This is a genomic window from Nonomuraea polychroma, assembly GCF_004011505.1.
Taxonomy (GTDB): domain Bacteria; phylum Actinomycetota; class Actinomycetes; order Streptosporangiales; family Streptosporangiaceae; genus Nonomuraea; species Nonomuraea polychroma.
Genome location: NZ_SAUN01000001.1, coordinates 9046536 through 9102837, shown reverse-complemented (window position 1 = coordinate 9102837; position 56302 = coordinate 9046536). Strand labels below are relative to the sequence as shown.

The window sequence follows — 56302 nt, the reverse complement described above, 5'->3', positions numbered from 1 at the left end:
CGCCCGCACCCGCACAAGCCCCGCCCCTGCGGGCGCACCCCATGCCCCACCGGCACTCCCACGCCGACCCCTACCTCCACGCCGACCTCCACGCCGACCTCCAGCCCGACGGCGACTCATCAGAGCTCCGCCCCGACGCGGACCGCCACCCCGATCACTCCTCCGGCGGAAACCTCCACCGCCACGCCAACCGAGGAGCGCTCGGTGCCGCCTACCAAGAACGGCTGACCCGTCGCCAACCGGCCACCCGTTACCACCAAGAGCACGCCATGAAGAGCAGCGGATCCCCTCCACCTCGCCTCGTCACGTTACGTAAGTGAACGTGCGGGAACTGTGTGCATAGAGTGACCGGTTGTCATTGGGGGGACCTATGCGCACGTTCCGGGCAGGGTTGCTGGTGGGCTGCCTGCTCGTCGCCTTGTGTCCGCCGGTTCACGCCGCACCCCGGCCGTCCCCGCGCGACGTGGCGAAGGCCCGCGAAGCCGTACGCGAACGGTCGAGGGAGCTGGCGGCGACGAGCGCGAAGCTGGCCACGGCGCAGTCGCGGCTCGCGCGGCTGACGGCCGACGTGGAACGGCTGGTCGAGGCGTACAACGGGGAGATGGTGCGGCTGCGGAACGCCGAGCACGCGAGCTCACAGGCCCGCGCGCGGCTGGCGGCGGCCGACGCCCAGGTCGAAGAGACCAGGCAGGACGTCGCGCTGCTGGCGACGGAGACGTACGGGGGATGGGGGACGATGGAGCCGATCATCGGCATGATCGTCGACCAGTCCGGCGCCGACGGGGCGCTGCACCGGGCAGGCGTGCTCGGGCAGCTCAGCGGCGAGCGGGCGGCGATCCTGGCCAGGTTGCGCGACGCGCAAGAGGTGGCCGCCATCCTGCGTACCCAGGCCGTGAACGCCCAGGCCGCGCAGCAGGCCGCCGCCGAGAGCGCCAGCCGGGCGAAGCTCGCCGCCGAGGAGGCCGTGGCCGCTCAGCGGCGCGAGACGCGAGTGTTGCGGACCCGTGAGCACCGCCTGCAGGAGCGGGTCGACGCGGCACGCACCCGCGCCGAGCTGCTGGCCCGACGCCGGGCCGCGGCCGCGTCGGCGGCTGGACTGGTCTCCGGCGGTTCGGCCATGGGCGACGTGGCGGCCGATTGGGCGCTCACCCAGCTCGGCAAGCCGTACGTGTGGGCGGCCGACGGACCGGACACCTATGACTGCTCGGGGCTGACGATGCGGGCCTGGGAGCGCGTGGGAGTGCGGCTCGACCACTGGACCGGCACCCAGTGGACGTCGGGGCCGCACGTGCCGCTGGACCAGCTGCGCCGCGGGGACCTGCTGTTCTTCGCGTACAACACCAGCGACCCCAGCACGATCCACCACGTCGGCATCTACGTGGGGCGCGGCCTGATGGTGCACGCGCCGGAGACCGGCGACGTGGTGCGGGTGGCCTCGATCTGGCGCGGGGACCTGGTGGGCGCCACCAGGCCCCGCTGAAGGATCAGTGGTGGCCGGCGTCCTTGGCGCGCTGGAAGGAGCGCTCGATCTCGGCCTCGGCCTCGGTGCGGCCCACCCAGTTGGCGCCCTCGACGGACTTGCCGGGCTCCAGGTCCTTGTAGACCTCGAAGAAGTGCTGGATCTCCAGCCGGTCGAACTCCGACACGTGGTGGATGTCCTGGATGTGGTGCATCCGCGGGTCGGTGGACGGCACGCACAGGACCTTGTCGTCGCCGCCCTTCTCGTCGGTCATCCGGAACATGCCCACCGCCCGGCACGTGATGTAGCAGCCGGGGAACGTCGGCTCCTGCAGCAACACCAGCGCGTCGAGCGGGTCGCCGTCCTCGCCGAGGGTGTGCTCGATGAAGCCGTAGTCGGCGGGGTACTGCGTGGAGGTGAACAGGAGCCGGTCAAGCCTGATCTTCCCGGTCTCGTGGTCCACTTCGTATTTGTTCCGTTGTCCCTTGGGAATCTCAACGACAACGTCGAACTCCACCGCGGTCCTTTCTCATGGGTCGAGTCCGCCTCACCTGGCACCCTGGTGTGCGCATTCGCATCCCTAGGTGTCCGGTTAGGCTTCCTCTCCCGCACTCAAGCCCCCCGGTATCCCCGGACGGGCGTTAATGTCTCGTAGGCGAATTCAAGCGAGAGGGCAGGCGACGTGGCGCGGCACGACCGGTGGGTGATGCTGGCCACTCTCGTCGTGCTCCAGGCCCTGACGATCGTCACCGGCGTGTACGCGGTGACCACCGACTTCAGCCTGGGCGCGCTGACGAGACAGACTTCACCGACCGAGCCGACGGCGTCCCCGCAGGAAGGGTCTCCTCCGCCCGTCCCCGTGGTCACCGCGGGACCAGTGCTGGCCCAGCTTTCGGCGAAGTCAGGAGACGGACCTCTCCCGACTAAGGGTACTTTGACGCGGCAGCTCACCAGCGCCCTGGGTGACAAAGCCCTCGGCGACCGGGTCGGCGCCGTCGTGTTCGACGCGACCACCGGCGAACAGGTCTTCGCCTCCAACGCCGACACCCCAATCACTCCCGCCTCCACCACGAAGGTCATCACTTGCGTGGCCGCGCTCGCCTCATTCGGCCCCGACACCCGCCTGTCCACCAGGGTCGTCCAGGGCGCCAAGCCAGGCGCGATCGTCCTGGTCGGCGGCGGCGACCCGCTGCTGGCCGGGCCCTCGGCGAAGCCGTCGTACCCGAAGCAGGCGAGCCTCGCCACGCTGGCCGCCCGCACCGCGGCGACCCTCAAATCCCAGAACATCAAGAAAGTCACCCTCACCTACGACTCGTCCCTGTTCACCGGCACCCCGATCGCGCCGGGCTGGAAGCCCAACTACATCCCCGACGGTGAAGTCGCCCCCGTCCACGCCCTGACCATGGACGAGGGCCGCCAGAACCCGCGCAACAGAGCCCCTCGCGTCACCGACCCTCCCGCCTACACCGCCTCGGCCTTCGCCAGGCTGCTCGGCAGGCAGGGCATCTCGGTGTCGAAGTCCATCCGCCCAGGCAAGGCCGCCGCGGGCGCCCCCGAGCTCGGCAAGGTCGACTCCGCGCCCCTCTACTCCCTGGTTGAGCACACGCTGACCCGCAGCGACAACGACCTGGCCGAGGCCCTGCTCAGGCACGTCGCCATCAAGGAAGGACAACCCGCGTCCTTCGCGGGCGGCGCGAAGGCCGTGACCACGGTGCTCCAGCGGCTCGGCATCACCCAGGGCGTCTCGCTCTCGGACGGCAGCGGCCTGTCCATCCGCAACCGCATCGCCCCCAGCGCCCTGGCCAAGGCCATCGCCCTGTCCGGCGGCGCGAGCCGGCCCGACCTGCACGCGATCGCCTCCGGCATGCCGATCGCCGGCTTCTCCGGCACGCTCGGCAACGGCCGCCGCTTCACCTCGGGCGACAGCAAGGGCGAGGTGGGCCTGGTCCGCGCCAAGACCGGCACTCTCAACCACGTCAACACGCTGGCGGGACTGGCCACGACCAAGGACGGGCGGCTGGTCACGTTCGCGTTCATGGCGGATCAGGTGCCGATCAACGCCGAACCCGTGCTGGATCGGCTCGCCGCCATCGTCGCGCGCTCGTAACGGGACGCTCCTTCGCGGGTTGGGGCCGGAGCACGTACGGTGGACGGTATGCAGGTGATCGACTGGGATCTGGCCGTCACGACCGGCACGCGCCTGGTGCGCCCCGGTCCTCAAGTGAGCCGGGAGGAGGCCAGGCAGGCCGTCACCGAGCTCCGTACCCTGTCACGTGAGGCCGAGGGCCACGTGCGCGAGTTCACGAAGATCCATACGGAGACCGCGCCGCAGCCCGCGACCATCGTGGACAGGCCTGGCTGGATCAGGGCGAACGTCGAGGGCTTCCGCGTGGTGCTCGAGCCCCTGACGCAGCGCATGGGCAACAGCTCCAACCCGCCCCCGGCCATCGTCACCGCCGTGGGCTCACGCATCACGGGCGTCGAAGTCGGGGCCGTCCTGGCCTTCCTCGCCTCACGGGTCCTGGGCCAGTACGAGCTGTTCCTGCCGCCCGACCCCACCGGGCAGGAGCCGGCGGGCCGCCTGACGCTCGTCGCACCCAACATCGTGCACGCCGAACGCGAGATGAGCGTCGACCCGCACGACTTCCGCCTGTGGGTCTGCCTCCACGAGGAGACCCACCGCGTGCAGTTCACGGGCGTGCCGTGGCTGCGCGAATACGTGCGCTCGCAGATGACCGAGTTCCTGCTCGCCTCCGACCTGGACCTGCCCACCCTGCTCGAACGCCTGCGCAACGCCGCCGACACGGTGGCCGACGTGGTGCGCGGCGGCGAGGGCAACCTGATCGACGCCATCCAGTCGCCGGGCCAGAAGGAGATCCTCGACCGCCTGACCGCCGTGATGACGCTGGTCGAAGGGCACGGCGACTATGTGATGGACGCCGTGGGCCCGTCCGTGGTGCCGTCGGTGGCCGACATCCGCGCCAAGTTCGCCCACCGCCGCGAGGGCGGCTCCCGCCTGGACAAGACGGTGCGGCGGCTGCTGGGGATCGAGGTCAAGATGAAGCAGTACGCGGAGGGGTCGGCGTTCGTGCGGTCGGTCGTCGGCCGGGTGGGCATGGAAGGCTTCAACAAGGTGTGGACGTCCCCGGAAACCCTCCCGACGACCCCCGAAATCGCCGACCCCGACGCCTGGATCAGCCGCGTCATCGGCACCCCCGCCCTCCCCGCCTGACCCCAGCCCCACGACGGCGCCGCGAGGCGCCGGGCCCCGTTCCCACACCCGCCCATCGACCGCCGCGTCGGCAGACGTGGCCCAGCGGTGCCCGGTGCCCAGCCGGGGTGCGCGACGCCTAGCCCGGATGCGGCCCCCGCTCGCCTGTGCGGTCGCTTGTCCACGCGGGCGTGCGTCTGCCGGACACGGGGAGCCGGAAGGCCCGGCAGCGGCAGGCTTCAGACAAGGGCTGGGTGGGGGCGTGGCGCTGGCCATGGCCGTTGCGGTGCCGCCGGCCGTTGGGGCGTCGCGGTGACGGGTCGTGACCGGCGACAATGGCTCCCGTGGGTCCACATCCAGCGGTAGCCGACGTCCGGAGGGCCGTGCGTGAGGCGCTGGCCGACCTCCCGCACGAGGCCCTGGTCCTGGCGGCGTGCAGCGGCGGCGCCGACTCCCTGGCGCTGGCCGCGGCACTCGGCTTCGTGGCGCCGCGCATGGGATTGCGGGCCGGTCTCCTGACCGTGGATCACCAGCTCCAGCCCGGATCCGCCGAGCGGGCGCAGCAGGTCGTCAACCAGGCCGCACGCCTGGGCCTGCACCCCGCGGAAGTGCTCACTGTCACCGTCGGCACCGAGGGCGGTCCCGAGGCGGCGGCCAGGGAGGCGAGGTACGCCGCGCTCGCCGCGGCGGCCGACCGGCTCCGGGCCGCGGCCGTCCTCCTCGGCCACACCAGGGACGACCAGGCGGAGACGGTGCTCCTGGGCCTGGCCAGGGGCAGCGGTCTGCGCTCGCTGTCGGGGATGGCCGCCCAAGCCGGTCGTTACCGACGCCCCTTCCTCGATCTCTCCAGAGCCACCACCGTCGCCGCCTGCCGGGCACTGGGCCTCACCCCCTGGGACGACCCGCACAATGAGGATCCTCGGTACACAAGGGTCCGCGTACGGCAAAAAGTGCTCCCCGTTCTGGAGCAGGAACTGGGCCCCGGGGTGGCCGAGGCGCTCGCCAGGACCGCGCGGATGGCACGCGAGGACGCCGACGCGCTGGACGAATGGACCGAATCGGCGTACCAGGATTGCGCTCTTAGCGATATCGACGGGGCCATCACGCTCGCTGTGAAGAAGCTGGAAAATCTCCCCGACGCCGTCAGGCGGAGGGTTCTGCGTCGCGCGGCCATCGCCGCCGGGTCCCCGTCCGGCGCCCTGTCGGCCACGCACGTGCTGGCTGTGGATCGGCTGGTCACGCGGTGGCGTGGGCAGAAGGCCGTGGACCTGCCCGGGGGTCTGTCCGCCACCCGGCGGTATGGCAACCTGATACTCGCCATCAGTCCCCACGCGTAAGGAACCACAGGTGGACGCTGCCGACATGGGCAATGACCTGGAGAAGGTCCTCATCCCGCAGGATGAGCTCCAGTCCAAGATCAAAGAGCTTGCCGGGCGGATCGACGAGGACTACGCGGGCAAGGACTTGCTGCTCGTGGGCGTGTTGAAGGGCGCCGTCATGGTGATGGCCGACCTGGCCAGGGCCCTGCACGTGCCGGTGCAGATGGACTGGATGGCGGTGTCGTCGTACGGCGCCGGCACCAAGTCGTCCGGCGTCGTACGCGTGCTGAAAGACCTCGACACCGACATCATGAACCGCCACGTGCTGATCGTGGAGGACATCATCGACTCCGGCCTGACCTTGCACTGGCTGCTGGAAAACCTCAAATCCCGCAACCCGGCGAGCCTGGAGATCTGCACCGCGCTGCGCAAGCCGGATGCGGTGAAGGTGCCGATCGACGTGAAATATGTCGGGTTCGACATTCCCAACGAGTTCGTCATCGGTTATGGCCTCGACTACGCGGAGAGATACCGGAACCTTCCGTTCATCGGGACCCTCGCGCCACACGTTTATAAGTAGCACCTCTTGCCATGGCCGGGAACATCGCGCAACGTGACGTACGTTGATAGGGCAAGGCCGGTGTAGCGGGCGGTCCCTCCGCGCGCTCTGCCGGTGTACCTTCAGACTCCGGAAGGGTGACCGTGTGTCCCCTTCGGGTAGTCAGAAGTCGCGGTGCCGGATGCCGCGGCCCCGGGCCAACCCGGGGTTCCAGGCCATGGTCAGGAAGGGACGGGCCCGCAAGGGGTTCCGCATCGGATGGATCTCAAGCGATTTACACGTGGGCCACTGCTGTGGATCCTGGGCATCGTCGTGCTGCTCCTGCTCGTCACCCAGCTGTGGAGTGGCGGCGGTAATTTCAAGCAGGCCGACACGTCCTTGGTTCTCCAGCAGATTCGCGCCGGGAACGTTAGCAACGCGAAGATTGTCGACAAGGACAACCGCATCGAGGTAACGCTGCACAACGCGGTCGCGGTCAGGCAGGGCGATCAGCCGACGAAGCTGATCCAGTCCGACTGGGTGACCGGTTACGGCAGCAAGCTGACCGACGAGCTGCAGGCGCAGGTCGACGCCAAGAAGACCAAGAGCTTCACAACCGAGGTGCCGCAGGAGAACTTCCTGGTCAGCCTTCTGGTGAGCTTCCTGCCGATCGTCATCATCGTGTTGCTCTTCCTGTTCATCATGAACCAGATGCAGGGCGGCGGCTCGCGGGTGATGAACTTCGGCAAGTCGAAGGCCAAGCTCATCACCAAGGACACCCCCAAGACCACGTTCGCCGACGTCGCGGGGGCCGACGAGGCCATCGAGGAGCTCCAGGAGATCAAGGAGTTCCTGCAGGCCCCGGCCAAGTTCCAGGCGATCGGCGCCAAGATCCCCAAGGGCGTGCTGCTGTACGGCCCGCCCGGCACCGGCAAGACCCTGCTGGCCCGAGCCGTCGCGGGCGAGGCCGGCGTGCCGTTCTACTCGATCTCCGGTTCGGACTTCGTCGAGATGTTCGTCGGTGTCGGCGCCTCCCGTGTGCGAGACCTGTTCGAGCAGGCGAAGGCCAACGCGCCGGCGATCATCTTCATCGACGAGATCGACGCCGTCGGCCGCCACCGCGGCGCCGGCCTGGGCGGCGGTCACGACGAGCGCGAGCAGACGCTCAACCAGCTGCTCGTCGAGATGGACGGCTTCGACGTCAAGGGCGGCGTGATCCTCATCGCCGCGACCAACCGGCCGGACATCCTGGACCCGGCGCTGCTGCGCCCGGGCCGTTTCGACCGGCAGGTCACCGTCGACCGCCCCGACCTGGAGGGCCGCAAGGGCATCCTCAAGGTCCACGGCCGCGGCAAGCCGTTCGCGCCCGACGTCGACCTCGACGTCATCGCGCGCCGCACCCCCGGGTTCACCGGCGCCGACCTGGCCAACGTGATCAACGAGGCCGCCCTGCTCACCGCGCGGGCGGACGACAAGCTGATCACGATGGACGTCCTCGAGGAGTCGATCGACCGCGTCATGGCAGGGCCCGAGCGCAAGTCGCGGGTCATGTCGGACAAGGAAAAGAAGATGATCGCCTACCACGAGGGCGGTCACGCGCTGGTGGCGCACGCGCTGCCCAACTCCGACCCGGTCCACAAGATCACGATCCTGTCCCGCGGCCGCGCCCTCGGCTACACGATGACGCTGCCGATGGAGGACAAGTTCCTGGCCACCAGGTCGGAGATGATGGACCAGCTCGCGATGTTGCTCGGCGGCCGCGCGGCGGAGGAGCTCGTCTTCCACGAGCCCACCACCGGCGCCTCCAACGACATCGAGAAGGCCACCGCGGTCGCCCGCCGCATGGTGGTCGAGTACGGCATGAGCGAGCAGCTCGGCGCCCGTAAGTTCGGCAGCGGCAACGCCGAGGTGTTCCTGGGCCGCGAGATGGGCCACGAGCGCGACTACTCCGAGAAGATCGCTTCCACGATCGACGAGGAGGTCCGCCGGATGATCGAGACGGCGCACGACCAGGCGTGGGACATCCTGGTCGAATACCGCGACGTGCTCGACAACCTGGTGCTCGAGCTCATGGAGAAGGAGACCCTCTCCCGCGAGCAGGTGCTGCAGATCTTCTCGCCGGTGGTCGTCAAGGAGCACCGCCCGTCCTATGCGGGTTACGGCAAGCGGCTCCCGTCGGACCGCCCGCCGATCCTGACCCCTAAGGAGAAGCAGTCGGCCAACGGCTCGCTCACCGGTGGCCACCAGGACGCCTTGCCCTCCGGTGAGACTGCCTGACCCCGTACGGAAAGATGTTTGCGTGACACAGCACGACGTTGACCTGGCCAGGATCGAGAAGGCCGTCCGCGAGATCCTCTATGCCATCGGCGAGGATCCCGACCGCGACGGCCTTGTCGAGACCCCTGCCCGGGTCGCCAGGGCCATGGCCGAGCAGTATTCAGGGCTCGGCCTGACGCCCGAGGACGTGCTCAACAAGGTCTTCGATGTCGATCACGACGAGATGATCCTCGTGAAGGACATCGAGGTCTATTCGAACTGCGAACATCATCTGGTGCCGTTCCACGGACTGGCGCACGTGGGCTACATCCCCAACGAGAGCGGGCAGGTGACGGGGCTGTCGAAGCTGGCCCGCCTCGTGGACGTCTTTGCCCGCCGCCCCCAGGTCCAGGAGCGCATGACCTCCCAGATCGCCGACGCGCTCATGCGGGTGCTGGAGCCCCGCGGGGTGATCGTGGTCATCGAGGCCGAGCATCTGTGCATGACCATGCGCGGCGTACGCAAGCCAGGCGCCAAGACCGTCACGTCGGCGGTCCGCGGCGACTTCCGTACCAGCGACAAGACCCGATCCGAGGCGATGGCGCTCATCCTCGGGCGCTGAGTGAGCGAACGGGGTACCCGCGATGTCGGCAAGTATGGGGAAGCGCCTAGGCTTGGCCCATGACTAGCGTGCCCATTAGCGTGCCGGGAGGTGCGGAGCGGTGCCTCGTCATGGGCGTGGTCAATGTGACACCCGATTCCTTCTCCGACGGCGGGATGTGGTTCGACGAGACCGCAGCCATCCGCCACGGCCTGGAGCTGGTCGAGGAGGGGGCCGACATCGTCGACGTGGGCGGTGAGTCCACGCGTCCAGGGGCGGCCAGGGTCTCGCTGGACGAGGAGCTGGCCAGGGTCGTCCCGGTGATCAGCGCGCTGGCCGCGGAGGGGGTGCCGGTCAGCGTCGACACGATGCGCGCGGAGGTCGCCATGGCCGCGGTCGAGGCGGGCGCGCGGCTGGTCAACGACGTGAGCGGCGGCCTTGCCGATCCGGAGATGCCGCGCGTGGTGGCGGCGACCGGTGTTCCCTACGTGGTGATGCATTGGCGCGGCCACAGCCATGACATGGAGACCAGGGCCGTCTACACGGATGTGGTCACAGAGGTGCGCGAGGAGCTGAGCAAACGGGTGGACCTGGTGCTGGCCGAGGGGGTTTCGCGGGAGCAGATCGTGCTCGACCCCGGCCTCGGCTTCGCCAAGAACGCCGAGCACAACTGGGCGGTGCTGGCCGGGATCCAGCAGTTGGCCGAGTTGGGCTACCCGCTGCTCATCGGGGCGTCGCGCAAACGGTTCCTGGGGCGGCTGCTGGCCGCGCCTGACGGCACCCCCCGTCCGTTCAGCCGCAGTGACGACGCCACGCTGGCCGTGACCGCGCTGGCCGCACACGCGGGTGCCTGGTGCGTACGTGTGCACGAGGTCGGCCCCAACGCCGATGCCGTGCGCGTGGCCGCCGCATGGAAGAGAGCGGGAGCAGGCACATGAGCGTCGACACGGCCGCGATCGAGACGGTCAACCAGGAGTTCTACGCCGCCATCGAGAGCGGCGATCTCGACAAGATGACCGACATCTGGGCGGAGGACACCGCCGACGACCAGGTGAGCTGCGTGCACCCCGGCTGGACGCTGCTGGCCGGCCGGTCGGAGGTGCTGCGGTCGTGGGCGCTGATCATGGCCAACACCACCTACATCCAGTTCGTGCTGACCGATGTCAACACGACCGTGCTGGGCGACGTGGCCGTGCTCACCTGCGTGGAGAACATTCTGACGGCCGGCGAGGAGGGTGAGGCGAGCTTCGCCGCGGGCAAGGTGGTGGCGAGCAACGTCTACATCCGCACCCCGCAGGGCTGGCGGCTGTGGATGCACCACGGGTCGCCGGTGCTCCAGGGAGACGACGACGAGGAGGAGGAAGGCGAGCTTGAGCGCTGATCGCATCGCTCTCAAGGGCCTGCGGGCCAGGGGGAGGCACGGTGTGCTCGCTGCCGAGCGGGAGCTCGGCCAGGAGTTCGTGATCGACGCGACGCTGTTCCTCGACACCGCGCCCGCCGCGGCCGGCGACGACCTGACGAAGACCGTCCACTACGGGGAGCTGGCCGAGGCCCTGGTCGCGGTCGTGGAGGGCGAGCCGGTCGAGCTGATCGAGACTCTGGCGCAGCGGCTGGCCGATGTGTGCCTGGCCAGCGAGCTGGTGCACAAGGCCGAGGTGAGCGTGCACAAGCCGGCGGCGCCGATCCCGCTGCCGTTCGACGATGTGATCGTGACGATCGAGCGGAGCCGCTCATGAAGGCCGTCCTCGCGCTGGGCAGCAACCTGGGCAACAGGTTCCAGATCTTGCAGGGTGCCGTGGACGTCCTGTTCGACGCGCCTGACCTGGAGTTCGTCGCGGCGTCGCCGGTTTACGAGACCGACCCGGTCGGCGGTCCCCCGGGGCAGGATCCCTATCTCAACGCCGTCGTGATCGCCGAGACCACCTTGGAGCCGCACGCGCTGCTGGAGCGGGCGCTGAGCGTGGAAAACGCCTTCGGGCGGGAGCGGGAGGAGCGCTGGGGACCCCGCACGCTGGACGTGGATCTGATCGTCGTGGGCGACCTCGTCTGCGACGACCCCGAGCTGACGTTGCCGCATCCGCGGGCCCATGAGCGCGCGTTCGTGCTCGTGCCGTGGGCTGAGGCCGACCCGCAGGGCACGGTGCCCGGCCACGGCGGGGTGCGCGACTTGCTGGAAGGGCTCGACAAGCAAGGGGTGCGCCTGCGCCCCGATCTCACGCTGCAGAGGCCGGATTGAGGCCCACGCACCCCGGCCACCTGGTCGGCATCCTCGTCATCGTCTCGCTGCTGTCGTGGGCGGTGGTCCGGCAGTTCTACTCCGGCCTGTTCCTTCTGCCGTGGACGGCGATCCCGACCGTGTTGTTGCTGGCCATCGGCGAGGGCTACAGCGCCTGGGTCACCAAGGCGAGGATCGCCAGGAAACCGGGGACCAAGCCGGTGGAGCCGCTGGCGGTGGCCAGGCTGGCCGCGCTGGCGAAGGCGTCGGCGTACGCGGGGACGCTGTTCGGCGGGCTGTTCGCCGGGTTCGCGCTCTACACGGTGCAGATCCTGGACCGCGAGACGCCGCGTTCGGAGTTCTTCATCGCGACGGGCTCGTTCCTGGCCTGCACGGCGCTGGTCTGCGCCGCGCTCTACCTGGAGCACTCGTGCCGCACCCCGAAGGATCCGCAGGACAGTCAGCCACCGACATAGCGGCGCGAAGGGCTGATGTCAGCCATGCTCCGAGCCTACGGAGCCGCCGATCTCCTCGTTCCGCCTGCGCGTGATCGGCGTGCGGCGGCGGCCGAAGAGGTAGATGACCGGGGCGGTGCAGATGAGCGGCCCGATGATGGCGATGGGGCGCTCGATCCACCATTCCCCGTCCGGCGGGATCGTGCTGCCGAGGGTGCCGAGGAGCCACCACGACAGGCCCAGTGAGATGGCCATCCCGGTGGTGTGGAACAGGAACAACGGCAGCGCGTACCGGTTGATGAAGTCGTTGACCCGGCGCCAGCCAGGCCGTTCGAGCACTCGCTCCATCGCCGGCCGGAGCACCTCGACCAGCCCGATCTGGAACAGCAGCAGGGCCACGATCACGAAGGTCGGCGGCGCCATGTTTGACCATTTGTCGCCGGGCACACCCACCATCGAGCCCGGGTAGATGCCCGAGTACACCAGCCCGAACAGGGCGAACAGCCCGGTCCACAGCAGGGCGACGTCGTAGCGCCTGGGCAGGGCCACGATCCGGTCGTAGAAGAATCCGGCCTGGTGCGCCAGCCCCCACACGATGATCATGTTGAGCCAGCCCACCCAGTCCACGCCGTACCGGAAGCGCACCACGTCCACCACCAGGGCCGCCCCGCCGAGCCAGATCAGGGTCAGCACGTCGTAGCGCTGGTGCAGCCAGAGTGCCACGGGAAGCAGCGCGATCAGCACGAGGTAGACCCCCAGGAACCACAGAGGGCTGAGTACCAGCAGCACCACCCGCCACATCCAGTCCACCTGGAACGTGAACGTGACCGCCGACCCGATCGCGACCCACACGCCGGACAGGAACAACGCGGGTAAAGCCAGAGCCCGGATCCGCCGCCAGACGAACGACCCGATGCCGACGCCGCGCTGCTTGGCCCGGTGCCAGGACAGCAGGTGCACGTGCCCGCCGACATAGAAGAACAGCGGCAGCACCTGCAGCAGCCAGGTGAGGATCCACAGCCCAGACGTGAAGCCGAGCGGGCTGGTCGGCTCAGGGCCGTGCGGTTTCCACACCAGGATCGTGAACGCCCAGTGCCACACCACCACGACGACCAGGCTCAGCGCGCGAAGCCAATCGACGTATTTGTCGCGTTCCTGGTTGCCCGCGTCCTTGGATGTCACTTGTCGATATCACCCACGACGAAGAACATCGAGCCGAGGATGGCCACCATGTCGGCCACCAGGTGCCCCGGCAACATCTCCCGCAGCACCTGGATGTTGCTGTACGAGGCGGAGCGCAGCTTGAGCCGCCACGGCGTCTTGTCGCCCTTGGAGACCAGGTAGTAGCCGTTGATGCCGAGCGGGTTCTCGGTCCACGCGTACGTGTGCCCCTCAGGCACCTTGAGCACCTTGGGCAGCCGCTGGTTGATCGGCCCCGGCGGCAGCGAGCGCAGCCGCTCGACGCAGGCGTCGGCCAGCTCCAGCGAGACTTTGAGCTGCTCGAACAGCACCTCGAAGCGGGCATGGCAGTCGCCCCCGCTCCCGGTGACGACCTTGACGGGCAACTCGGGGTAGGCCAGGTACGGATCGTCGCGGCGCAGGTCGAAGTCCACCCCGGAGGCGCGGGCGATGGGGCCGCTGACCCCGTACTGCATGATCTGTTCCTGCGTGAGCACCCCGACGCCCTTGGTACGGGCCAGGAAGATGTCGTTGTGCAGGATGAGGTCCTCGATGACCGGCACGCGGCGGCGGGTCTCCGCGACCGCCTCCGACACCCGGTCCAGCCAGCCGAGCGGCAGGTCCTCCTTGAGCCCGCCGACGCGGTTGAACATGTAGTGCATGCGCCCGCCGGAGATCTCCTCCATGACCGCCTGGATGCGCTCACGTTCGTTGAAGGAGTAGAAGATCGGCGTCATCGCCCCGAGCTCCAGCGGATAGGACCCGAGGAACATCAGGTGGCTGAGCACGCGGTTGAGCTCGGCCAGCAGCGTACGCGCCCACACGGCCCGGACCGGCGGCTCCATGCCGAGCAGCCGTTCGGCGGCGAGCACCACGCCCAGCTCGTTCGCGAACCCCGCCAGCCAGTCGTGCCGGTTGGCCAGCATGATGATCTGACGGTAGTCGCGGACCTCGAACAACTTCTCCGCGCCCCGGTGCATGTAGCCGATGATCGGCTCGGCCGTGGCGATGCGCTCGCCGTCCAGTGTGAGCCGCAGCCTGAGCACCCCGTGCGTTGACGGGTGCTGCGGGCCGATGTTGAGGATCATGTCCTCGGTGGCCAGCTCCTTGGCGCCCGCACCGATTCCGACCACGCGTTCCGTCATATTGCCATGCTGCCACCGTCGCAGGTGGTGATCCAGGGCGGGGGATGGTCAAGGAATGGTACGGAAACGCATCGCTACAGAGGACTTGGGGAGGAATCGGGGGAACGGGGGGAGATGCACTATGAAGAAGGTTCTGTTCGATATAGCGGTCTTGATCGCGCGGGTGGCGACCGGCGTGGTCTTCATGGCGCATGGCCTGCAGAAGTGGCAGCACGGACTCGGCGCCACGACGCAGGACTTCAGGGAGATGGGTATCCCGTTGCCCGAACTCTCGGCCGGCTTCGCCAGCATCGTGGAGACCGTGGGCGGCCTTTTCCTGATCCTCGGGCTGCTGGTGCGACCGGTCGGCCTGCTGCTGTTCATCAATATGCTCGGCGCGATCGCCTTCGTGCACTGGGGAAAAGGGATCATGGTGACCGAGGGCGGCTGGGAGCTGGCGGGTGCGCTGGGCGCCCTGGTTCTGCTGTTCGCGGCGGTCGGCGGCGGGCGGATCGGACTCGACGCGTTGTTCGGGATGATCTTCCGGCGCCGGGCACAGCGCCGGGCCGAGGAGGGCAGCGTGGGCGCCCACCGACGCGGCGGGGCCATGGGCAGCACCGAGACGATGGGCGGCCGAGGTGGTCCGTTGACGCCCTCGGAGCCCACCACGCGGGAGAAGCCGAACGTGCCCAGGCAGCCGACCGGGCCCCGGTCCGGCGTGGGCGACCACGACGAGGAGATGCGGGACATCGACGCCCTGGTCTCCGACGACGACCAGCCGGAACACCGCAAGCCGCCGAACCGGTGAGCGGCGGGCCGTGCCGCTGAGCCGGGCGAGCGCCCTCTCAGCGGGAGACGAGGTCCCGTAGCGCCTCGACGAGCCGGTCAACGTGCTCCTGCGTGGTCCCGATGCCGATCGAGGCCCGTACCGCGGAGGCCGTGCCGTCCTGGCAGCCGCCGTTGGCGGTGCCCAGCAGGTGCCGCACGAACGGGTGCGCGCAGAACTTCCCGTCGCGCACCCCGATGCCGTACTGGCTGGACAACACCTCGGCCACCTCACGAGCCGAGTACCCGTCCACGGTGAACGACACGATTCCCACCCGCGGGTGATCGTCCCCCCACAGTGACAGCTCCCGCACGCCCTCGATCGAGGCCAGCCCCGACCGCAGCCGGGCCAGCAGCCGCTCCTCCTCGCGTACCAGCGCCGTCCAGCCGGTGGCGGTCAGCGCGTCGCAGGCGGCGGCCAGCGCGATCGCGCCCAGCACGTTCGGGGTGCCGGCCTCGTGGCGCGGCTCGGGGTCCTCGTGCCACTCCGCGACGTCTTCGACCGAGCGCACCGCGCCCCCGCCCTTGAGGTACGGCTCGCCCTCGGCCAGCCAGTCCCGCCGCCCCACCAGCGCCCCCGCCCCGAACGGCGCGTACAGCTTGTGCCCGGAGAAGGCCACGTAGTCCAGGTCGAGCGCGGTCAGGTTGAGCCGCCGATGCGGTACGAGCTGCGCGGCGTCCACCAGGATGCGCGCCCCGTGCCGGTGCGCGATGTGAGCCAGGGCGGCGATGGGCCAGAGCTCACCGGTGACGTTGGACGCGGCGGTGACCACGAGCAACTTCGGCCCTTCGATCCCGGCCAGCGCCTCGTCGGCGGCGCGCACGGCCTCGCCGGGGAAGGCGGGCGGCGCCAGCCGTACGGACTTCCGCCAGGGCAGCAGGGAGGCGTGGTGCTCGGTGTCGAAGACCACCGTGGTCGTGTCCGCGGGCAGGCAGCCGGCCAGCAGGTTCGTGGCGTCTGTGGTGTTGCGGGTGAAGATCACGGCGTCGTCCGAGCGGGCGCCGACGAACGCCTTGACCGTCTGGCGGGCCTGCTCGTACCTGGAGGTGGTGAGCTGGGAGGCGTAGCCGGCGCCGCGGTGCACGCTGGAGTAGGCCGGGAGGGCGGCGGCGACGGCAGCGCTGACCGGCTCCAAACAGGGCGCGCTGGCCGCGTAGTCCAGGTTGGCGTACCCGACCAGCCTGCCGCCCTTGACCGGCACCTGCAGGTCCGCGCCGAGCACGGCGGGGATCGGCCGGCTCTCGGCGGCCGGGGACTCAGCGGCCTGGGCGGGGACGGAGCTGAAGATCGTCAGTGTGGACACGGCACATCTCCCTCAGGGGTCATCGGACCCCTGGAGCAGCCACGGAGCCCGCGCTTGCCCGCCACACCTCGTGACGGACCAGGTCTTCACCCGGGGCACCCCGCCGCGGACGCGAGGGTTGCCGGCCAGCTAGCCGGGGCTTGTCGCTGGCACTCATGACCTACGCCCGCACTATAACCCACTACCTCCGACAAAACGCAAGTCGGCGAACTTTCCCGAGCCTTTCCAGGCCGATCACATGGCGTTCTCGGTCGTCGTGGAGCTGCTGAACATCAGGATGCGCAGCAGGCACGCCAAGCGGGCCGAGCGGCAGGAAGGGGAAGAGGCAGAGCCTAAGGCTTCTACTATGAAGTGGTGCGCTTTGATCCCTGGAATCCGGATTTCGTGGCCTACCCCTACCGGGTTTACGACGAGCTGCGGCGCGATGCGCCCGTCAGCTACTTCCAACCCACGAACCAGTGGCTGATCTCGCGCCACGCCGACGTGAACACCCTGCTCAGGGACCGCCGCCTGGGCAGGTCCTACCTCCACGTGGCCACGCACGAGGAGTTCGGCAAGCAGCCCGAGCCGGACTTCCAGGAGCCGTTCTGGCGGGTGATCAGGGCGGGCATGCTGGACGTCGAGCCGCCGGTGCACACGCGGTTGCGCCGGCTGGTCTCCAAGGCGTTCACGCCGCGCATGGTCGAGTCCCTGCGCCCGCGCGTGCGCGCGATCGCCGAGGGCCTGGTGGACACGTACGTGGAGAAGGGCGGCGGGGATCTGATCGCGGAGGTCGCCGAGCCGCTCCCGGTGACCGTGATCGCGGAGATGCTCGGCATCCCCGACGGTGATCGCCATCTGCTGCGCCCCTGGTCCGCCGACATCTGCGGCATGTACGAGCTCAACCCCAGCCTCGAGGCCCAGCACACCGCGGTCCGCGCGGCCGCGGACTTCGCCGGCTACCTCAAGGCCCTGGCCCGTGAGCGGCGGCAGCGTCCCGGCGACGACCTGATCAGCGCGCTCGCCGGCATCGAGGAGCTGACCGAGGACGAGCTGGTCGGCACCTGCGTGCTGCTGCTCAACGCCGGCCACGAGGCCACGGTGAACGTGACGGGCAACGGCTGGTGGTCGTTGTTCAGGAACCCCGGCGAGCTGGCACGGCTGCGTGCGGACCGCTCCCTGCTGCCCACGGCCGTCGAGGAGCTGATGCGCTGGGACACGCCGCTGCAGATGTTCGAGCGGTGGGTGCTGGAGGACATCGAGGTCCACGGCGTGACGATTCCGCGTGGGTCGGAGGTGGCGCTGCTGTTCGGCTCGGCCAACCGGGACCCTGCCGTGTTCGAGGAGCCGGATCGGCTCGATGTGGGGCGGGCCGACAATCCGCACATCTCCTTCGGGGCCGGAATCCACTTCTGCCTGGGCGCGCCGCTGGCCCGGATCGAGCTCATGGAGTCGTTCGGTGCGCTGCTGGACCGGGCGGCCAAGCTGGAGTTGCGCCAGGAGCCTGTCTGGAAGCCCGGCTTCATCATCCGCGGCCTGCACGCCCTGGACCTCACCGCGGAATGACGCGCCGACGCTGATCGCACCGGCACGCCGCTGGTGATCGAGCCGGCTCGCCCGCCGTTGGCCGCGCCGACCTGCCCGCCGTTGGCCGCGCCTTGCCACAACGTGACGGCGGCGACGCGGTCGGGAGAGCGCACCTCACCGCCGCTGGTCGAGCCAGCCGAAGCTGCCGAGGCCCGACGGGTCGATGAGCTCTCCCTCCTCCGACGCCCTGGCCAAGGCGCGGAGGTAGGCACGGGGATCGGTGCCGGCCAGCTCCATGGGCGGCCGGACGCCGGTGATCCCCAGGGCCCGCAAGGCGTCACGCTGTGTGGACAAGGTTGTGGATATCGCGCCGGCCCGCCGCCCCGCCTCGGCGCACGCGTCGAGCGCGACGTGGGCCGTGATATCGCAGGTCCCGTCCGGAATAGGGGCGACGACGGCGCCGTCGCGGTATCCGGTCAGCGTGCCGCATAGCGGTCGGTTGTCCACAGGATGTGCATAATCGATGGCGATCGCCCTGCCGCTGGTGAGACGCGTCACGACCGACGCCCAGGCTTCGTCGCGGGGACGGCCGATCTCCGCTCGTGAGCCCACCCGGGGCAGCGGCCACCACCGATCCAGCCACTCCCGGTCGGCGGGCCGGAGCGGGCCGCCGAGACGCTCCTCGCCGGTCCGGAGGTCCACCAGGACGAGCCGCGGGCCGTCCGGGGTCTGCTCGGCCACGTCCAGCGGAATGTTGTCGAGCCACTCGTTGGCGATGGCCAGGCCCGAGATGCGGTCCGGCAGACCCTTACGCCAGGCGATCTGCTCGGGAAGCCCGTGCGGCCTGGGGGAGAGGTCGACGGCCGTGACACGCAGCCGGTCGCGCAGCGCGGGCTCGGCGGCGGCCAGCACTCCGGTCATCAGAGCGCCCTCGCCCGCGCCGATGTCGACCAGGTCGAGCTCCTCCGGCGCGCCGAGCTCGGCGTCGACCTGTCTCAGCAGCGTCAGCACTGCCTCGGCGAACGCGGCCGACGCGCTGACCGAGGTGCGGAAATGGCCCGAGGGGCGCTCGCGGAGGTAGAAACCCTTCTCGCCGTACAGCGCTCGCTCCGTCGCGGCGCGCCAGGAGAGCCACATGCTTGGACTATCTCACGACTTTCCTCTGATACGCACAGTCATCATGTGACTACTCTTTGTCGCCAGCTTGCGCTATCTTTACCGAGCGGCATCGAGTGATCGCGTTCCGCCAACCCCTCAGTGGCGGAGCCGATCCTCCAGACCGAGCAAGCATCCGCGGCCTGGCGCCGCGCAACCGAGAGGAGCTCTCATGCTGAAGAAGATCCTGGCCGTGGCCGGTGCCGTAGCGACGTTGTCGCTGGTCGCCCCGGCGGCGCACGCGGACGTGACGAGTGGCGACGGCGGTGTGCTGTCGGGCAACCAGGTGCACCTTCCGATCAGCATCCCGATCAACATCTGCGGCAACGCGGTGGCCGTCATCGGCCACGCCTTCGCCGGTTGCAAGGGTGGCGCCAAGGTGATCGGCTACTGATCGGCCGAAGGGAGCCCGGACCGGCGCGGTCCGGCCCGGGCTCGATCCTGGTCGGTCAGTCGGCGGATGAACCGGCCAGGCGCACCTCCGAGGATCGCACTATTGCGGGCGTCGGGTCCGGCCAGGACTCGGCGCCCGCGGCCATGCGATGAACCCCTCTCCTCATCTCTTCCGACAGGGGGTGCACCTTTTGTATGCCCTTGTCGCTTTTGTCGGTAACTCAACATGCGGCAAAGCACCGGTCACATCTGTAGTACGGAGAGGCCGTTACGCTGGTCGGCAGTGCCATTTGCTCGACAGGGGTGTGACGTCATGGACGCAGGGGATCGCCCGGCACGGCTGACCGTCGGCGTGCTCGGATCGGGCAAGGTCGGCTCGGCTCTCGGCGCCGCGTTGGCGCAGGCAGGACACCGCATCGTGGCCGCGAGCGGGGTCTCGGACAATTCCCAGCGATGGGCGGCGGACCGGCTCGGCGTCACGCCGTCGCGGCCCGACGAGGTGGTGGCGGCGGCTCAGCTGATCCTGCTCACCGTCCCCGACGACGCGCTGCCCGACCTCGTCAGTGGTCTGGCCACGACCGGGGCCGACCTGAAGGGCAAGCTGCTGGTGCACACCAGCGGGGCGTACGGGCTGGCGGTGCTCGAGCCGGCGGCCAAGGTCGGCGCGCTGCCGTTCGCGCTGCACCCGGTGATGACGTTCACGGGCCGCGACGACGATCTCAACAAGCTCACGGGCATCTCCTACGGCGTGACCGCGCCTGACACGCTGCGCCCCATCGCCGAGGCCCTGGTGATCGAGATGGGCGGCGAGCCGGTCTGGATCGCCGAGGCCGACCGCGCGCTCTACCACGCCGCACTGGCCGGGGCGGCCAACCACATGGTCACGCTCATCGCGGAGTCGCAAGAGCTCCTGGGCCGCATCGGCGTCGAGCACCCCGGGCGCATGCTGGGTCCGCTGCTCAGCGCCGCGCTCGACAACGTGCTGCGGCTGGGCATCGCCGGCCTGACCGGACCCGTCGTGCGCGGCGACGCCGGCACGGTGCGCAAGCATGTGGACGCGCTGATCCTGGCGGCTCCGGAGGCGGCCGACGCCTACATCGCGCTCGCCAGGCTCACGGCCGACCGGGCGCTCGCCGCGGGACTGCTCAAACCCGAGGAGGCGGAGCGGCTGCTCGACGCACTCGGGGGCAACATATGGACCTGACGGGCGGCGTCCGGCGACCGAGCCGTCTCAGAGAATGAGGCCATGAAAAGAGAGGGCGCTATGGACCTGATCATCGCCAGGAACCGGGACGACCTGGTCAAAGCGCGGACCGGTGGTGAGGTGGCGCTGGTGCCGACCATGGGCGCGCTGCACGAGGGGCATCGGTCGCTGATCAGGCTCGCCCGGGCCCGGGCCGATCGGGTCGTGGTCAGCATCTTCGTCAACCCCCTGCAATTCGGGCCAAGCGAGGATTTTTCCCGCTATCCCCGTACGTTTGACGCGGACCTTGAGGTGTGCCGCTCCGAGGGGGTGGACGTGGTGTTCCATCCCTCCGCGGGCGACATGTACCACCCCGACCGCCAGGTGAGCCTGCGCTCCGGCCGGATGGGCGAGATCGTCGAGGGCGCCTCCCGGCCGGGGCACTTCGACGGCGTGCTGACGGTCGTGCTGAAACTGTTCAACCTCGTCCAGCCGCACGTGGCGATCTTCGGGCAGAAGGACGCCCAGCAACTCGCGCTGATCCGGCGCATGGTGGCCGACCTCGACGTACCGGTCGAGATCATCGGCGCGCCGACCGTACGCGAGCCCGACGGCCTGGCCCTGTCCAGCCGCAACCGCTACCTGTCGGCCGCGGACCGGCAGGTGGCGCTGGCGCTCTCCCGGGCGCTGCGCGCGGGCGCCGCGGAGCCGGTCCCGTCCAGGATCCGAGCGGCCGCGCACGCGGTGCTCGACGCGGCGGGCCCCGAGCTCGACGTGGACTATCTGGTCCTGGTGGACCCGGCGACGTTCACCGAGGTGCAGGAGTCCTATACAGGTGAGGCGGTCCTCGCCGTGGCCGCCAAGGTGGGATCGACCAGGCTGATCGACAATGTCACCCTGACCTTGAATCCGACCTGAGGCGGATTGCCGTCGGAATCATGACCGACGAGGCGTTACGGGCTGGTCTCGCACGAGCGCCGCGCGGCGGTGGGGCTGGAGCCGTTCGCCGAGTACGAGAGGTTCAGCAGGAAAATCGGGGCACCGGAAAGCCGGAGGACACCGGACCGGTCGAAAGCGGGTGAGCACCCCGGGGCATCTTCACGCCATGCCAGGCGTTATCGTCATAGTGACGAAATCGTCTCTGAGTGAGGAGACCCCGAATGAGCGCACCGGCGATTCCCCTGCGGCTGACCGCTCCCGCGCCCGGCTGGAGCGCCGAGGCCGACGTCGTCGTGGTGGGCTCCGGCATCGCGGGCCTGACCGCGGCCCTGCACTATGCCGAGCTGGACCCCACCGCCAAGGTCATGGTCGTCACCAAGGACGTGTTGTCGTCAGGCTCCACCCGCTGGGCCCAGGGCGGCATCGCGGCCGTGCTCGACCCGCGCGACACGCCCGAGGAGCACCTGAACGACACGCTCCTCGCCGGGGTCGGCCTGTGCGACGTGAAGGCGGTGCGGACGCTGGTGACCGAGGGCCCCGCCGCGCTGCGGCGGCTGATGGAACGCGGCGCCAACTTCGACCGCACCCCCGACGGGAGACTCCAGCTCACCAGGGAAGGCGGTCACCGGCGGCGCAGGATCGTGCACGCCGGCGGCGACGCCACCGGCGCCGAGGTACAGCGCGCGCTGATCGAGGCGGTGCAGGCCGCCTCGATCGAGGTGATCGAGCACGCACTGGTGCTCGACCTGCTCAAGGACGCCCAGGGCCAGGCCAGGGGCGTGACGCTGCACGTCATGGGCGAGGGTGCGCGTGACGGCGTCGGCGCTGTGCTGGCCAGGGCGATCGTGCTGGCCACCGGCGGCATGGGCCAGGTGTACGCCGCCACCACCAACCCCATGGTCTCCACCGGCGACGGGGTCGCGCTCGCGCTGCGCGCCGGGGCCGTGGTGCGGGACATCGAGTTCGTCCAGTTCCACCCGACCGTCCTCTGGCTCGGGGAAGGATCGACGGGCCAGCAGCCGCTGATCTCCGAGGCGGTCAGGGGCGAGGGCGCGGTGCTGATCGACCACGACGGCAACCGGTTCATGGAGAACGTGCACGAGCTGGCCGACCTGGCGCCGCGCGACGTCGTGGCCAAGGCGATCATGCGGACGATGCGCGCGACCGGCCGCGAGCACGTCTACCTGGACGGCCGTCACTTCGGCCGGGAGAAGTGGGAGACCCGGTTCCCGACGATTTACGCCGTCTGCCGCGAGCACGGCATCGACCCGGCCACCGAGCCCATCCCGGTGGCCCCCGCCGCCCATTACGCCAGCGGTGGCGTGCGTACGGACCTGCGCGGGCGTACCTCCATCAAGGGCCTGTACGCGTGCGGCGAGGTCGCCTGCACCGGCGTGCACGGCGCGAACCGGTTGGCCTCCAACTCGCTGCTGGAAGGGCTCGTCTTCGCCGAGCGCATCGCCGAGGACATCCACCAGGCACGCCCGGCGCCCGGCGAGCCGGTCGCGAACCAGGCCGCGCCCGGGCTGGCCGACCCCCGCATCAGGTCGCGGATCCAGGCCCACATGAGCGCCGGGGCGAGCGTGCTGCGCAGCCGCGAGTCGCTGCTGGCGACGGCCAGGGCGCTGCGTGACGCCCGCTGGACCCCCGTCGAGGTGCCGGCCTGCACCGAGTCGTGGGAGGTCACGAACCTGCTGACCGTCGCCACGATGCTCACCGGCGCGGCGGCGGCCAGGCTGGAGACGCGTGGCTCACACTGGCGCGAGGACCACGACACCCGTGACGACGACGAATGGCTGGGGCACCTGGACGTGACCCTGACCGAGGAAGGCCCCCGCATGACGTACACGCCCCATGGGATTCCCGCGCGCCTGAAGGAGGAGCTCAGCGTCGCCGGGCTGGACCCGGCCGAGGTGGACGCGCTGATCGAGCGGGCGCTCGAGGAGGACCTGCAGGAGGCAGGCGACGTGACGAGCCTGGCCACCATCCCGGCCGCGCAGCGGTCGACGGCCGACGTGGTGGCGCGCAAGGACGGCGTCGTGGCGGGGCTGGCCGTGGCGGAGGCGGTGTTCGTACGGCTGGGCGCGGCGCGTACCGAGCGGCGGGCCAAAGACGGTGAGCGGGTCCGGGCGGGTGACGTGCTGATGACCGTCGAGGGCCCGACCCGGGCCCTGCTGACGGCCGAGCGCACCGCGCTCAACCTGCTCACGCACCTGTCCGGGGTGGCCACGCTGACCGGCAGGTGGGTCGAGGCGATCAGCGGCACGGGGGCGCGGGTACGCGACAGCCGCAAGACGTTGCCGGGGCTGCGGGCACTGGAGAAGTACGCGGTGCGCTGCGGCGGCGGCGTCAACCACCGGATGTCGTTGTCGGACGCCGCCCTGATCAAGGACAACCACGTGGTGGCGGCGGGCGGCGTGGCCGAGGCGTTCAGGGCGGTCAGGGAGCGGTACCCGGATCTGCCCATCGAGGTGGAGATCGACCGGCTGGATCAGCTGGAGGCCGTGCTGGACGAGGGCGCCGAGGAGATCCTGCTCGACAACTTCACGATCGAAGACACCGCCCGTGCCGTACAAGTCGTGAAAAATCGGGCGGGAAACAGGATTGCGCTCGAAGCCAGCGGGGGATTGACCTTGGAATCGGCCCGCCCGGTGGCCGAAACTGGCGTTGACTACCTGGCGGTGGGAGCGCTGACGCACTCGGCGCCGGCCCTGGACATCGCACTTGATCTGCGGGGGTAATTGATGCTGCTCACGATCGACGTCGGCAACACGCACACGGTGTTGGGGTTGTTCGAGGGCGAGGACGTCATCGAGCATTGGCGGCTGGCCACCGACGCCCGCCGCACCGCCGACGAGATCGCGGTCGTGCTCCAAGGGCTGCTGGCACAGTCACCGCTGCTCAAGGGCGCCGACATCGACGGCATCGCCATCTGCTCCACGGTGCCGAGCGTGCTCAACGAAATGCGTGAGATGTGCCGCCGTTACTACGGCGACGTCAACGCGGTGATCGTGGAGCCGGGCATCCGCACCGGGGTGCCCGTACGGATGGACAACCCCAAGGAGGTCGGCAGCGACCGCATCGTCAACGCGCTGGCGGCCATCGACCAGTACGGCGGCCCGTGCATCATCGTCGACTTCGGCACCGCCACCTCGTTCGACGCGGTGTCGGCCAAGGGCGAATACGTCGGCGCGGTCACCGCTCCCGGCATCGAGATCTCGGTGGACGCGCTGGCCGCGGCCGGTGCGCAACTGCACAAGGTGGAGCTCGTCAGGCCGCGCTCCGTGATCGCCAAGAACACGGTGGAGGCCCTGCAGGCCGGCATCATCTACGGCTTCGCCGGACAGGTGGACGGCATCGTCGAGCGCATGGCGGCCGAGCTGGCCGACGACCCCGACGAGGTGACCGTGGTGGCCACCGGCGGGCACGCCGCGCTCGTGGTCGGCGAGTCGCGCTCGATCGACGTGCACGAGCCGTGGCTGACCCTCATCGGCCTGCGCCTGATCTACAACAGGAACGCCACATAGGACAAGCGGCCCTCCGCTCGGGTAAGAGGGCCGCTTGCGTATATGACCAGGAGAGGATTACTCGCTCTCGGCGGTGTAGATGTACTGCCAGGGGCCGCACTTCTTGGGGTAGTTGCTGTGCACGCCGATCTGGCACACCTTCGCCCGCACGGCGTAGACGTCGTGCTCCTGGAAGTGGAACGGCTTGTAGCCGGGGAAGCCGCAGTACTTCTTGTAGTAGACCGGGGACCAGTCGTGGTCGAAGTCGCTGGCCTCGAACTTCACGAACGCGCACTTGCCACCCTCGTCGTAGGTCCGGTTGTCCAGGTCGTAGAGCTTGCCCCAGACGTGGACCTCGTTCGACTCCCCGTCGTGGTCCCAGTTGACGCTGACCTTGCCGTGGGCCTTGGCCAGGCCGTGCTTGGCGTAGACCGCGCCCCAGGAGTGGGAGTAGTCGTCGTAGTCGGGCGACGTGGCCGACGCGGCGGTCGGGAGCGACAGGGCGAGTGCCGTGGTGGCGGCGACGGCGAGGGCGCCGGTCGCGATCTTCTTCAACATCTTCTCTCCTTGAGCTCCCCTGGGCCGGCTCCCTGCCGGCTCCCCCCTGAGCTCGTGAGTAATTAATAAGTGGAGGCTCTTGCAGCGTTCCTGCGTACTCCCTGCAGGGGGCCGACGAGTCCTTGCAGTTCGCCATATCCCCTACGCTTTGTTGTTGTGAGCGACGAACTTCCCGAGCAGATGCGGATCCGGAGGGAGAAGCTCGACCGCCTTCGCAGCGAAGGCGTCGACCCTTACCCGGTGAATTTCCCCCGTACGGCGACCAACGCCGAGGTCAGGGAGAAATACCAGGCCCTGGAGCCCGACGCCGCCACCGGTGACACGGTCGCGGTCGCGGGCCGCGTCATGCTCAGCCGCGTGGGCGGCAAGCTCTGCTTCGCCACGCTCAGGGACGGCGAGGCCGACCTGCAGGTCATGATCTCGCTCGACAAGGTCGGCGAGGAGTCGCTCGCACGCTGGAAGCGCGACGTCGACCTGGGCGACCACGTCGGCGTGATCGGCGAGGTCATCACCTCGCGCCGGGGCGAGCTGTCCATCCTCGCGGAAAGCTGGCAGATCACCGCCAAGTGCCTGCGTCCGCTTCCGGAGAAGCACGTCGGTCTCACCGACCCGGAGGCCCGCGTCCGCCAGCGCTACGTCGACCTCATCGTCAACGACGAGGCCAGGAAGATGGCCCGCATCCGCAGCGCCACCGTGCGCGCGGTGCGCGACTTCTGGCACGAGGAGGGCTACCTCGAGGTCGAGACGCCGATGTTGCAGCCCATCCACGGCGGCGCGACAGCCCGGCCGTTCAAGACCCACATCAACGCCTACGACATGGAGCTCTACCTCCGCATCGCGATCGAGCTCTATCTGAAGCGGCTCGTGGTCGGCGGCATCGAGAAGGTTTTCGAGGTCAACCGCAACTTCCGCAACGAGGGCGCGGACTCCACGCACAATCCCGAGTTCACCATGGTCGAGGCCTACGGCACCTACCTCGACTACAACGACATGGCGGACCTGACGCAGCGGATGTACCAGAAGGCCGTCGTGGCCGCGCTGGACACGTCCGTGGTCGTGCACGACGGCGTCGAGGTGGACCTCGGCCTCGCCGAGTGGCCGCGCATCACGCTCTACGGCGCGGTGTCGGAGGCCGTGGGCGAGGAGATCACGACCTCCACCACGCTGGAGGAGCTCCGCAAGATCGCCGACCGGCGCGAGATCCACTGGGACCCGAAGTGGGGCTCGGGCAAGCTCGTGCAGGAGCTCTTCGAGGCCCTGGTCGAGCACACGCTCATCCAGCCCACGTTCGTCATGGACTACCCGCTGGAGACCTCGCCGCTCGCCCGCCTGCACCGGGACAACCCGCTGCTGACGGAGAAGTGGGACCTGATCGGCTTCGGCACCGAGCTGGGCACGGCCTACTCGGAGCTCAACGACCCGATCGACCAGCGCCACCGTCTGATGGAGCAGTCCCTGCTCGCGGCCGGCGGCGACCCGGAGGCCATGCAGCTCGACGAGGACTTCCTGCAGGCGCTGGAATACGCGATGCCGCCGACGGGTGGCATGGGCGCCGGCATCGACCGGATGATCATGGCCTTCACCGGCAAGAACATCCGCGAGACGATCCTGTTCCCGCTGGTCAAGCCCACCCGCTGAGACGAGGGCGCGGCCGGGCGCCCTCTGGCCCCGGCGTGCCGCCCACGCTCGTCCCGTGCCCGGCACCTCGGTCTCGGTGAGCCCTCGACGCACGCCAGAGCGCTCACGAAGTCCTCACCGAGCCGTGCCGGCCTGCCTGCCGCGATGAGGTCGCGGAAGGAGTCGTGAAACTCTCTTCTGCCCGGCCGGTGTCCGACACGAGCTCGTCTGTAAGCATCCGGTCAAGGCGCGAGCCAAGATCTCGTTCCAGCCGCGGAACCGCTCGCGGTTCTCTGGAGGCACCCCCAGCGTCTCGGTGATGACCATGACGGGCAGTCGGGCAGGCGAAGCCGGAAACCAGTTCCGCCTCCTCCGGCAACGCGCCGATCGGCTCAGCGATGATCGCCTCGATGCGGGAGCGGAGCCGTTCGACCATGTGCGGTGTGGATGTCTTGCTGACCATGGAGCGGTCGGGCGGGTCCGCCGAGAGGGGCGATGCAACCGGCTGACCTGGATCTTTTCCGTCTGCGGGCCGGAGCCCCGGCCGCGGCGGGGGTCGCGGGGCATCGCTCCGCACAGCTCGCGGGTGGTGGCGACGGCCAGCCCGGCACGGGCGCGGAAGATCGCGCCGCACGCGCTCATCTCGCGATAGCGGGCGTATGGCTCACGCAGAGAGTCAGGTCGTTGGGGTCAAAACCCAAGACCTCGGCCGGGCCCATCGGCCCCCGGGTGGGACCCACGGAACCGTTCAACGAGATCGCTCATTGTGACGACGGTGTGGCCGCCATATCGCGAGTACGTCACATATAACGGATCATGTCAATAGTGCCCGTCAAGTGCGAAGATTCTTGCGCTTGACGACCTTTCCTGGATGCGTTTACCGTCTGCGAGACGAGCGGCTTTGGCCCGTTGTGAGGTCCGAGTTCTGCTGTTGGGGGGGAGGGCTCCCGATGGATGTGCTCACTGAAGGCGTCGCGCTGAGCCATGCTGATCTGGCGTTGCTGGCGGAGCTGGCCAAGGGGGTCACGGTCGATCGCGTGGGCAGACGTCTGGAGATCAGCGGACGGACCGTACGCAGGCGGTTACGGGGGATCTGCGACCGCATCGGGGTGGCCACGGGGATCGAGGCCGTGGCCTGGGCGGCGCGGCGCCAGCTGATCTGACGCCGGCGCCTAGTCGGCGATGCGCACCGCGCCCGCGTACGGCCGGTTCGCGATGGACGCGACGCGCACGACATCACCGGTCCGCGGGGCGTGCACCATCATGCCCCCACCCAGGTAGATGCCGACGTGGTGCAGGTCGCTGTAGAAGAACACGAGGTCGCCCGCGCGCAGCTCGGACCTGTCGATGTGCCGTCCGGCGGTCCACTGGTCGCCGGTGTAGTGCGGCAGCGAGATGCCCACCCGCTGGAAGGCCGCCATCACCAGGCCTGAGCAGTCGTAGGAGCTGGGGCCCTCGGCGCCCCAGACGTACGGCTTGAGCTGCTGGGTCAGCGCCCACCTGGCGGCCTGGGCCGCCTTGCCGTTGCCGGGGATCGGCAGGTTGATGCGCACCGCGCGGGTGCCGGGCCGGCCGGCCTCGCCCATGGCCCGCCTGAACAGGCTGCTCTCTGTCTTGGCCACAAGCTTGGTGATCTTGTCCCGCTTGCCGTCGAGATCCGCGACGATCTTCTGCAGCTCCTCCATGCGGGTCTTGGCGCCGGCCCTGGCGCGGTTGGCGGCGTCCATGGCCTTGGCGAGCTGGTTGACCTGCTCACCCTGCTGCTGCTCCAGCGCGTACGTCGTCGCCGCCTGGTCGAGGAACTTTTTCGGGTCGGTGGACGAGGTGAACGCGAGCGCCCGGCTCAGACCGCCGGTGATGTAGGCGTTCTGGGCGAGCAGGGCGGCCTTGGCCCGCTTGGCGGCGAGACCGGCCTCGCTGTCGGCCAGCGTCTTCTGGGCGGCGTCGGCGGCCTTCTTGGCGATCTTGTACTTCTCCCGCTGGCCGTTGTACTGCTCCGTCAGCGTCTCGATCTCGACATGCAGCTTCTCGACCTGGTCGGAAAGCTCCTTGAGCGAGGGCTCCGGGTCCGCGGACGCAGAACCGGCGGGGATGGCGAACAGAAGCGCGGCCACTGTGAGACTCACCACACCGAGTAGGCGCGAGAGCCGGGCCCGTTCCGGAGGGCGGGCATGCCTGCCCGCCGACTTCCCCCCACGGCCGTGCGTGCGCTTCACCAACCAGCTCCTCTCGTTGACGCCTACCGGGTTAGCTGACGGGTTCGGGCCGGAGCAGCCCTACCGAAGAACTCGGATTCACCCCAGTGGTGGCGTGCGGAGCTTGCCACCGGCGGGTCCCCGGCTCCCCATGCGGGAATTGGGCGTATCGCCCGCGTGCGACACGCGGGGAACGTTGTCGCTGGACACTAATGCACTCCGGGTTCGTGCTCAACCAGAACTGCTCGATCTGTAGAGGTTTCACAACTGAGGGGTCACAAGGTGATCTCGTGATCAACCGTACAGAAGAGACTTTATGTCCTCTTTGTCATTACTTCCGCCGAACGCCGGAAGACGCCGGGCTGGTGCGCATGTGGCTGACGGGTGGTCACCGGATGGGGCCGGACGTCGGAGTTAGGGCCGAGCCGTAATGACATCTGTACTCTGGAGAGCCATGGAGCAGGTGGCCGAACTGACGACGCCGGAGACCGCGGTGGTGGTCCGGCGTGCCCGCACGCCCGACGTGCGCTCGATCAGGCGCCTGGTCGACATCTACGCGGGCGCCGGCCCCCGGATCCTGGAGAAGACCACGGTGACCCTGTACGAGGACGTACAGGAGTTCTGGGTGGCCGAGCTGAGCGGGCGGGTCGTCGGCTGTGGCGCGCTCCATGTCCTGTGGGAGGATCTCGCGGAGATCCGCACGGTGGCCGTCGATCCGGAGTGCCGCGGCATGGGCATCGGCCACCGGATCGTCTCGGCACTCATACGGCAGGCAAACGATCTGGGTCTGCGGCGTGTATTCTGCCTGACCTTTGAGGTGGACTTCTTCGCCAGGCACGGCTTCCAGCCGATCCAGGGCACGCCGGTCTCACCTGAGGTCTACGCCGAACTGCTGGCCTCGTACGACGAGGGTGTCGCGGAGTTCCTCGACCTGGAACACGTGAAGCCGAACACCCTGGGCAACACCCGCATGCTGCTCCATCTGACATCGGATGACGCAGACCTTGACTAGCTGGAAAGGTGATTGTTGATACCTATGTCGATACGTTGGGCAGCACAGGCATGTGTCCTGACACGTGCCACATGCGCACTCGAAGCGAGGTGACACGGTGAGCACCGGACAGCCGCCGTATCCACAGGACGAATCCGGCGAGAACTCTGTGCCTCAGTACGGGCAGCAGAACGCGGGTCGCCACCCCGGCGAACCGGATCCCGACGTCACTGTGGTCGGCTACCGGGCGGACGACGCCTATGGGCAGCAGCCCCAGTATGGCCAGCAGGGCTATGGCCAGCAGCAGGGCTACGGCCAGCAACCCCAATACGGCCAGCAGCAAGGCTATGGTCAGCAACAGCAATACGACCAGCAGGGCTACGGCCAGCAACAGCAATACGGTCAGCAGCCGCAGTACGGGCAGCAGGCGCAGTCTCAGCCGGACTACGGTCAGCAGCAGGCTTACGGGCAGCAGGCGCAGTCTCAGCCGGACTACGGTCAGCAGCACGGTTACGGGCAGCAGGCGCAGTCTCAGCCGGACTACGGTCAGCAGCAGGCTTACGGGCAGCAGCCGCAGTCCCAGCCGGACTACGGTCAGCAGCAGGCTTACGGGCAGCAGCCGCAGTCCCAGCCGGACTACGGTCAGCAGCAGGCTTACGGGCAGCAGCCGCAGTCCCAGCCTGGCTATGGTCAGCAGCCGCCGTCCCAGCCGGGCTACGGTCAGCAGCCGTCGTCCGGGCAGTATGGGGCCCAGCAGCAGGGATACGGTCAGCAGCCGCAGGCGCAGCCGGACTACGGTCAGCAGGGTTACGGCCAGCAGCAGAGCTATGGCCAGCAGCAGAGCTATGGCCAGCAACCGCAGTCCCAGCCGGACTATGGCCAGCAGGGTTACGGTCAGCAGCCCCAGTCCCAGCCTGGCTACGGCCAGCAGCAGGGTTACGGGCAGCAGGGCTATGGTCAGCAGCCGCAGTCCCAGCCCGGCTACGCCCAGCAGCCGCAATACGGCCAGCAGCAGTATGGCGACCAGCAGCAGTACGGTCAGGCCTACGGGCAGCCGCAGCAGGCCGCCTACGGTCAGCCTGGGTACGGCCAGCCTTACGGGCAGCCGGTCGGCGTGCAGCCGCCGGGCGCGCCCGCTCCGCTGGCGGAGTGGTGGCAGCGGTTGGTGGCCAGGCTCATCGACGGTGTGCTCTTCGGCATCGTGATGGTCGTGATTTCGATCGTCTTCACGCTCATCTTCGCTGCGAGCTATGACTCGACCACCGGAGTGACCTCAGGCTTGGTCGGTTCGTTCGTCCTCGGCATCCTGATAGCGCTCGCCCTGACTGCCGTTTACGTCGGCTACGACTTCTTCATGCACAAGACGAAGGGTCAGACGATCGGCAAGATGATCATGGGCATCAAGGTCGTCCAGGTCGGAGGCCCCGTGCCGCCTGGCGGCATCCCCAACGACGCGGCGCTCAAGCGCGCGCTCGGGACGTGGGGCGGCTACATCCTCTACTGGCTGCCCCTCGGAGTTCTGCTCGCCCCCCTCGTGTGCGCCCTGAACGGCGCCTCCATGCTGTGGGACAAGCCACTGCAGCAGACGTTCGCCGACAAGTTCGGGCGTACCGTGGTGGTCAAGATCAAGTAGTCCTCCCTCGCGTAAACATAGGGGCCGGCTTCCCGCCGGCCCCTATGTTTTGCCCGCGGGGCCGTACCAAAATGAGAGAGACCCGTAGTCCCGACGCGAGGTGGAGGTTATGGCCGGGACGCCGCCGAGAGCGGACGCACGGCCGGCGGAATGGTGGGAACGGCTCGCCGCCCGCCTCATTGAAGCGCTCGTCTTCGGGGTCTTCTATTACATTCTGTTCATCGCGCTCTGGGCCATCTTTCGAACTGTCGGGGTCTTGGACGTCTTCGGCGGCCGACTGCCCGGCGTGTGCGCGTGGTTCGCGGCGGGACTGGCTTATGCGGCCTACGACTGGCGCGCTCATTCCCGGTACGGCCGCACGTTCGGCAAGGCGATCATGCGGATTCGTCTGGCCCCGGCGAAGCTTCCGCCGTCTGCCGCGCTCAAACGGACCCTGGTCTATCCGGGGCCGCTCATGCTCATGGGCATTCCAGTGGTCAATCTGCTGGCTGGAATGCTGCTGTTCGGCGTCGGCCTGCTCATCCTGATCGACAAGCCGCTGGAGCGGGGACCGCATGACAGGCTGGCCGGAACGCGCGTCGTAAAAGATCTTCGCTGAGCCTTCCGTACCTGCGCTGATGCCTTTTCGCAAAAATTTCGCTTGATCCGGTAAGGAGCCTGGAGAGACTGGCATTAGGCTATGGGTCGTCCGGGTTGCCGGATGTTGGCGCCCCTGGCGCACGCAGCGCATCTGTGTGCAGCTATGGTCGGGTGCGGGCGGTTGTCGCCTTGCGCTCATGAGGCCTGTCGCGCTCCTCCGGGCCGCGCACGCGCTCATATAGCGCCCCCGAAACCCCGCTAGCCGTGGAGGCGAGGACGAATGGAAGCCCTTACAGACGTATTGTCAGCGCTCATCCCTCCGGTCGTGGTCGGCGGAGCCTTCATCTTTGGCGTAGTGAAGTTGCTCCGCGCCGAGGGGCCCAGGCGCCACCGTAACGGCCAGGATCCGGCCGAGAAGCAGAACTGATCGGCTAGTCAGCCGAATCCCTGCAGCGCTGAATTGTCTCAGCGCCTTTCCGGGTATATGTTTGGCACGGCGAATGAAACAATGCCCGCGAAAGGATTGCGTAGATGGCCAAGCAGATCCAGGAGATTCTCATCGATGACCTCGATGGGGGCGAGGCCAATGAGACGGTCAGCTTCGCTATTGACGGCTCCTCCTATGAGATTGACCTCAGCGACCTTAACGCCAAGAAGCTGAGGGACGCGCTCACGCCTTTCGTGCAGAACGCGCGCCGGGCAGGTGCCGCCTCCACGCGTCGTCGTGGGCGGGGCGGTAGCCGTGCGATGAGCAGGGAGAAGAGCTCCGAGATCCGTCAGTGGGCCAAGGCCCACGGGCTCCCGGTCAGCGAACGAGGCCGTATCGCCTCCACCGTCGTCGAGAAGTACGAGGCGGCTCACTGACGACAGAGCCGACCCACGACCATGCGCTTATGCCGTTCGCCTTGGACCCCGGCGACCGCCATAAGCGCATGATCGTCTCCAGGGTGTTCCGAATGCTGGAACATCCAGAGCATGATCTCTAACTCCCCATATGCGGGCGTTTTGGCCGTGTGGTGCGGTCGATGTCCGGCAACCGTTTCACCGGCGGGAGCTCGCATATGTGAAGGTGTCGGCTTCGCGTCCCCGAATGGTGATTCCCCGAAGTGGCCCGTTCCAGGAGAGCGGCGATGCCGGCGGCGTGCCGGGCAATGCGAGGATCTCCGCACCGCAACGTACGTTGAATGAGGTATGGGAGCCCTCCCAAGCGCCGAGTAAAACTTGAGACCGGCTCTAATCCGAGATCTCGGCTCACGATGGTGGCGCGCAGAGCAAAACCCGCTCCCCGGGCATGTGCCGCACAATGCCGAGCTCCCCATGTGCACCCAGGGCGGAATCCGTGACCACTTGGACGCCAGTGCCTGATGAGGTCGGTAACCCGGCTGACCGGATGAGAATTCGATGAGAGTCGGTAGGTGCCTGCCATGCTGGGGGCGTAGTGCGCGCACTTGGCCAACCATTGCATGGGGACATAGGATGATTGCGTAACAGATACGGGCGCGGCATCAGAGATGCGGCGGGCGTGCGATCGGCCTTGCGTCGGTGCGCTCGAAGCGTCCGGTGGCCGATCCGTGTTGATCTGCGTACGCCGCGGGCGGCAATTTAGTGCCGCCCACGAGAAGTGGCCTAAACATCGTTCGCTTGCGGCGTATCGGGAACACGTCACCCCCGAACAGTAGTTGGATGGAGGGTGAACGCCCTGCTCTCGGGGAACGTCTCTGATATAGAGCGTGTCAGCGGCGAGTGGGCACGGTTCGCCGAGCCAGGGCTAGCATGCGGGAGGACGGGACCGGATTTACCGGCCTGACTGACCGCTCTGTGAGGAGCGACGAGATGTTCGAGAGGTTCACCGACCGAGCGAGGCGTGTTGTCGTCTTGGCCCAGGAAGAGGCCAGGATGCTCAACCACAACTACATCGGCACTGAGCACATTCTTCTTGGTTTGATCCACGAAGGTGAGGGCGTTGCCGCCAAGGCTCTGGAGAGCCTGGGCATCAGCCTTGAGGGTGTGCGCCAGCAGGTCGAGGAGATCATCGGCCAGGGCCAGTCGGCTCCGTCGGGGCACATTCCTTTCACCCCGCGGGCCAAGAAGGTCCTCGAGCTGTCGCTCCGTGAGGCTTTGCAGCTGGGTCACAACTACATCGGCACCGAGCACATCCTGCTCGGGCTCATCCGCGAGGGTGAAGGTGTGGCCGCCCAGGTGCTGGTCAAGCTTGGAGCTGATCTCAACCGTGTCAGGCAGCAGGTCATCCAGTTGCTCCACGGTTACCAGGGCAAGGAGCCGGCCGCGGCCGGCGGCCCGCAGGAGTCTGCGCCGTCCACTTCCCTGGTGCTCGACCAGTTCGGCCGCAACCTGACCCAGGCCGCCCGCGAGGGCAAGCTGGATCCGGTCATCGGCCGCGAGAAGGAGATCGAGCGGGTCATGCAGGTCCTCTCCCGGAGGACCAAGAACAACCCCGTTCTCATCGGCGAGCCCGGCGTCGGCAAGACCGCCGTCGTCGAGGGCCTGTCGCAGAAGATCGTCAGGGGCGAGGTGCCCGAGACGCTGAAGGACAAGCAGCTCTACACGCTTGACCTCGGCGCTCTGGTCGCCGGCTCCCGCTACCGCGGCGACTTCGAAGAGCGCCTGAAGAAGGTGCTCAAGGAGATCCGCACGCGCGGCGACATCATCCTGTTCATCGACGAGCTGCACACGCTCGTGGGTGCGGGCGCCGCCGAGGGCGCGATCGACGCCGCCAGCATCCTCAAGCCGATGCTGGCCCGCGGCGAGCTGCAGACGATCGGCGCGACCACGCTCGACGAGTACCGCAAGTACTTGGAGAAGGACGCGGCGCTGGAGCGGCGCTTCCAGCCGATCCAGGTGGCCGAGCCCTCGCTCAGCCACACGATCGAGATCCTGAAGGGTCTGCGCGACCGCTACGAGGCGCACCACCGCGTGTCCATCACCGACGACGCGCTGGTCGCTGCCGCGCAGCTGGCCGACCGCTACATCAGCGACCGCTACCTGCCCGACAAGGCGATCGACCTCATCGACGAGGCCGGGTCCCGGATGCGCATCCGCAGGATGACCGCTCCACCGGACCTGCGCGAATACGACGAGAAGATCGCCAACGTGCGCCGCGACAAGGAGTCCGCGATCGACGCGCAGGACTTCGAGAAGGCCGCTGCCCTCCGTGACCAGGAGAAGCAGCTGCAGCTCAAGCGCGAGCGCCGGGAGAAGGAGTGGAAGGCCGGCGACATGGACGTCGTGGCCGAGGTTACCCAGGAGCTCATCGCCGAGGTCCTGGCGACGGCCACCGGCATCCCGGTCTTCAAGCTGACCGAGGAGGAGTCGCAGCGCCTGCTCCGCATGGAGGACGAGCTCCACAAGCGGATCATCGGCCAGGACGACGCCATCAAGGGCCTGTCGCGGTCCATCCGGCGCACCCGCGCCGGTCTGAAGGACCCGCGCCGTCCCGGTGGCTCGTTCATCTTCGCGGGTCCCTCCGGTGTCGGTAAGACCGAGCTGTCCAAGGCTCTGGCGGAGTTCCTCTTCGGTGACGAGGACGCTCTGATCAGCCTGGACATGTCGGAGTTCATGGAGAAGCACACCGTCTCCAGGCTGTTCGGCTCGCCTCCCGGCTACGTCGGCTACGAGGAGGGCGGCCAGCTCACGGAGAAGGTGCGGCGCAAGCCGTTCTCCGTGGTCCTGTTCGACGAGATCGAGAAGGCCCACCCCGACATCTTCAACTCGCTGCTGCAGATCCTGGAGGACGGTCGCCTGACCGACGCCCAGGGTCGGGTGGTCGACTTCAAGAACACGGTCATCATCATGACCACCAACCTCGGCACCCGGGACATCTCCAAGGGCATCGGGGTCGGGTTCGCGAAGTCCAACGACACCGAGTCCAACTACGAGCGGATGAAGTCGAAGGTGCAGGAGGAGCTCAAGCAGCACTTCCGGCCCGAGTTCCTCAACCGTGTCGACGACATCGTGGTCTTCCACCAGCTGACGCCGGCCGAGATCATCAAGATCGTGGATCTGATGCTCGCCCAGGTGGACGCCCGGCTCAAGGACCGCGACATGGGGCTCGACGTCTCGCCCGAGGCCAAGCAGCTGCTGGCCGACCGTGGTTACGACCCGGTCATGGGCGCCCGTCCGCTGCGGCGTACGATCCAGCGCGAGCTGGAGGACTCCCTGTCGGAGAAGATCCTTTACGGCGAGCTCCGTCCGGGGCAGGTCGTGAAGGTGACGATCGAGGGTGAGGGCGACAACGCCAAGTTCGTCTTCAAGGGCGAGTCGATCTCGAAGGTCCCGGACTCGGCGGCTGCCATCGCGGCCCCGATCCAGCACTGACGGCCCGTCCGTTTCTGCGCGACGAAGCCCCCGTGTGGTTCTCACACGGGGGCTTTCGCGGGTCCGGGGGCATGCTGGGGCCTGAATCCAGACAGGGGTTCCTGCGCCCGCGCAGAGCGCGCCAGGCGGGTGGGCGGCCGCCGAGCACCCGCGCAGGGCGCGGGTGGCCCGTGCAGGAGGGTTCTCGGCGACGACGCTCGTCGCCGTCGTCGTGCCGATCAGGTGCCGAGCGCGCCAGGCGAATGGGTCGGTCGCCGAGCACACGGGAGCGGAGCGCGCTGGTGGCCCGTGCAAGAGGGTTGTCGGCGACAACACCCGTCGCTGTTGCTTTGTCGATCACGCGCCGGGCGGCCCTGCACGCCGCCGCGTGCATGTCCTGCGCCCCGGGATTGCGCCCGTTGCGTCCGGCCCCCCACGCCGCCCTGTGCTCTGTGCGCGATGCGGTGGTCTGTGCGGAATGCGATGCGCTCCGAGCGCTGGTGCGATGTGCTGAGCGTGGGGGTGAGATGCGCCGTACTCGGTGTGGTGTGCTGATCGCTGGCGTGAGATGCGCCGTGCTAGAGCGGGGCGATGATCGCTGGAGTGAGATGCGCTGTGCTCGGTGCGATACGGTGAGCGCTGTCTGGGATGCGGAGTGCTCTGTGCGTAGCCTGCGATGGTCCGTGCTGAGGCTTCGCGCCCTGCGGCATCCAGCCTGCTCTCGCGTTGCCAGGCCCACGGTCTTCGCCAGGTGCCTGTGAACCCACAGTGCGGCTCCCGCCCCACCGGATTGGGGGATGCGGGCCTACGCGTTGTTCTGGGGACGTCTGCGGTGCGTGCTGGATGGGCATAAATGCCCCAATTGGGGCAAAGGTGGCAATGGTGGGGAATTTGGTCGTTGCCTAATTGTTGGATGAGCGGCTATACCACCACCGCTAGTAGTACTACACTGCGTAGAGCTTCGCCAAGTCTCATCCAAGTGAGCCACAAGATCGTGTTCCTAGGTTGGGCGCTGCTCCCCAGGGAGTAGTCGCAAATCAACTCAGGGCGGACGCGTGCGCCACCCGGGAGCAGGCATGCTCGACAAGGTTCGCGCGTCTGGGGCGGGCGACGGGAACACACAAGCAAGCCGTGGAGGAAACCGATGCGCCTGCGTCACGACGACGGAACGCTCGTACACCTCGCCTACAACGCGGGTGTCCACCCTGCTGAGGATCTGGAGAACCTGATCGCGCACCTGACCCGCTACGCGGTGCCCGTGCGCAAGCGGCTGGGTGTCGAGCGGATGGGCATCGGGCTCTGGCTCTCGCCGAGCGTCGCCGACCACCTCACGGCCGACCGCATCGAGCTCGTACGGCTGCGCCGCTCCTTGGAGGAGCGCGGTCTCGAGGTCGTGAGCCTCAACGGCACCGGTGGCCGCAACCAGGAGGTCCCCGGCCCCGACTGGGCCAAGCCGGAGCGATACCGCTACACCATGGCGCTGGCCAAGATCCTGGCGTTCCTGCTGCCCGACGACGTGCGGTTCGGCAGCATCTCGACGATTCCGATCGGCTGGCGCCGCGACTGGCCTGCCGATCTGCACGCGATCGCCACCCGCCGCCTGGAGCGGCTCGCCCGCGAGCTGCGCGGCATCTACAGCGTCACCGGCAAGACGATCAGGGTCGGGTTCGAGCCGTGGCCCGGGTGCGTGCTGGAGACCACGGAGCAGGCGCTCGAGCGGGTGTGCGGGATCGACTCCGAACACCTGGGCGTGTGCCTGGACGCCTGCAATCTCGCCTGCGGGGCCGAGGAGCCGGGGTTGGCGCTGAAGGGACTGGCGGAGGCGGGAGCGCCTGTCGTCAAGCTGGGACACGTGCACAATCACGCCGGCGAGACCACGAACACCGGCGCGGTGCTGCACGACACGTTGACGGCGATGTTGTCGGGCGCGGTGAGCGGGAGTGCGCACATCGAGGTCGAGATGCACAACCTGATCGTTCCCGGCCGGGCCAAGGGCCCGGGCGCGCTGGTGTCGATGCTGGCCGAGGAGCTGGCCTGGGCCCGCACCAACCTCACCGGCCTCGGTCTCCAGCTCGCCGCCTGAGCCGGCCCCGGGCTCTTACCTCGTCACAGGGAGCCGAACCAGCCCGGCATGTCCAGGCGCCACGGGTTGGCCGGGGTGAGCTTGCGCAGGTCGGACTCGAGCGCCCGCAGGCGGTCTTCGCCCAGCTCCACGGCCCACCGGGCACGCAGGGTGTCGAAGATGCGGGCCGAGCGGCCCAGTGCGTCCAGCCCGTACGGAGTGAGGCGGACGATCTTGCGCCGCGTGTCGTCCGGGTCGGTGGTGCGTTCGACGTAACCGATGCGCTCCAGGGCGTCGATGGTCTTGCCGGCCGCCTGCTTGGAGACGCCGAGCGTGCGGCCGAGCTCTACGGCCGTGGTGCCCTGCGGGCCGATGGCCTGCATGACAAATCCATGCATGGGGCGTATGTCCGGATGCCCCTGTCTGGACAGCTCGGCATGGAGCTCGTCGATGAGCGCTCTGAACGCCAGCAGCAGGCGTAGCGGGAGTTCGAAGCCCGGGGTATCACTTGACATTATAGACAACCTGGTTGACTATATCGATGGACAACATGGTTGCCTATTTTAGGAGGTTCACGAGATGACTGTCATCCGCGCCGCCGACGCCCGGCGATCGGAAACGCCGGGCGGGGTCATGACGACATTCGCATCGCCGACGCAGGGAGGCGCCGAACGCGCGCTCTGGCGGGTGGACGCCCGGCCCGGTGCCGAGGGGCCGGTGCACGACTTCGACGTCGAGCAGGTGTGGACCTGGATTGCCGGGGCGGCGACCGTCGAGCTGGGCGGCGAGACCTACTCCGTGGCCGCCGGCGACACCGTCGTCATGCCGGCACGGACGGTGCGGCGGGTGCTGGCCGACCCGGCCGACGGATACACCGCCGTCGTCACGGCATCGGCCGGCGCCAGGGCCATGTCCCCCGATGGGGCGGACTTCGGCGTTCCACCCTGGATTGGGTGACGCCGAGGTGATGACGGGAGCGCGGGCGGCACGCGAGGACGTGGTGGGTCAGGCGTGGGGGAGGCGGTAGGTGCCGTCGTCGAGTGCCTCGGCCAGGCCGTCCGCGATGAGGCCGTCCAGGGCGCGCTCACGTTGTACGGCGTCGTCCCACACCACGTCCAGCGCCTCCTTGGGGACCGGCCCGTGGGCGGCGCGCAACACCGCCAGCAGCCTGCCCCGGCACTGGCGATCGGTGCCCGCGTACGTCTGGCCCTTGCGCGCCGGACCGGCGTGCGGCGGCTTGCCGGCCAGGCGCCACGCGCACACCTGCGCGATCGGGCAGTCCGCGCAGCGCGGGGCCCTGGCCGTGCAGACCAGCGCGCCCAGCTCCATCACCGCCACGCCCCAGCGGGCCGCGCCCAGCTCGGGCAGGAGGCTCTCCGCCAGCCGCCGCTCGGCCGCCGACGTGGCCGTGGGCGGGTATTCCTCGGCGCGTACCGCCCTGGCGAACACCCGGCGGACGTTCGTGTCCAGGACGGCGTGCCGGCCGCCGTAGGCGAAGCTGGCGACCGCGGCGGCGGTGTACTCCCCGATGCCGGGCAGCGACAGCAGGGTCGCGTGGTCGGCCGGCACCTCGCCGCCGTGCTCGTCGGTGATGGCCCTGGCGCAGGCGTGCAGGCGCAGCGCCCGGCGCGGGTAGCCGAGCCTGCCCCAGTGACGCACGGCCTCGCCCGGCTGCTCGGCGGCCAGATCCTTGGGGGTCGGCCACCGGGCCATCCAGTCGTGCCACACCGGCAACACCCGTACGACCGGGGTCTGCTGGAGCATGATCTCGCTGACGAGCACGCCCCACGGTGTCGCGTCGGCGGCTCGCCACGGAAGGTCCCTCGCGTTGTCCTCGTACCAACTCAGCACAGGGCCGTGCAACATGTTCGGATCGACCACGCGGTCAAGGGTATGGCTCCGTGAATAGTCTCGGCGTGTCGTCACTCCAAGTGGCCCTCGAACACCATGCTGTGCGGTATGGATCCGGACACGATGCGTGAGGACGGCGGTGACGTCTACTGGCGGCGTCGGATGAGTGTGCTGGTGGCAGTGCTCGTCGTGGTGGCCGTGGTGGCATGGGCCTGTTCCAGCGGGGGCAGCGGGCCGGAACGCGCGTCCAGCGCCCAATCCTCACCGAGTGCGACACCCGCCCCCGATCCTCTGCTTGCGGGCCTGCGTACCCTCGCGATGGGCACGGCCAACCCGTCTGCCACCCCCAGCCCCACCAAGACGACCGCTTCCGCGCGGCCCAAACGTCCCGGCGAGCCTTGCGCCGAGGAGGACCTCGTGCTCAGCCTCCAGGGCGGCAAGGACAAGGTCTACGCGGGGGGCATCCCGCCCAGCTTCATCGTCACGCTGGTGAACACCGGCCCGGTGATGTGCAAGGCCGACGTGGGCCCGCGGGCCATGGAGATCCGCATCACCTCGGGAGCGGACCGCATCTGGTCCACCGCCGACTGCGTCAGCGGTGACGGGACGGACATCAAGGAACTGCAGCGGGGGGTTCCCTACGTTCATACGTTGAGCTGGGACCGACGCCGCTCCAGCACCGACTGCCGCTCCACCCCCGCCTACGCCTTGCCCGGGACGTATGTGGTCACCGCCCGCCTGGGCAAGCTCCGCAGCACCAAGGGCGTCTTCCACCTGCGCTAGATCATCCCGGCCGGCGGTTACACGTACCGTTCGAGGATGGAGGACTCGGCCAGGCGGGAGAGGCCCTCGCGGACGCTGCGGGCGCGGGACTCGCCGACGCCGCCCACCACCTGCAGGTCGTCGATGCTGGCCGCCAGCAGCTTCTGCAGGCTGCCGAAGTGATTGACCAGGCGGTCCACCACCGTGGCGGGCAGCCGGGGGACCTTGGCGAGCAGGCGGAAGCCGCGGGGGCTGACCGGGCTGTCCAGCTTTTCCGTGCCGTTGTGGCCGAGGACGTGGGCGACGGCCGAGAGGTCCAAGAGCTCGCTGCCCGACAGCGCGTCGAGCTCGTGCATGGCGTCCGCCAGGCGCTTCTGGCGCCGCGTGGCGGGGGCGGGGAGGTAGTCGCGGATCACCAGCTCACGCTCGGAGTCCACGCCCGCCACCAGCTCGTCGAGCTGCAGGGACAGCAGGCGGCCGTCCGTGCCGAGCTCCACGACATAGCCCTTGATCTCGTCCGAGATGCGCCGGACCATTTCGAGGCGCTGCACCACGGCGGCCACGTCCCTGACGGTGACGAGGTCCTCGATCTCCAGGGCCGACAGGGTGCCGGAGACCTCGTCGAGACGGTGCTTGTAGCGCTCTAGGGTGGCCAGGGCCTGGTTGGCCTTGGAGAGGATGGCCGCGGACTCCTCCAGGACGTAGCGGATGCCGTCGAGGTAGAGCGCGATGATCCGCATCGACTTGCTGATCGCGATGATGGGCAGGCCGGTCTGCCGGGCGACGCGCTGGGCGGTGCGGTGGCGGGTGCCGGACTCGTCGGTGGGGATGGAGGGGTCGGGCACGAGGTGTACGGCGGCGCGTACGATCTTGTGGTCGTTGCTCAGCACGATCGCGCCGTCCATCTTGGCCAGCTCGCGCAGCCGGGTGGCGGAGAACTCGACGTCGAGCTCGAAACCGCCGCTGCAGACCGCCTCGACGTCCCGGTTGTAGCCGAGCACGATCAGCCCGCCGGTCTGCCCGCGCAGGATCCGCTCGAGGCCGTCGCGCAACGGTGTGCCCGGGGCCACTGCGGCCAGGGCTTCCCGACGGCGTTCGTCCAGACTCCTATCCACCTGACCCCCGTGTCGATCGGTCAGGCTCAGCTTAGCCGCGCTTATGTGACGTGTGTGAGTGCGTCCCAAACGTTCTCCGCCTGGACGACCTCGAACCCGGGCGCGAAAGCCACAGGTCCCACCGGCACCAGAGCACGTTGCCCGTTGCGCCGGCGAGCGCCGTCCTCCAGGGATCCGGCCGGTACGAGCGCGCGTTTGAAACCCAGCCTGGCGGCCTCGGTCAACCTCCGGCGTACGTCCTTGACCGGACGAAGCTCCCCGGCCAGACCCACTTCGCCCAGGGCCACCAATCCCGGCGGCAGCGGCTTGTCACCGGCGGCGCTGGCCACCGCGAGCATGACCGACAGATCCACGGCCGGGTCGGCCAGCTTGATGCCGCCCACGGTGGCGGTGAACACGTCGCAACCACCGAGGCGGGCGTTGAGCCGGCGCTCCAGGACGGCCAGGATCATCTGCACGCGGTAGGTGTCGAGGCCGGAGGACGTGCGCCGGGGCTGCTGCGCCTCGGTGCGGGCGACCAGGGCCTGGACCTCGGCGGGCAGCGGGCGGGTGCCCTCGACCGTGACCGTGACGCACGTGCCGGGCACCGGCTCGCTGCGCCGGGAGACGAACAGGCCGCTCGGGTCGGTGATGCCTTCGATGCCGCGCTCGTGCAGGTCGAAGCAGCCGACCTCGTCGGTGGGGCCGAACCGGTTTTTGATCGCGCGCACCATCCGGAGCCTGGAGTGGCGGTCGCCCTCGAAGTTGAGCACCACGTCGACCAGGTGCTCGAGCGTGCGGGGGCCGGCGATGGAGCCTTCTTTGGTGACGTGGCCGACGAGCACCGTGGCCATGTTGCGCTCCTTGGCCAGGCGCACGAGATTGGCGGCCACCTCGCGCACCTGTGTCACCCCGCCGGCCACGCCGGTGGCCTGGGCGGAGCCGACCGTCTGCACCGAGTCGACGACGAGGAGCGTGGGCTGGACCTTCTCCACGTGCGTCACCAGGGCCGACAGCTCGGTCTCCGCGGCGAGGTAGAGATTGGCCTCGATGGCGCCGATGCGGTCGGCCCGCAACCGCACCTGGGCGGCCGACTCCTCGCCCGTCACGTAGAGCACGGTCTCGCGCTGGGCGATGCGCGCCGCCGCCTCCAGCAGGAGCGTGGACTTGCCGATGCCGGGCTCGCCCGCGAGCAGCACGACCGCGCCGGGCACCAGGCCGCCGCCGAGCACCCGGTCGAGCTCGCTCACACCGGTCGTGCGCGCGGCCGCGACCTCGGCCCTGACCTGGCCGATCGGGACGGCGGGCGAGGTGGTGGCGCCGCCCTGCACGATGGTGACGCCGGCTCGGGCGCCTTCCTCGTCGACCGTGCCCCATGCCTGGCACTCACCGCACCGCCCCACCCATTTGGTGGTGCGCCAACCGCACTCGGCGCAGCGGTATCCGGGCTTCTGGGCTGACTTGGCCATGCCGAGCAGGGTAGCGGCCCGGGCCGACAATCTTGACTAGACGAGGCCCAGGTCGGCCTCCAGGAGGCGCTTGGGCTTGGCGCCGACCACGCGCTTGACCGGTTCGCCGTTCTCGAACAAGATCAGCGTGGGGATGCCCATCACGCCGTACTTGGCCATGATCTCCGGGTTCTCGTCGGTGTTGAGCTTGCCGATCGTCAGGCCGCGCTCGGCCTCGATCTGCTCCAGCACGGGCGCCACCATCCGGCAGGGACCGCACCACTCGGCCCAGAAGTCCACCAGCACCGGCCGGTCGCTCTTGAGCACCTGCTCCTCGAAGTTGGCCGTGGTCAATGTGATCATGTGTCATCCCCTGACAAAGCAACCTGGGCACGATTGGGCGAGCTGGGCGGCCACCTCGGCGCGGCGGGTGAGCAGGAGACGGATCTCCTCGTCGATCTCGGCCAACTTGCGCTGGTAGACCTCGACCGACTCGGCGCACGAGCCGCCCGTGCTGTGCCCGCTGCGCAGGCAGTCCACGAACGGCCGGGTGTCCTCCAGGGTGAAGCCGACGGCGAGCAGCGCCCGGATCTCCGAGACCAGCTTGACGTCGTCCTCGGTGTACTGCCGGTAGCCGTTGGATCCGCGCCGGGCTTTGAGCAGCCCGTGCTGTTCGTAGTAGCGGAGCGAGCGGGTGCTCACCCCGGTACGTTCCGCCAGCTCTCCGATGCGCATACCCCCAAAGGTAAACGTTGACACTGACGTCAAGGTCAAGCGTGGGGGATGCTCAGTAGTAGCGCCAGCGCAACACGTTCGGATAGGAGAGCTCCAGGCCGGGCGTCTCGGCGATGGCCTGCTCGGCCACCTCGGGTGCGAACTCGATGCGCAGCACCGCTTCCAGGTCCGCCCGCCGCTCGAAGGCCATGCGCAGGTCGAGCGGCTGACGCTGCCACCCGTGGCGGTCCCAGAACGCCTCGACCTCGCGTGCCGAGTACGTCGGCACGGTATGCGAGAACCACCGCCCGAACGACCCCCGCGTCGCGTCCAGGTCGATGACGAAGGCCGCGCCGCCGCGGCGTACCACCCTCGACAGTTCCCGCAGCCCCGGCTCGCAGCCGGGGCCGAAGAAGTACGCCCACCGCGCCATCGCCACGTCGACGCTGGCGTCCGGCAACGGCAGGTCCTGTGCCGCGGCGGCGTGCACGGTCACCGTGGCCAGCCCCGCGCAGCGGCGGCGGGCGAGCACGGCCAGATCGCCGTGCGGCTCCACGCCGATCACGCGCGCGGCGGACGCGGCCAGCACCGGCAGGTGGTATCCGGTGCCGCAGCCGATGTCGAGCACAGTGGCGCCGTCCCAGGGGCGCAGGGCGCGCATCGCCGCGTCGGCCGCGCCCTCGGGGTCGACGGCGCGGTTCTCCAACTCGTAGACCTGGGGTGCGTTCCAGATGTTCGGGCTCGGGATCGCGCCTTTGGCTATCCGTGGCATGACTCAACGGTAGGGGCAAACTTCGTTTGCACCCTGCTGTGGCCCGCTGAACGCGGCCCACAGTAGAGGCACGGCTACCTGCGTCGGATCGCTGGAGACGGCTCACCACAGGGGGCTAGTGCGCCATATCCGGTTCTCCGGCTTAGGCTGGCAGCGTGGCTGATGTCATCCGCGTGCCCAATGCGAAGATCGCATTGTCCACTGCCTCGGTATATCCGGAACGCACTCCTGACGCGTTCGAGCTGGCCGCCCGCCTGGGCTACGACGGCGTGGAGATCATGGTCGGCGCCGACCCGGTGAGCCAGGACATCGACGTGATCGAGCGGCTCTCCGACCACTATCAAGTCCCCGTGCTGGCCATCCACGCCCCCTGCCTCCTGGTGACCCAGCGGGTCTGGGGCCGCGACCCCTGGGCCAAGCTGGTCAAGGCGCAGAAGGCGGCCGAGCGCCTGGGCGCCTCCACGGTCGTGGTGCATCCGCCGTTTCGCTGGCAGCGCGACTACGCGCGCGACTTCGAGACCGGGCTGGCCAGGATGCGCGACGAGACCGACATCACGTTCGCGGTCGAGAACATGTTCCCGCTGCGTGCCAGGGGCAACGACGTCGTGCCTTACTCGCCCGGCTGGAACCCGATCGACTACGACTTCCCCCAGGTCACCCTGGACCTGTCGCACACGGCGGTGTCAGGCTCGGACGCCATGGAGATGGCAGCCAAGCTCGGCGACCGGCTGGCCCACCTGCACCTGGCCGACGGCATCGGGGTGACGAACAAGGACGAGCACCTGGTGCCGGGCAGGGGCAACCAGCCGTGCGCCCAGATGCTGGAGCGCCTGGCCAACACCGGCTACTCCGGCCTGGTCGTCCTCGAGATCAACACGCGCAAGGCGGCCAGCCGCACCGAGCGGATCGACGACCTGGCGGAGGGGCTGGCCTTCGCGCGGCTGCACCTGGCGGCGTCCACATGAACATCGGGCCGATGAGGGATCTTGGCCGGGTGTTCGACCGCGTCGCCGACGCCTACGACGCGGGCCGGCCCAGCTACCCCGACGAGATGTATCGAGCCGTGAGCGAGCTGACCGGCGTCGACCTCGATGGCGCCACGACGGTGGACGTGGGGGCGGGCACGGGCATTCTGACGCGGGCGCTCAGGGCGCGCGGCTCGCATGTCATCGCCGTCGACCCTGGTGCGGAGATGCTGGCCAGGCTCATGTCCAGGTCACAGAACGGCACGCCGGCGGTCGCGGCGGTGCAGGGCGACGGCAACGCGCTGCCGCTGGCGGACGGGGTGGCCGACCTGGTGGCGTACGGCCAGTCGTGGCACTGGCTGGACCCCGTGGTTTCGATCGCCGAGGCCAGGCGGGTGCTGCGGCCGCGGGGCGCGATCGTGGGCTGCTGGAATCTCCACCACGCCGCCCAGGCCGACTGGCTGGCCGCCTATGAGGCGCGCCTGGCCGAGGAGGTCCCCTCCTACTGGGGGCCGGCGGTCGAGCAGTGGTCGGTGCCGCCCATCGCCTCGGCCTTCGAGGTGATCGAGGAGCGGTGGATCCCGTGGACGCGGCTGGTCGGCATCGAGGACTTCCTCCTAGGCCTGCGCTCGCACTCGTACATGGCGGCGTTGTCGGCGCAGGCGGCTGACGCGCTCGTCGAACGGCAGCGGGCGGAGCTGCGCAAGGACTTCCCGGAGGGCCTGCTGTCCGTGCCGATGCGGGTCTATCTGGCGGTGGGCCGGTGACGTTGTGAGCACGACAAAGAGGCGTCCGGGGCGTCGGCCCGGGTCCGCCGACACGCGCGGAGAGATCCTGGCGGCGGCCAGGAAGGTGTTCGCCGAGAAGGGGTTCGACAAGGCCACGGTGCGCGGCATCGCGAGGGAGGCCAAGGTCGATCCCGCTCTCGTGCACCACTACTTCGAGACCAAGGAGGGCATGTTCGCGGCGGCCATGCAGCTGCCGGTCAGCCCCGAGACGGTCATCCCGCTGCTGCTGGAGGGCCCGCGCGAGGAGATCGGCGAGCGGCTGGTACGCCTGATCCTGCGTGTCACCGCGTCGCCGGAGACGCGAGAGCCGTTGGTCGCGCTGATCCGCTCGGCCATGACCAATGAGCAGGCGGCCACGATGATGCGGGAGTTCATCACCAACGCCCTGCTCTACCAGGTGGCCGACCAGCTGAAGGTGCCGCACCTGCGGATCGAGGCCGCGTTCGGCCAGATGTTCGGCGTGGTCTTGGGACGCTACGTGCTCAAGCTGGAGCCGCTGGCGAGCGCCGATCCCGAGGAGCTGGTCGAGTTGCTGGGGCCGACCATCCAGAGGTACTTCGCCGGTTAGAGTCTCAGCGAGTAGAGCATTGTTCTGAACAGCGCGGTGACCTTAGGGTATGTCGCGTACCTTGCGAATGTTACCGGCGGGTAGGATTCGGGTAGCGGTCCGTGGAACGGGTGACCGTACGCTGGCAGCCAACGTCGTCTGTGGGAGGAACCCGTGCTCTGGGTAGCCATCATCGGACTCGTCATGACCGTCCTGGCGGTGGCCGTCGCCGGCCGCAGGGCGCTGTTCCTGTACAAGCTGGCGACCGTGGGCCCGCCCGCGCCCGAGCGGATCGAGTACGCCAAGACGCACGCCGCCGACGAGGTCAAGGCGCAGCTGGTGGAGGTGTTCGGGCAGAAGAAGCTGCTCAAGTGGACGCCGTCGGGCACCGCGCACTTCTTCGTCATGTGGGCGTTCTTCATCCTGCTGACCGTCTACATCGAGGCGTACGGCGCGATCATCCAAGGTGCGATCACCGGCCGGCCGAACTTCCACATCCCGCTCATCGGGACCTGGGGCGTGCTGGGCTTCCTGCAGGACTTCATCGCGGTGGCCTGCCTGGCCGGCCTGGCGGTCTTCGCGGGCATCCGGATCAAGAACGCGCCCACGAAGCTCGGCCGCGACTCCCGCTTCTCCGGGTCCCACCTCGGCGGCGCGTGGCTCGTGCTCTTCATGATCTTCAACATCATCTGGACGCTGTTCCTGGCCCGGGGCGCGGCGGCGGCCAACGGGAACTTCCCGTACTCCTCGGGCGCGTTCGTCTCCCTGGCGCTCGGCGACGTGCTGCCGCAGAGCGCGCTGCTGGAGGACATCGCGCTGCTCCTGCACATCGGCTTCATGCTGGTGTTCCTGGTGATCGTGGTGAACTCCAAGCACCTGCACATCTTCACCGCGCCGCTCAACGTGCTCTTCTCCCGCCGCCCTGACGGCCTGGGCGGAGCGCCGGAGATGCGGGTGGACGGCAAGCCGGTGGACTTCGAGGACGAGGACCTCGACCCCGAGCGGCTGGGGCGCGGCAAGATCGGCGACACCACATGGAAGGGCTTCCTGGACTTCTACTCCTGCACGGAGTGCGGCCGTTGCCAGTCGCAGTGCCCGGCGTGGAACACCGACAAGCCGCTCTCGCCGAAGATGCTCATCCTCGACCAGCGTGACCACGCGTTCAAGGTGGCTCCTTACCTGATGGCCGCGAGCACGGAGCACGCCGACAAGGACGTGCTGGCGCTGCTGGAGAAGCCGCTGGTCGGCGAGGAGGGTGTGATCCACCCGGACGTGCTGTGGTCGTGCACCAACTGCGGCGCGTGCGTCGAGCAGTGCCCCGTGGACATCGAGCACATCGACCACATCCTCGACATGCGCCGCTACCAGGTGATGGTCGAGTCGTCGTTCCCGTCCGAGGCGGGGGTGATGGTCAAGAACCTGGAGAACAAGGGCAACCCGTGGGGCATGTCCGAGATGAAGCGGGCCGACTGGATCGAGGAGTTGGACTTCGAGGTCGAGGTCGTCGACGAGAAGATGCCCGAGGACGCCGAATACCTGTTCTGGGTGGGGTGCGCCGGCGCGCTCGAGGACCGGGCCAAGAAGACCACCAAGGCGGTGGCGGAGCTGCTGCACATCGCGGGCGTGAAGTTCGCGGTGCTCGGGCCGATGGAGGCGTGCACCGGCGACCCGGCCCGCCGCCTGGGCATGGAATACCTGTTCAACATGCTCGCCCAGCAGAACATCGAGACGCTGAACGAGGCGGGCGTCAAGAAGATCGTCGCCACCTGCCCGCACTGCTTCAACACGCTCGCCAACGAGTATCCGCAGCTCGGCGGCACGTACGAGGTCGTGCACCACACGCAGCTGCTGTCGAAGCTGGTGGACGAGGGCCTGCTCACCCCGATCACGCCGATCGAGGAGAAGATCACCTACCACGACCCGTGCTTCCTCGGCCGCCACAACAAGGTTTACTCCCAGCCCCGCGACATCATGTCCAAGGTGCCCGGCGTCACGACGCAGGAGATGCACCGGCACAAGGACCGCGGCTTCTGCTGTGGCGCGGGCGGCGCGCGCATGTGGATGGAGGAGCGCATCGGCAAGCGCATCAACACCGAGCGCGTGGACGAGGCGCTGACCACCAACCCGGACACCGTCTCCACGGCCTGCCCGTTCTGCATGGTGATGCTCGGTGACGCGATCAACGAGAAGAAGAACAACGGCGAGGCCAAGGAGTCACTCGAAGTCGTGGACGTGGCCCAGCTCTTGATCAAATCGGTCAAGGGCGCTTCCTGACTGTGAAATGTCGGACTCCTCCACACGTGCGGTGGAGGAGTTTCGCACGTCAGCGGGTGTGGTTACAAGAAATCTGCCATCCACATAACGGGAAAATCACGGTAACCTCAACGTCGCATGGCTCTATTCGACGGGGAGGGGGCTCGTGATGGGCGTCGTCGTCACCGACGCCGAGGTCACCCTGGCTGACGTGCTCTCCCTGCGACTGGCCATCGACGAACCACTGGAGGACGGCACAGAGCTCGTCCTCAGGCACCGCACCACGGGGGTGGAGCGTGACGTGCGGCTTGGGAGGCCGGGCGCGCGCTCGCGCGAGGCCACGCTCGCGGTCTCGCTGGCGCCGCTGGATCTCAGCGCCGGGCGCTGGGACGCGTACCTGCGTCGCGACGGCAAGCGCAGCAGGCTGCGCAGCGTCGATCCGGGCTTCTCGCTCGACCACCTCGACGCGTACGCCCTGTGCAAGCGCACTCTCGCCTACCGCTCCTACCGGACCCGCAACGGGTTCCTGGCCTTGAAGATCTCCGATGCGGAGCCGGCGGCAGAGGTCCGCGCGATCTGGTTCAGGGAGGGTCGCTTCGAGGTGATGGGCCTGCTGGTCTACACCGGGCTCGAGGACGACGACTCCCGCCACGAGGCCACGCTGACCCTGGACCGCAGGCAGACCAGCGCGCGGCTGTCGGCGACGGCGTTCGTTCAAGGTGTGCGTTTCCACGCCGCCTTCTCGCTCGTGGACGTGGTGGCCGCCGATCCCGACGCCGTCGGCATCTGGGAGCCCGCGCTGCAGGTCGAGGGCGTGCCCACACCGCTGAAGCTGGGCGCCTGGCTCGACGACGTGGACGGCAAGCGCCGCCGGCTGCACTACCCCTCGGCCAAGGTGGACGGCGTGCCGATCAGGCCCTGCTACACCGCCGACGACGAGCTGCGCATCGAGGTGGGCGGATGAAGGTCAGCCTGGTCCTGCCCTCCGCGTACAGCATGCGGGGCGACGTGCGGGCCACGCTCAACCTCGCCTCGGCGCTGGCCAAGCGGCACGAGGTCGAGGTGATCAGCGTACGGCGGCAGAAGGAGAAGCCGTTCTTCCCCGTCGGCTCCGACGTGGCCATGCGCAGCGTCGTCGACGTCCGGCCCGGGGTCAGGCATCTGCTCCCGCGCGGTCAGGTACGCACCGAGGTGGCGCTGTGGCGGGTGCTGCGCGGGCTGAAGTGCGACGTGCTGATCACCACCCGGCCGGCGCTCGGCGTGCAGGCCGCCAGGCACGCTCCCCGCGAGATGCTGAAGATCGCCAGGGAGTGGGCACGACCGGCCGTGCCGGGGCCGGTGAAACGCTTCTACCCGCGCCTGAGCGCCGTCGTGACGGCCACGGAGTCGGCCCAGGAGGAGTGGACCAGGCTCCTGGAAGGCGGGCCCGCCGTGCACTCCGTACAGGACGCGCTGCCGGCCGGTCCGTGGCCGCGCTCGCGGATGGACAACAGGATCGTGGCCGCCGGTGGGCGGTGGGTCCCGGTCAAGGCGTACCACCGGCTGATCAAGGCGTTCGCCGTCGTGGCCGACAAGCGGCCCGACTGGAGGCTGCGGCTGTACGGCGGCGGCCCCGAGGAGCGGCGGCTGCGTGCGCTGGTGCGCGAGCTGGACCTGCACAACCACGTCTACTTCATGGGCACCACGCCGGACCTGGCGGGCGAGTTCGCCAAGGCGTCGATCGTGGCCAACACCTCGCGTGGTGAGGACCACTCCATGACGGTGCTCGAGGCCATGGGGTGCGGGGTGCCGGTGGTGGCGTTCGAGGGGGCCAGGGGGCCGACGGAGTTCGTGGCCACGGGCTACAACGGGGTGCTGGTGCCCGAGTCCGAGGCCGACCTGCACCTGTTCGCCGCTGCGCTGCTCGCGCTGATCGACGACGAGCGCAGGCGGCGCTCGCTCGCGGCCGGAGCGCTGGACACGGCGCAGCGCCACTCGGCCGACGAGGTGGCCGAGCAGTGGGAAAAGCTGATCACGGAACTCCGCTGACCGATACCGGTTCCGGGTACCGTAGAAGCATGCATGGGTACAGCGGGGACAAGCAGGCATATCTGACGCGGCTCAGGCGAATCGAGGGCCAGATCAGGGGTCTGCAGCGAATGGTCGATGACGACGCATACTGCATCGACGTGCTCACCCAGGTCTCCGCGGCCACGCGGGCACTGCAGGCGGTGGCGCTGGGGCTGCTCGAGGAGCACATTTCACATTGCGTGGCGGACGCGATCAACACTGGCGGTCCCGAGGCCGAGGCGAAGGTTAAGGAGGCCTCTGCGGCGATCGCGCGCCTCGTGCGTTCCTAGTCTGCAACGTCTTCGACGTCCGAGGAAATATGAGGATGCCTCATTCATGCGGAGGAGACGTGACTAGTTATGCGAAACCCCGGGAACTAGGTTCCCGGGGTCAGTAATCGTGATGATCGTATGGTCCTTCAGCGGCTCGCCGAAGTCCGCAATCCGAGCGCGTCGTCGAGTTCGTCCAAGGTCAGCCGCCGCTCGCTGACAGCCACGGCCGTGAGCACCTCGGCATAAAGCGCAATCTCGTCCAACGCGACACGGTCGTGGACCCGAGAGTCCAGGTCGTCGTGCCCCACCGCGTCGTCCTTTCCTTCCGCAGCCCACACCCTCTACGAGGTTACGGCGCGGGGCCCTTCCGGCGACATGGCCCATCGGAGTCATTCCTTTCCGCACCACGGGGCCCCACTGGGATCATTTCCCGAACCCGAGATCACAATTCAGCGAATTTCCTGCTACCTGGAGTGTTAGAACGATATAGCGGTGGTTAGGGTGAAATAGCGGGATAAGTGGTTTAGAAGTGTCCTGTGTCATGTTCGTGGTGATCGTCGCGCTCATGGACGATCTTCCGTACGAGTGCCGACTGCCCCGCCAGCCCGCGCTCGGGCACCCTGGCCCCGCTCACCCCGCCCCACGCGAGCCCCGTCGCGTACGCGGCCCCGAGCACCGCCGCCGCGCTCGCCCGATCCGGCGGCGCCACCTCCAGCACCGGCGCCGGCGCGGTCGACACCCCGCCGGGCCGCCCCTGCACGGGGAACCCGTCCGGCGCGGTCGTCTCCCCGGCGGAGGTCCCTGTGAGTCCCGCCCGCTGCAGCTCCTCGTATGCCATTCTGAGCCGGTGATCCAGCCGTGCGGGCAGCAGACCCCGGGAGTCCGACAGGTCGGCCAGGAACGCCGCCGTGGCCCGCGCCGGGTCCGGCGTGAAGGCCAGCGCCTCGGTCAGGTCGTAGACGGAGTGGGCGAAGTGCGCCTCGGGATCGGTCTCCACCAGCAGCGCCCGGCCCAGCCGCGCGGGGCAGCGGCCCAGCCAGGCCCGGCGCACCGCCTCGTCGCCGGGCAGCGCGTCGTCGAGCCCGGGGCGGCGCAGCAGGGGCTCGACCATGGTGAGCAGCGCGAGCGCCCGCGGTCTGAAACGGGTGTCGGACATGAGCATCTGCGCCGTGTCCGCCATGACGGCGGCGAGCCTGAGCGCCTCGCGCGCACGGCCCGCCCGCGCCCGCTCCGCCACCAGCGTGACGAGATTAAGCAGGGGCGGAGCGGGCAACCAGCGCACCCACTCGTCTCCGGGCAGCGGGCGGCACAGGTATTCGCCGAACACGGTGATCAGCCGCTCGTTGCCGTCGAAGGCGGGTGCGTACGCGCACCACATGATCGTGCCCCAGACCGCCGCCACCGTGCTCGGCACGTCGGAGGCGAAGATCTCGTCGAACGCCGTCAGCGGATAGTCCAGCTCCGACTTGCGCCCGCTCGCGCGCACCAGCACCCTGAGCCGCTCGGTCAGGCCGGCCGACACGTCGGGGCCGATGAACGCCTGTGTGGAGCCGGGCTCGGCGTGGAAGTCGGGGCCGTACGGGATCACCGCGTCCGGCAGCACGGCGGCGGCGTGCTGGCCCTTGCGGACCCGCGCGTTCCTGGGCGGCGGCGCCAGGTGCCAGCGGCCGTCGGCGGGGTCGTACAGGTGCCAGCGGGCGTGGGCGCCGAAGAGCCACCGGTCGCCATCTGGAGTCACAAGAATTCTGGCGGCCAGGACGTGGGCACGATCGGGCACGGACAGCCCTTGCCAGCGCGGGTCCGCGACCATCGCGCGGACCTCCGCCTCGGCGGCGGTGAACGCATCCCAGGGTGGCACGGGCGTCATGGTACTGGGAGCCCTCGGATCAACCATCGGCATTTCACGGCAGAATGTCCGCTATGAGGGCGAAGGTAGCAGGGACGTTGGCGGTCGCGAGCGTGCTGGCCGGTTGCGGCACGGCTACGTCGGTGCAGCCAACTCCCAGCGGTCCCGGCCTGGTCACCCTGGACAAGGTCACGCCGCCGGCGTCCGGCGGGGAGGTGGGTCAGGCCTCGACGGAGTTCTCGAACGCGAGCGATCTGTCCGTGTGGACGAAGCTGAGCGAGACCGAGAAGGACGTCGACAGGATCGCCAAGTGGGACGTGAACAAGACCGTGAAGGGCTCGATGTACCTGGAGCCCAAGACCTCGGCCTGGTTCGACGGCTTCCGCGGTCCTTTCGTGTACCAGGATCTCGCCGGCGACATCGCCATGCACGCCCGGGTCAAGGTCGAGGGCAAGAGCGGTGGCAAGCCCAAGCGGAAGTTCTCGCTCGGCGGCCTGATGGCTCGCCAGCCCGGCTCGTACGAGACCCCCAACTGGGTGTCGATCACCATCGGCACCGCGGAGAAGAGCGGGCAGGTCGAGGTGAAGTACACCAAGGACGGCAGCTCCAAGCCGAAGGAGCTGCCGGTCAAGGACGGCTGGGTGGATCTCGTCCTGGCCAGGGTCGGCCGCGTCTTCGTCGCGCTGTACAAGGAGGACGGCGGCAAGTGGAAGGTGGGTCACCGCTGGCCCTCCACGCTCCCGGACGCCCTGCAATGGGGCATCACCGCCTACACGGACTGGGACAGCTACAACACCCTCAAGAAGGACGCCGCCAAGGCCAATGCCAAGCAGGTCAGTGGCCAGCCCGATCTGAAACTGACCGTCGACTTCGTCCGGTTCCTGCGGCCGGAACTGCCGGAGTACGCCGACCCGCTCAACAACGCGTCGGTGTCGGACGAGGTCCTGATCAAAGCGATGACGCCTGCCGGTGCCTGAGCGCCTTGGCCATGTAGTTGTCCGGCGTACGGGCGAAGGACGCCCGGTCGTCGTCGGTGAGCTCGCGCACGATCTTCCCGGGCACGCCGGCGACCAGCACGCCGGACGGGATCTTCTTGCCGGGGCCGACGAGCGCTCCGGCGGCCACCAGGGTGCCCGCACCGACGCGGGCGCCGCCGAGCACGATCGCGCCGATGCCGATCAGCGCGCCCGACTCCACGTGGGCGCCATGGACCATGGCCTTGTGGCCCAGGCTCACCCGGTCCTCCAGGATGGCCGGCTCACCGGGGTCGGAGTGCAGGCAACACAGATCCTGGACGTTGCACTCCTGGCCGATCTCGATCCGCTCGTCGTCACCGCGCAGAACGGAGCCGTACCAGATGCTGGACGCCCGGCCGACCCGGACTCGTCCGACCACGGTGGCGCCGGGCGCGATGTACGCCTCGGGGTGTATGTCCGGGACTGCTCCGTTGTCCAACGCTGCTATGTACACCTGTCACATCGTATTTCCCCGCCCGGCTATGGCGTTCCGCTTGCGGACGTGGGCAGATGGCAGGAAAGTCGTTTCCTGACGTCTCGTCGTCAGACCCTCACAACCCGCGTTTTCCCCCCGCCTCACGCAAACCACCTTTAGGTAACCCCCATGATGAACCAGCACGAGAGCATTCCCGAACTGATGCAAGAGGACACCTTCGAGGTCGTGATGCGCGGCTACAACCGCCGCCAGGTCCACGACTACATGCTCCGAACCCGTAACCAGATACGGGATCTGGAAGAGCGGCTGGCACGGGCGATCGACCAGGCCGAGCAGGGCCGCATCGAGCTGGCCGAGGCCAGGCGGCGCATG

General features: G+C 68.8%; 56 protein-coding genes and 2 riboswitches (2 of these 58 only partly in view). Of the genes, 39 read left to right on the top strand and 17 right to left on the bottom strand.

The features are described 5' to 3' along the window. Both EDD27_RS58070 and EDD27_RS41850 read left to right on the top strand, forming a co-directional pair. Window positions 1–228, top strand: partial view of an RNA polymerase sigma factor gene (locus tag EDD27_RS58070; protein ID WP_127937378.1) — the 3' portion only. 1272 nt of this gene lie to the left of the window's left edge; the window shows 228 of its 1500 coding nt (coding positions 1273–1500); its start codon lies beyond the left edge, outside the window; it ends in the stop codon at window positions 226–228. Window positions 229–370: 142 nt separating this feature from the next. Next, the gene (locus EDD27_RS41850) at window positions 371–1480 is read left to right on the top strand and encodes a C40 family peptidase (RefSeq protein ID WP_127937376.1); all 1110 of its coding nucleotides are present in this window, start codon (window positions 371–373) and stop codon (window positions 1478–1480) included. A gap of 4 nt (window positions 1481–1484) precedes the next feature. On the opposite strand, the gene EDD27_RS41845 is transcribed toward EDD27_RS41850, so the two are convergent. Beyond that, window positions 1485–1976 (bottom strand): inorganic diphosphatase, encoded by a 492-nt coding sequence (locus tag EDD27_RS41845; RefSeq protein ID WP_127937374.1) that lies wholly within the window; start codon window positions 1974–1976, stop codon window positions 1485–1487. A gap of 165 nt (window positions 1977–2141) precedes the next feature. On the opposite strand from EDD27_RS41845, the gene dacB reads away from it, so the two are divergent. The 11 genes from dacB to EDD27_RS41790 all read left to right on the top strand — a co-directional run bounded on the left by dacB (window position 2142) and on the right by EDD27_RS41790 (window position 12075). Then, window positions 2142–3566, top strand: a complete 1425-nt coding sequence (gene dacB, locus EDD27_RS41840; RefSeq protein ID WP_127937372.1) for a D-alanyl-D-alanine carboxypeptidase/D-alanyl-D-alanine endopeptidase — start codon at window positions 2142–2144, stop codon at window positions 3564–3566. Between the two features lie 48 nt (window positions 3567–3614). Next, window positions 3615–4691: a zinc-dependent metalloprotease gene (locus tag EDD27_RS41835; RefSeq protein WP_206641884.1), complete on the top strand. Its 1077-nt coding sequence runs from the start codon at window positions 3615–3617 to the stop codon at window positions 4689–4691. A 314-nt stretch (window positions 4692–5005) separates the two neighbouring features. Next, window positions 5006–6007 (top strand): tRNA lysidine(34) synthetase TilS, encoded by a 1002-nt coding sequence (gene tilS / locus EDD27_RS41830; protein ID WP_127937370.1) that lies wholly within the window; start codon window positions 5006–5008, stop codon window positions 6005–6007. Between the two features lie 10 nt (window positions 6008–6017). After that, complete coding sequence (gene hpt / locus EDD27_RS41825) at window positions 6018–6569, top strand: hypoxanthine phosphoribosyltransferase (RefSeq protein ID WP_164904020.1); 552 nt, start codon at window positions 6018–6020, stop codon at window positions 6567–6569. A 237-nt stretch (window positions 6570–6806) separates the two neighbouring features. Next, on the top strand, window positions 6807–8804 hold the full coding sequence (ftsH, locus tag EDD27_RS41820) for an ATP-dependent zinc metalloprotease FtsH (protein ID WP_127937368.1): 1998 nt from the start codon (window positions 6807–6809) through the stop codon (window positions 8802–8804). Continuing rightward, window positions 8791–9405, top strand: coding sequence for a GTP cyclohydrolase I FolE (gene folE, locus EDD27_RS41815; RefSeq protein WP_127937366.1), 615 nt, complete (start codon window positions 8791–8793; stop codon window positions 9403–9405). The genes ftsH and folE overlap by 14 nt, the downstream gene beginning before the upstream one ends. Before the next feature lie 59 nt (window positions 9406–9464). Then, a complete protein-coding gene (gene folP / locus EDD27_RS41810; RefSeq protein WP_127937364.1) occupies window positions 9465–10322 on the top strand; it encodes a dihydropteroate synthase in 858 nt (285 codons plus the stop codon). After that, window positions 10319–10765, top strand: a complete 447-nt coding sequence (locus EDD27_RS41805) for a nuclear transport factor 2 family protein (RefSeq protein WP_127937362.1) — start codon at window positions 10319–10321, stop codon at window positions 10763–10765. Before folP ends, EDD27_RS41805 begins: the two co-directional genes overlap by 4 nt. Continuing rightward, window positions 10755–11120: a dihydroneopterin aldolase gene (gene folB, locus EDD27_RS41800; RefSeq protein WP_127937360.1), complete on the top strand. Its 366-nt coding sequence runs from the start codon at window positions 10755–10757 to the stop codon at window positions 11118–11120. The genes EDD27_RS41805 and folB overlap by 11 nt, the downstream gene beginning before the upstream one ends. Further along, window positions 11117–11620 (top strand): 2-amino-4-hydroxy-6-hydroxymethyldihydropteridine diphosphokinase, encoded by a 504-nt coding sequence (gene folK / locus EDD27_RS41795; protein WP_127937358.1) that lies wholly within the window; start codon window positions 11117–11119, stop codon window positions 11618–11620. The genes folB and folK overlap by 4 nt, the downstream gene beginning before the upstream one ends. After that, entirely contained in the window at window positions 11617–12075 is a 459-nt protein-coding gene (locus EDD27_RS41790; protein WP_127937356.1) for a DUF3180 domain-containing protein, read from the top strand. Before folK ends, EDD27_RS41790 begins: the two co-directional genes overlap by 4 nt. Window positions 12076–12093: 18 nt before the next feature. On the opposite strand, the gene EDD27_RS41785 is transcribed toward EDD27_RS41790, so the two are convergent. Next, entirely contained in the window at window positions 12094–13236 is a 1143-nt protein-coding gene (locus EDD27_RS41785) for an acyltransferase family protein (RefSeq protein WP_127937354.1), read from the bottom strand. Next, window positions 13233–14378: an NADH-quinone oxidoreductase subunit D gene (locus tag EDD27_RS41780; RefSeq protein ID WP_127937352.1), complete on the bottom strand. Its 1146-nt coding sequence runs from the start codon at window positions 14376–14378 to the stop codon at window positions 13233–13235. The genes EDD27_RS41785 and EDD27_RS41780 overlap by 4 nt, the downstream gene beginning before the upstream one ends. Before the next feature lie 121 nt (window positions 14379–14499). Here EDD27_RS41780 and EDD27_RS41775 point away from each other — a divergent pair, with 121 nt between their 5' ends. Further along, window positions 14500–15165, top strand: coding sequence for a DoxX family protein (locus tag EDD27_RS41775; RefSeq protein ID WP_127937350.1), 666 nt, complete (start codon window positions 14500–14502; stop codon window positions 15163–15165). A gap of 37 nt (window positions 15166–15202) precedes the next feature. Here EDD27_RS41775 and EDD27_RS41770 read toward each other — a convergent pair whose 3' ends face one another. Next, window positions 15203–16486: an aminotransferase class V-fold PLP-dependent enzyme gene (locus tag EDD27_RS41770; RefSeq protein WP_127937348.1), complete on the bottom strand. Its 1284-nt coding sequence runs from the start codon at window positions 16484–16486 to the stop codon at window positions 15203–15205. Between the two features lie 45 nt (window positions 16487–16531). Further along, window positions 16532–16647: riboswitch (SAM riboswitch) on the bottom strand. A gap of 193 nt (window positions 16648–16840) precedes the next feature. On the opposite strand from EDD27_RS41770, the gene EDD27_RS41765 reads away from it, so the two are divergent. Continuing rightward, window positions 16841–18031, top strand: coding sequence for a cytochrome P450 (locus EDD27_RS41765; protein WP_127937346.1), 1191 nt, complete (start codon window positions 16841–16843; stop codon window positions 18029–18031). A gap of 135 nt (window positions 18032–18166) precedes the next feature. On the opposite strand, the gene EDD27_RS41760 is transcribed toward EDD27_RS41765, so the two are convergent. After that, entirely contained in the window at window positions 18167–19129 is a 963-nt protein-coding gene (locus EDD27_RS41760; RefSeq protein WP_127937344.1) for an SAM-dependent methyltransferase, read from the bottom strand. A 190-nt stretch (window positions 19130–19319) separates the two neighbouring features. Here EDD27_RS41760 and EDD27_RS41755 point away from each other — a divergent pair, with 190 nt between their 5' ends. The 5 genes from EDD27_RS41755 to EDD27_RS41735 all read left to right on the top strand — a co-directional run bounded on the left by EDD27_RS41755 (window position 19320) and on the right by EDD27_RS41735 (window position 25189). Further along, window positions 19320–19541 carry a chaplin gene (locus tag EDD27_RS41755; RefSeq protein WP_127937342.1) on the top strand — a complete coding sequence of 74 codons (222 nt, stop codon included), beginning with the start codon at window positions 19320–19322 and terminating at the stop codon, window positions 19539–19541. Window positions 19542–19853: 312 nt separating this feature from the next. Further along, the gene (locus tag EDD27_RS41750; protein ID WP_127937340.1) at window positions 19854–20744 is read left to right on the top strand and encodes a Rossmann-like and DUF2520 domain-containing protein; all 891 of its coding nucleotides are present in this window, start codon (window positions 19854–19856) and stop codon (window positions 20742–20744) included. A gap of 60 nt (window positions 20745–20804) precedes the next feature. Further along, window positions 20805–21641 (top strand): pantoate--beta-alanine ligase, encoded by an 837-nt coding sequence (panC, locus tag EDD27_RS41745; protein ID WP_127937338.1) that lies wholly within the window; start codon window positions 20805–20807, stop codon window positions 21639–21641. A 242-nt stretch (window positions 21642–21883) separates the two neighbouring features. Then, complete coding sequence (locus tag EDD27_RS41740; protein ID WP_127937336.1) at window positions 21884–24403, top strand: L-aspartate oxidase; 2520 nt, start codon at window positions 21884–21886, stop codon at window positions 24401–24403. Window positions 24404–24406: 3 nt separating this feature from the next. Further along, complete coding sequence (locus EDD27_RS41735; RefSeq protein WP_127937334.1) at window positions 24407–25189, top strand: type III pantothenate kinase; 783 nt, start codon at window positions 24407–24409, stop codon at window positions 25187–25189. Window positions 25190–25246: 57 nt separating this feature from the next. Here the strand turns inward: EDD27_RS41735 and EDD27_RS41730 are convergent, their stop codons facing one another. Further along, window positions 25247–25726: a hypothetical protein gene (locus EDD27_RS41730; protein ID WP_127937332.1), complete on the bottom strand. Its 480-nt coding sequence runs from the start codon at window positions 25724–25726 to the stop codon at window positions 25247–25249. Between the two features lie 156 nt (window positions 25727–25882). On the opposite strand from EDD27_RS41730, the gene lysX reads away from it, so the two are divergent. After that, complete coding sequence (gene lysX / locus EDD27_RS41725; protein WP_127937330.1) at window positions 25883–27364, top strand: bifunctional lysylphosphatidylglycerol synthetase/lysine--tRNA ligase LysX; 1482 nt, start codon at window positions 25883–25885, stop codon at window positions 27362–27364. A gap of 929 nt (window positions 27365–28293) precedes the next feature. Further along, window positions 28294–28506 carry a helix-turn-helix domain-containing protein gene (locus EDD27_RS41720; RefSeq protein ID WP_127937328.1) on the top strand — a complete coding sequence of 71 codons (213 nt, stop codon included), beginning with the start codon at window positions 28294–28296 and terminating at the stop codon, window positions 28504–28506. A gap of 9 nt (window positions 28507–28515) precedes the next feature. On the opposite strand, the gene EDD27_RS57290 is transcribed toward EDD27_RS41720, so the two are convergent. Next, window positions 28516–29469 carry a C40 family peptidase gene (locus EDD27_RS57290; RefSeq protein WP_277750789.1) on the bottom strand — a complete coding sequence of 318 codons (954 nt, stop codon included), beginning with the start codon at window positions 29467–29469 and terminating at the stop codon, window positions 28516–28518. 95 nt (window positions 29470–29564) lie between these two features. Next, window positions 29565–29715, bottom strand: a riboswitch (cyclic di-AMP (ydaO/yuaA leader). A gap of 277 nt (window positions 29716–29992) precedes the next feature. Between EDD27_RS57290 and EDD27_RS41710 the strand changes: the two genes are divergently transcribed. The 6 genes from EDD27_RS41710 (at window position 29993) to EDD27_RS41675 (ending at window position 39138) form a co-directional block, all read left to right on the top strand. Then, window positions 29993–30550: an amino-acid N-acetyltransferase gene (locus tag EDD27_RS41710; protein WP_127937324.1), complete on the top strand. Its 558-nt coding sequence runs from the start codon at window positions 29993–29995 to the stop codon at window positions 30548–30550. Between the two features lie 97 nt (window positions 30551–30647). Next, window positions 30648–32162 carry an RDD family protein gene (locus tag EDD27_RS55995; protein ID WP_206641883.1) on the top strand — a complete coding sequence of 505 codons (1515 nt, stop codon included), beginning with the start codon at window positions 30648–30650 and terminating at the stop codon, window positions 32160–32162. A 109-nt stretch (window positions 32163–32271) separates the two neighbouring features. Then, window positions 32272–32760 (top strand): RDD family protein, encoded by a 489-nt coding sequence (locus tag EDD27_RS41690; RefSeq protein WP_127937322.1) that lies wholly within the window; start codon window positions 32272–32274, stop codon window positions 32758–32760. Window positions 32761–33272: 512 nt separating this feature from the next. Beyond that, the gene (locus EDD27_RS41685) at window positions 33273–33605 is read left to right on the top strand and encodes a histone-like nucleoid-structuring protein Lsr2 (protein WP_127937320.1); all 333 of its coding nucleotides are present in this window, start codon (window positions 33273–33275) and stop codon (window positions 33603–33605) included. A gap of 969 nt (window positions 33606–34574) precedes the next feature. After that, on the top strand, window positions 34575–37076 hold the full coding sequence (locus EDD27_RS41680) for an ATP-dependent Clp protease ATP-binding subunit (protein WP_127937318.1): 2502 nt from the start codon (window positions 34575–34577) through the stop codon (window positions 37074–37076). A gap of 1123 nt (window positions 37077–38199) precedes the next feature. Next, complete coding sequence (locus EDD27_RS41675) at window positions 38200–39138, top strand: sugar phosphate isomerase/epimerase family protein (protein ID WP_127937316.1); 939 nt, start codon at window positions 38200–38202, stop codon at window positions 39136–39138. Window positions 39139–39161: 23 nt separating this feature from the next. Here EDD27_RS41675 and EDD27_RS41670 read toward each other — a convergent pair whose 3' ends face one another. Continuing rightward, window positions 39162–39632 (bottom strand): MarR family winged helix-turn-helix transcriptional regulator, encoded by a 471-nt coding sequence (locus EDD27_RS41670; RefSeq protein ID WP_206641882.1) that lies wholly within the window; start codon window positions 39630–39632, stop codon window positions 39162–39164. A 64-nt stretch (window positions 39633–39696) separates the two neighbouring features. Between EDD27_RS41670 and EDD27_RS41665 the strand changes: the two genes are divergently transcribed. Then, window positions 39697–40074: a cupin domain-containing protein gene (locus tag EDD27_RS41665; protein WP_127937314.1), complete on the top strand. Its 378-nt coding sequence runs from the start codon at window positions 39697–39699 to the stop codon at window positions 40072–40074. Between the two features lie 48 nt (window positions 40075–40122). On the opposite strand, the gene EDD27_RS41660 is transcribed toward EDD27_RS41665, so the two are convergent. Further along, on the bottom strand, window positions 40123–40983 hold the full coding sequence (locus EDD27_RS41660; RefSeq protein WP_127941310.1) for an HhH-GPD family protein: 861 nt from the start codon (window positions 40981–40983) through the stop codon (window positions 40123–40125). Window positions 40984–41076: 93 nt separating this feature from the next. On the opposite strand from EDD27_RS41660, the gene EDD27_RS41655 reads away from it, so the two are divergent. Beyond that, the gene (locus tag EDD27_RS41655; RefSeq protein ID WP_241564534.1) at window positions 41077–41751 is read left to right on the top strand and encodes a hypothetical protein; all 675 of its coding nucleotides are present in this window, start codon (window positions 41077–41079) and stop codon (window positions 41749–41751) included. A 17-nt stretch (window positions 41752–41768) separates the two neighbouring features. Here the strand turns inward: EDD27_RS41655 and disA are convergent, their stop codons facing one another. From disA to EDD27_RS41630, 5 genes are read right to left on the bottom strand one after another with little or no spacing between them, the layout of a single operon-like run. Further along, window positions 41769–42845 (bottom strand): DNA integrity scanning diadenylate cyclase DisA, encoded by a 1077-nt coding sequence (gene disA / locus EDD27_RS41650; RefSeq protein WP_127937310.1) that lies wholly within the window; start codon window positions 42843–42845, stop codon window positions 41769–41771. A 41-nt stretch (window positions 42846–42886) separates the two neighbouring features. Beyond that, entirely contained in the window at window positions 42887–44293 is a 1407-nt protein-coding gene (gene radA / locus EDD27_RS41645; RefSeq protein ID WP_127937308.1) for a DNA repair protein RadA, read from the bottom strand. 36 nt (window positions 44294–44329) lie between these two features. Further along, window positions 44330–44635 carry a thioredoxin gene (gene trxA / locus EDD27_RS41640; RefSeq protein ID WP_127937306.1) on the bottom strand — a complete coding sequence of 102 codons (306 nt, stop codon included), beginning with the start codon at window positions 44633–44635 and terminating at the stop codon, window positions 44330–44332. Between the two features lie 3 nt (window positions 44636–44638). Continuing rightward, a complete protein-coding gene (locus EDD27_RS41635) occupies window positions 44639–45007 on the bottom strand; it encodes a MerR family transcriptional regulator (RefSeq protein ID WP_127937304.1) in 369 nt (122 codons plus the stop codon). Window positions 45008–45059: 52 nt separating this feature from the next. Continuing rightward, window positions 45060–45758, bottom strand: coding sequence for a class I SAM-dependent methyltransferase (locus EDD27_RS41630; RefSeq protein ID WP_127937302.1), 699 nt, complete (start codon window positions 45756–45758; stop codon window positions 45060–45062). 155 nt (window positions 45759–45913) lie between these two features. Between EDD27_RS41630 and EDD27_RS41625 the strand changes: the two genes are divergently transcribed. The 7 genes from EDD27_RS41625 to EDD27_RS41595 all read left to right on the top strand — a co-directional run bounded on the left by EDD27_RS41625 (window position 45914) and on the right by EDD27_RS41595 (window position 52650). Next, window positions 45914–46723: a sugar phosphate isomerase/epimerase family protein gene (locus EDD27_RS41625; protein WP_127937300.1), complete on the top strand. Its 810-nt coding sequence runs from the start codon at window positions 45914–45916 to the stop codon at window positions 46721–46723. Between the two features lie 11 nt (window positions 46724–46734). Next, complete coding sequence (locus EDD27_RS41620) at window positions 46735–47490, top strand: class I SAM-dependent methyltransferase (protein WP_127937298.1); 756 nt, start codon at window positions 46735–46737, stop codon at window positions 47488–47490. Between the two features lie 4 nt (window positions 47491–47494). Continuing rightward, window positions 47495–48079, top strand: coding sequence for a TetR/AcrR family transcriptional regulator (locus EDD27_RS41615; RefSeq protein WP_127937296.1), 585 nt, complete (start codon window positions 47495–47497; stop codon window positions 48077–48079). Between the two features lie 153 nt (window positions 48080–48232). Further along, window positions 48233–50332 (top strand): (Fe-S)-binding protein, encoded by a 2100-nt coding sequence (locus tag EDD27_RS41610; protein WP_127937294.1) that lies wholly within the window; start codon window positions 48233–48235, stop codon window positions 50330–50332. Window positions 50333–50480: 148 nt separating this feature from the next. Beyond that, window positions 50481–51275, top strand: coding sequence for a hypothetical protein (locus tag EDD27_RS41605; protein ID WP_127941309.1), 795 nt, complete (start codon window positions 50481–50483; stop codon window positions 51273–51275). Next, the gene (locus EDD27_RS41600) at window positions 51272–52339 is read left to right on the top strand and encodes a glycosyltransferase (RefSeq protein ID WP_127937292.1); all 1068 of its coding nucleotides are present in this window, start codon (window positions 51272–51274) and stop codon (window positions 52337–52339) included. The genes EDD27_RS41605 and EDD27_RS41600 overlap by 4 nt, the downstream gene beginning before the upstream one ends. Window positions 52340–52368: 29 nt before the next feature. Further along, complete coding sequence (locus EDD27_RS41595; protein ID WP_080044376.1) at window positions 52369–52650, top strand: metal-sensitive transcriptional regulator; 282 nt, start codon at window positions 52369–52371, stop codon at window positions 52648–52650. A 128-nt stretch (window positions 52651–52778) separates the two neighbouring features. On the opposite strand, the gene EDD27_RS54910 is transcribed toward EDD27_RS41595, so the two are convergent. Together EDD27_RS54910 and EDD27_RS41590 are read right to left on the bottom strand one after the other, a co-directional pair. Next, window positions 52779–52940: a hypothetical protein gene (locus EDD27_RS54910; RefSeq protein WP_020540796.1), complete on the bottom strand. Its 162-nt coding sequence runs from the start codon at window positions 52938–52940 to the stop codon at window positions 52779–52781. A gap of 215 nt (window positions 52941–53155) precedes the next feature. Beyond that, window positions 53156–54499: a hypothetical protein gene (locus tag EDD27_RS41590; protein ID WP_127937290.1), complete on the bottom strand. Its 1344-nt coding sequence runs from the start codon at window positions 54497–54499 to the stop codon at window positions 53156–53158. A gap of 53 nt (window positions 54500–54552) precedes the next feature. Between EDD27_RS41590 and EDD27_RS41585 the strand changes: the two genes are divergently transcribed. After that, a complete protein-coding gene (locus EDD27_RS41585; RefSeq protein ID WP_127937289.1) occupies window positions 54553–55455 on the top strand; it encodes a DUF1349 domain-containing protein in 903 nt (300 codons plus the stop codon). Here EDD27_RS41585 and EDD27_RS41580 read toward each other — a convergent pair. Next, window positions 55427–55948, bottom strand: a complete 522-nt coding sequence (locus EDD27_RS41580; RefSeq protein ID WP_164904019.1) for a gamma carbonic anhydrase family protein — start codon at window positions 55946–55948, stop codon at window positions 55427–55429. The two genes, EDD27_RS41585 and EDD27_RS41580, sit on opposite strands and share 29 nt — an antisense overlap. 150 nt (window positions 55949–56098) lie before the next feature. Here EDD27_RS41580 and EDD27_RS41575 point away from each other — a divergent pair, with 150 nt between their 5' ends. Next, window positions 56099–56302: the beginning of a coiled-coil domain-containing protein gene (locus tag EDD27_RS41575; RefSeq protein WP_127937287.1), read on the top strand. The gene runs 780 nt beyond the window's last position; 204 of the gene's 984 nt are visible here — the first part of the coding sequence; the start codon lies at window positions 56099–56101; its stop codon lies beyond the right edge, outside the window.

Bases quoted from the DNA above. Each gene is read 5' to 3' on its own strand.
- EDD27_RS41850 (WP_127937376.1), top strand. From the start codon at position 371: ATGCGCACGTTCCGGGCAGGGTTGCTGGTGGGCTGCCTGCTCGTCGCC.
- EDD27_RS41835 (WP_206641884.1), top strand. From the start codon at position 3,615: ATGCAGGTGATCGACTGGGATCTGGCCGTCACGACCGGCACGCGCCTG.
- tilS (WP_127937370.1), top strand. From the start codon at position 5,006: ATGGCTCCCGTGGGTCCACATCCAGCGGTAGCCGACGTCCGGAGGGCC.
- ftsH (WP_127937368.1), top strand. From the start codon at position 6,807: ATGGATCTCAAGCGATTTACACGTGGGCCACTGCTGTGGATCCTGGGC.
- folP (WP_127937364.1), top strand. From the start codon at position 9,465: ATGACTAGCGTGCCCATTAGCGTGCCGGGAGGTGCGGAGCGGTGCCTC.
- EDD27_RS41805 (WP_127937362.1), top strand. From the start codon at position 10,319: ATGAGCGTCGACACGGCCGCGATCGAGACGGTCAACCAGGAGTTCTAC.
- folK (WP_127937358.1), top strand. From the start codon at position 11,117: ATGAAGGCCGTCCTCGCGCTGGGCAGCAACCTGGGCAACAGGTTCCAG.
- EDD27_RS41780 (WP_127937352.1), bottom strand. From the start codon at position 14,378: ATGACGGAACGCGTGGTCGGAATCGGTGCGGGCGCCAAGGAGCTGGCC.
- EDD27_RS41775 (WP_127937350.1), top strand. From the start codon at position 14,500: ATGAAGAAGGTTCTGTTCGATATAGCGGTCTTGATCGCGCGGGTGGCG.
- EDD27_RS41760 (WP_127937344.1), bottom strand. From the start codon at position 19,129: ATGTGGCTCTCCTGGCGCGCCGCGACGGAGCGAGCGCTGTACGGCGAG.
- EDD27_RS41755 (WP_127937342.1), top strand. From the start codon at position 19,320: ATGCTGAAGAAGATCCTGGCCGTGGCCGGTGCCGTAGCGACGTTGTCG.
- EDD27_RS41750 (WP_127937340.1), top strand. From the start codon at position 19,854: ATGGACGCAGGGGATCGCCCGGCACGGCTGACCGTCGGCGTGCTCGGA.
- panC (WP_127937338.1), top strand. From the start codon at position 20,805: ATGGACCTGATCATCGCCAGGAACCGGGACGACCTGGTCAAAGCGCGG.
- EDD27_RS41740 (WP_127937336.1), top strand. From the start codon at position 21,884: ATGAGCGCACCGGCGATTCCCCTGCGGCTGACCGCTCCCGCGCCCGGC.
- EDD27_RS41735 (WP_127937334.1), top strand. From the start codon at position 24,407: ATGCTGCTCACGATCGACGTCGGCAACACGCACACGGTGTTGGGGTTG.
- EDD27_RS41730 (WP_127937332.1), bottom strand. From the start codon at position 25,726: ATGTTGAAGAAGATCGCGACCGGCGCCCTCGCCGTCGCCGCCACCACG.
- EDD27_RS41720 (WP_127937328.1), top strand. From the start codon at position 28,294: ATGGATGTGCTCACTGAAGGCGTCGCGCTGAGCCATGCTGATCTGGCG.
- EDD27_RS41710 (WP_127937324.1), top strand. From the start codon at position 29,993: ATGGAGCAGGTGGCCGAACTGACGACGCCGGAGACCGCGGTGGTGGTC.
- EDD27_RS41690 (WP_127937322.1), top strand. From the start codon at position 32,272: ATGGCCGGGACGCCGCCGAGAGCGGACGCACGGCCGGCGGAATGGTGG.
- EDD27_RS41685 (WP_127937320.1), top strand. From the start codon at position 33,273: ATGGCCAAGCAGATCCAGGAGATTCTCATCGATGACCTCGATGGGGGC.
- EDD27_RS41680 (WP_127937318.1), top strand. From the start codon at position 34,575: ATGTTCGAGAGGTTCACCGACCGAGCGAGGCGTGTTGTCGTCTTGGCC.
- EDD27_RS41675 (WP_127937316.1), top strand. From the start codon at position 38,200: ATGCGCCTGCGTCACGACGACGGAACGCTCGTACACCTCGCCTACAAC.
- EDD27_RS41670 (WP_206641882.1), bottom strand. From the start codon at position 39,632: ATGTCAAGTGATACCCCGGGCTTCGAACTCCCGCTACGCCTGCTGCTG.
- EDD27_RS41665 (WP_127937314.1), top strand. From the start codon at position 39,697: ATGACTGTCATCCGCGCCGCCGACGCCCGGCGATCGGAAACGCCGGGC.
- EDD27_RS41660 (WP_127941310.1), bottom strand. From the start codon at position 40,983: ATGTTGCACGGCCCTGTGCTGAGTTGGTACGAGGACAACGCGAGGGAC.
- EDD27_RS41655 (WP_241564534.1), top strand. From the start codon at position 41,077: ATGGATCCGGACACGATGCGTGAGGACGGCGGTGACGTCTACTGGCGG.
- radA (WP_127937308.1), bottom strand. From the start codon at position 44,293: ATGGCCAAGTCAGCCCAGAAGCCCGGATACCGCTGCGCCGAGTGCGGT.
- trxA (WP_127937306.1), bottom strand. From the start codon at position 44,635: ATGATCACATTGACCACGGCCAACTTCGAGGAGCAGGTGCTCAAGAGC.
- EDD27_RS41635 (WP_127937304.1), bottom strand. From the start codon at position 45,007: ATGCGCATCGGAGAGCTGGCGGAACGTACCGGGGTGAGCACCCGCTCG.
- EDD27_RS41630 (WP_127937302.1), bottom strand. From the start codon at position 45,758: ATGCCACGGATAGCCAAAGGCGCGATCCCGAGCCCGAACATCTGGAAC.
- EDD27_RS41620 (WP_127937298.1), top strand. From the start codon at position 46,735: ATGAGGGATCTTGGCCGGGTGTTCGACCGCGTCGCCGACGCCTACGAC.
- EDD27_RS41605 (WP_127941309.1), top strand. From the start codon at position 50,481: ATGGGCGTCGTCGTCACCGACGCCGAGGTCACCCTGGCTGACGTGCTC.
- EDD27_RS41600 (WP_127937292.1), top strand. From the start codon at position 51,272: ATGAAGGTCAGCCTGGTCCTGCCCTCCGCGTACAGCATGCGGGGCGAC.
- EDD27_RS41595 (WP_080044376.1), top strand. From the start codon at position 52,369: ATGCATGGGTACAGCGGGGACAAGCAGGCATATCTGACGCGGCTCAGG.
- EDD27_RS41590 (WP_127937290.1), bottom strand. From the start codon at position 54,499: ATGACGCCCGTGCCACCCTGGGATGCGTTCACCGCCGCCGAGGCGGAG.
- EDD27_RS41585 (WP_127937289.1), top strand. From the start codon at position 54,553: ATGAGGGCGAAGGTAGCAGGGACGTTGGCGGTCGCGAGCGTGCTGGCC.